Source organism: Photobacterium alginatilyticum (genome assembly GCF_009910675.1).
GTDB lineage: Bacteria > Pseudomonadota > Gammaproteobacteria > Enterobacterales > Vibrionaceae > Photobacterium > Photobacterium alginatilyticum.
This window is the reverse complement of sequence record NZ_RSEJ01000011.1, coordinates 115,344-173,014: the sequence shown is the minus strand read 5'-3', so window position 1 is coordinate 173,014 and position 57,671 is coordinate 115,344. Positions and strand designations below refer to the sequence as shown.

General features: G+C 49.7%; 45 protein-coding genes (2 of these 45 cut by a window edge). 18 read left to right on the top strand and 27 right to left on the bottom strand.

The window, feature by feature from the left end; translation table 11 throughout:
* The 10 genes from EIZ48_RS12420 to EIZ48_RS12375 all read right to left on the bottom strand — a co-directional run.
* On the bottom strand, window positions 1–1,625 hold the 5' portion of the coding sequence (locus tag EIZ48_RS12420) for a (Fe-S)-binding protein (protein ID WP_160651713.1). 307 nt of this gene lie to the left of the window's left edge; the window shows 1,625 of its 1,932 coding nt (coding positions 1–1,625); the start codon lies at window positions 1,623–1,625; its stop codon lies beyond the left edge, outside the window.
* Between the two features lie 104 nt (window positions 1,626–1,729).
* The gene (locus EIZ48_RS12415; RefSeq protein WP_160651710.1) at window positions 1,730–3,799 is read right to left on the bottom strand and encodes an NADH:flavin oxidoreductase; all 2,070 of its coding nucleotides are present in this window, start codon (window positions 3,797–3,799) and stop codon (window positions 1,730–1,732) included.
* Between the two features lie 12 nt (window positions 3,800–3,811).
* Window positions 3,812–4,366 (bottom strand): 4-vinyl reductase, encoded by a 555-nt coding sequence (locus tag EIZ48_RS12410; RefSeq protein ID WP_240152952.1) that lies wholly within the window; start codon window positions 4,364–4,366, stop codon window positions 3,812–3,814.
* Entirely contained in the window at window positions 4,367–5,347 is a 981-nt protein-coding gene (locus EIZ48_RS12405; protein WP_160651708.1) for a dipeptidase, read from the bottom strand. It lies immediately after the preceding gene.
* Window positions 5,348–5,450: 103 nt separating this feature from the next.
* Window positions 5,451–7,217 carry a formate--tetrahydrofolate ligase gene (locus tag EIZ48_RS12400; RefSeq protein WP_160651705.1) on the bottom strand — a complete coding sequence of 589 codons (1,767 nt, stop codon included), beginning with the start codon at window positions 7,215–7,217 and terminating at the stop codon, window positions 5,451–5,453.
* A complete protein-coding gene (locus EIZ48_RS12395; RefSeq protein ID WP_205298591.1) occupies window positions 7,207–8,118 on the bottom strand; it encodes a methylenetetrahydrofolate reductase in 912 nt (303 codons plus the stop codon). Before EIZ48_RS12395 ends, EIZ48_RS12400 begins: the two co-directional genes overlap by 11 nt.
* Before the next feature lie 24 nt (window positions 8,119–8,142).
* Complete coding sequence (locus EIZ48_RS12390) at window positions 8,143–9,480, bottom strand: glycine cleavage T C-terminal barrel domain-containing protein (RefSeq protein ID WP_160651702.1); 1,338 nt, start codon at window positions 9,478–9,480, stop codon at window positions 8,143–8,145.
* Between the two features lie 122 nt (window positions 9,481–9,602).
* The gene (locus EIZ48_RS12385) at window positions 9,603–13,301 is read right to left on the bottom strand and encodes a sarcosine oxidase subunit alpha family protein (protein WP_160651699.1); all 3,699 of its coding nucleotides are present in this window, start codon (window positions 13,299–13,301) and stop codon (window positions 9,603–9,605) included.
* Window positions 13,298–13,594, bottom strand: a complete 297-nt coding sequence (locus tag EIZ48_RS12380; RefSeq protein ID WP_160651696.1) for a sarcosine oxidase subunit delta — start codon at window positions 13,592–13,594, stop codon at window positions 13,298–13,300. The genes EIZ48_RS12385 and EIZ48_RS12380 overlap by 4 nt, the downstream gene beginning before the upstream one ends.
* A gap of 42 nt (window positions 13,595–13,636) precedes the next feature.
* Window positions 13,637–14,899: a sarcosine oxidase subunit beta family protein gene (locus EIZ48_RS12375; protein ID WP_160651693.1), complete on the bottom strand. Its 1,263-nt coding sequence runs from the start codon at window positions 14,897–14,899 to the stop codon at window positions 13,637–13,639.
* A 463-nt stretch (window positions 14,900–15,362) separates the two neighbouring features.
* On the opposite strand from EIZ48_RS12375, the gene EIZ48_RS12370 reads away from it, so the two are divergent.
* A complete protein-coding gene (locus EIZ48_RS12370) occupies window positions 15,363–15,956 on the top strand; it encodes a helix-turn-helix domain-containing protein (protein WP_160651690.1) in 594 nt (197 codons plus the stop codon).
* Window positions 15,957–16,019: 63 nt separating this feature from the next.
* On the opposite strand, the gene EIZ48_RS12365 is transcribed toward EIZ48_RS12370, so the two are convergent.
* On the bottom strand, window positions 16,020–16,616 hold the full coding sequence (locus tag EIZ48_RS12365) for an acyl-homoserine-lactone synthase (protein WP_160651687.1): 597 nt from the start codon (window positions 16,614–16,616) through the stop codon (window positions 16,020–16,022).
* A 1,531-nt stretch (window positions 16,617–18,147) separates the two neighbouring features.
* Here EIZ48_RS12365 and EIZ48_RS12360 point away from each other — a divergent pair.
* The gene (locus tag EIZ48_RS12360) at window positions 18,148–19,863 is read left to right on the top strand and encodes an ATP-binding response regulator (RefSeq protein ID WP_160651684.1); all 1,716 of its coding nucleotides are present in this window, start codon (window positions 18,148–18,150) and stop codon (window positions 19,861–19,863) included.
* 116 nt (window positions 19,864–19,979) lie between these two features.
* Window positions 19,980–21,242, top strand: coding sequence for a DEAD/DEAH box helicase (locus EIZ48_RS12355; protein ID WP_160651681.1), 1,263 nt, complete (start codon window positions 19,980–19,982; stop codon window positions 21,240–21,242).
* A 97-nt stretch (window positions 21,243–21,339) separates the two neighbouring features.
* On the opposite strand, the gene EIZ48_RS12350 is transcribed toward EIZ48_RS12355, so the two are convergent.
* From EIZ48_RS12350 to EIZ48_RS12325, 6 genes are all read right to left on the bottom strand, one after another.
* Window positions 21,340–22,533 (bottom strand): NupC/NupG family nucleoside CNT transporter, encoded by a 1,194-nt coding sequence (locus EIZ48_RS12350; RefSeq protein WP_160651678.1) that lies wholly within the window; start codon window positions 22,531–22,533, stop codon window positions 21,340–21,342.
* Window positions 22,534–22,889: 356 nt separating this feature from the next.
* Window positions 22,890–23,570, bottom strand: a complete 681-nt coding sequence (locus tag EIZ48_RS12345; protein ID WP_160651675.1) for a Crp/Fnr family transcriptional regulator — start codon at window positions 23,568–23,570, stop codon at window positions 22,890–22,892.
* 141 nt (window positions 23,571–23,711) lie between these two features.
* Window positions 23,712–24,443 carry a nucleoside phosphorylase gene (locus EIZ48_RS12340; RefSeq protein WP_160651672.1) on the bottom strand — a complete coding sequence of 244 codons (732 nt, stop codon included), beginning with the start codon at window positions 24,441–24,443 and terminating at the stop codon, window positions 23,712–23,714.
* Window positions 24,440–25,183: a nicotinamide riboside transporter PnuC gene (pnuC, locus tag EIZ48_RS12335; RefSeq protein WP_160651669.1), complete on the bottom strand. Its 744-nt coding sequence runs from the start codon at window positions 25,181–25,183 to the stop codon at window positions 24,440–24,442. The genes EIZ48_RS12340 and pnuC overlap by 4 nt, the downstream gene beginning before the upstream one ends.
* 162 nt (window positions 25,184–25,345) lie before the next feature.
* On the bottom strand, window positions 25,346–25,906 hold the full coding sequence (locus EIZ48_RS12330; RefSeq protein WP_160651666.1) for a NapC/NirT family cytochrome c: 561 nt from the start codon (window positions 25,904–25,906) through the stop codon (window positions 25,346–25,348).
* A 48-nt stretch (window positions 25,907–25,954) separates the two neighbouring features.
* Window positions 25,955–27,427 carry a multiheme c-type cytochrome gene (locus EIZ48_RS12325; protein WP_240152951.1) on the bottom strand — a complete coding sequence of 491 codons (1,473 nt, stop codon included), beginning with the start codon at window positions 27,425–27,427 and terminating at the stop codon, window positions 25,955–25,957.
* 456 nt (window positions 27,428–27,883) lie between these two features.
* Between EIZ48_RS12325 and EIZ48_RS12320 the strand changes: the two genes are divergently transcribed.
* The 3 genes from EIZ48_RS12320 (at window position 27,884) to EIZ48_RS12310 (ending at window position 32,635) form a co-directional block, all read left to right on the top strand.
* Window positions 27,884–30,853 (top strand): TIM-barrel domain-containing protein, encoded by a 2,970-nt coding sequence (locus EIZ48_RS12320; RefSeq protein ID WP_160651663.1) that lies wholly within the window; start codon window positions 27,884–27,886, stop codon window positions 30,851–30,853.
* Between the two features lie 268 nt (window positions 30,854–31,121).
* Window positions 31,122–31,487, top strand: coding sequence for a DUF3316 domain-containing protein (locus EIZ48_RS12315; protein WP_160651660.1), 366 nt, complete (start codon window positions 31,122–31,124; stop codon window positions 31,485–31,487).
* A gap of 206 nt (window positions 31,488–31,693) precedes the next feature.
* Window positions 31,694–32,635 (top strand): universal stress protein, encoded by a 942-nt coding sequence (locus EIZ48_RS12310; protein ID WP_160651657.1) that lies wholly within the window; start codon window positions 31,694–31,696, stop codon window positions 32,633–32,635.
* Window positions 32,636–32,744: 109 nt separating this feature from the next.
* Here the strand turns inward: EIZ48_RS12310 and EIZ48_RS12305 are convergent, their stop codons facing one another.
* Complete coding sequence (locus EIZ48_RS12305; protein WP_160651655.1) at window positions 32,745–33,653, bottom strand: aldo/keto reductase; 909 nt, start codon at window positions 33,651–33,653, stop codon at window positions 32,745–32,747.
* A 113-nt stretch (window positions 33,654–33,766) separates the two neighbouring features.
* On the opposite strand from EIZ48_RS12305, the gene EIZ48_RS12300 reads away from it, so the two are divergent.
* On the top strand, window positions 33,767–34,174 hold the full coding sequence (locus EIZ48_RS12300) for a helix-turn-helix domain-containing protein (RefSeq protein ID WP_160651652.1): 408 nt from the start codon (window positions 33,767–33,769) through the stop codon (window positions 34,172–34,174).
* Between the two features lie 77 nt (window positions 34,175–34,251).
* Here EIZ48_RS12300 and EIZ48_RS12295 read toward each other — a convergent pair whose 3' ends face one another.
* Window positions 34,252–35,688 carry a sucrose-specific PTS transporter subunit IIBC gene (locus EIZ48_RS12295; RefSeq protein ID WP_075766947.1) on the bottom strand — a complete coding sequence of 479 codons (1,437 nt, stop codon included), beginning with the start codon at window positions 35,686–35,688 and terminating at the stop codon, window positions 34,252–34,254.
* Between the two features lie 342 nt (window positions 35,689–36,030).
* Here EIZ48_RS12295 and EIZ48_RS12290 point away from each other — a divergent pair, with 342 nt between their 5' ends.
* From EIZ48_RS12290 to ptsG, 3 genes are all read left to right on the top strand, one after another.
* Complete coding sequence (locus EIZ48_RS12290; RefSeq protein ID WP_160651649.1) at window positions 36,031–37,020, top strand: LacI family DNA-binding transcriptional regulator; 990 nt, start codon at window positions 36,031–36,033, stop codon at window positions 37,018–37,020.
* Between the two features lie 206 nt (window positions 37,021–37,226).
* Window positions 37,227–38,876 carry a glycoside hydrolase family 32 protein gene (locus EIZ48_RS12285; protein ID WP_160651646.1) on the top strand — a complete coding sequence of 550 codons (1,650 nt, stop codon included), beginning with the start codon at window positions 37,227–37,229 and terminating at the stop codon, window positions 38,874–38,876.
* A gap of 875 nt (window positions 38,877–39,751) precedes the next feature.
* Window positions 39,752–41,140 carry a PTS glucose transporter subunit IIBC gene (gene ptsG, locus EIZ48_RS12280; RefSeq protein ID WP_160651643.1) on the top strand — a complete coding sequence of 463 codons (1,389 nt, stop codon included), beginning with the start codon at window positions 39,752–39,754 and terminating at the stop codon, window positions 41,138–41,140.
* 132 nt (window positions 41,141–41,272) lie between these two features.
* On the opposite strand, the gene cscK is transcribed toward ptsG, so the two are convergent.
* Complete coding sequence (gene cscK / locus EIZ48_RS12275) at window positions 41,273–42,199, bottom strand: fructokinase (RefSeq protein ID WP_160651640.1); 927 nt, start codon at window positions 42,197–42,199, stop codon at window positions 41,273–41,275.
* A gap of 220 nt (window positions 42,200–42,419) precedes the next feature.
* Here cscK and EIZ48_RS12270 point away from each other — a divergent pair, with 220 nt between their 5' ends.
* Window positions 42,420–45,467 (top strand): EAL domain-containing protein, encoded by a 3,048-nt coding sequence (locus EIZ48_RS12270; RefSeq protein ID WP_160651637.1) that lies wholly within the window; start codon window positions 42,420–42,422, stop codon window positions 45,465–45,467.
* 42 nt (window positions 45,468–45,509) lie between these two features.
* Here EIZ48_RS12270 and EIZ48_RS12265 read toward each other — a convergent pair whose 3' ends face one another.
* The 5 genes from EIZ48_RS12265 to EIZ48_RS12245 all read right to left on the bottom strand — a co-directional run bounded on the left by EIZ48_RS12265 (window position 45,510) and on the right by EIZ48_RS12245 (window position 49,963).
* Entirely contained in the window at window positions 45,510–46,214 is a 705-nt protein-coding gene (locus tag EIZ48_RS12265) for a DUF4336 domain-containing protein (protein ID WP_160651633.1), read from the bottom strand.
* A 152-nt stretch (window positions 46,215–46,366) separates the two neighbouring features.
* Window positions 46,367–46,705, bottom strand: coding sequence for a GNAT family N-acetyltransferase (locus EIZ48_RS12260; RefSeq protein ID WP_439126578.1), 339 nt, complete (start codon window positions 46,703–46,705; stop codon window positions 46,367–46,369).
* Window positions 46,706–46,752: 47 nt separating this feature from the next.
* Window positions 46,753–47,340, bottom strand: a complete 588-nt coding sequence (locus EIZ48_RS12255; protein ID WP_160651630.1) for a hypothetical protein — start codon at window positions 47,338–47,340, stop codon at window positions 46,753–46,755.
* Window positions 47,341–47,408: 68 nt separating this feature from the next.
* On the bottom strand, window positions 47,409–48,326 hold the full coding sequence (locus tag EIZ48_RS12250; protein WP_160651628.1) for a DUF808 family protein: 918 nt from the start codon (window positions 48,324–48,326) through the stop codon (window positions 47,409–47,411).
* Window positions 48,327–48,475: 149 nt separating this feature from the next.
* The gene (locus tag EIZ48_RS12245) at window positions 48,476–49,963 is read right to left on the bottom strand and encodes a serine hydrolase domain-containing protein (protein ID WP_160651624.1); all 1,488 of its coding nucleotides are present in this window, start codon (window positions 49,961–49,963) and stop codon (window positions 48,476–48,478) included.
* Between the two features lie 543 nt (window positions 49,964–50,506).
* Between EIZ48_RS12245 and EIZ48_RS12240 the strand changes: the two genes are divergently transcribed.
* The 5 genes from EIZ48_RS12240 to EIZ48_RS12220 are packed head-to-tail and all read left to right on the top strand — an operon-like array spanning window position 50,507 to window position 55,141.
* On the top strand, window positions 50,507–51,622 hold the full coding sequence (locus EIZ48_RS12240; RefSeq protein WP_160651620.1) for a cytochrome c oxidase subunit II: 1,116 nt from the start codon (window positions 50,507–50,509) through the stop codon (window positions 51,620–51,622).
* Between the two features lie 31 nt (window positions 51,623–51,653).
* Window positions 51,654–53,456, top strand: coding sequence for a cytochrome c oxidase subunit I (gene ctaD / locus EIZ48_RS12235; RefSeq protein ID WP_160651617.1), 1,803 nt, complete (start codon window positions 51,654–51,656; stop codon window positions 53,454–53,456).
* Window positions 53,446–54,108, top strand: a complete 663-nt coding sequence (locus tag EIZ48_RS12230; protein ID WP_160651615.1) for a cytochrome c oxidase subunit 3 — start codon at window positions 53,446–53,448, stop codon at window positions 54,106–54,108. The genes ctaD and EIZ48_RS12230 overlap by 11 nt, the downstream gene beginning before the upstream one ends.
* Before the next feature lie 13 nt (window positions 54,109–54,121).
* Window positions 54,122–54,793 (top strand): heme-copper oxidase subunit III family protein, encoded by a 672-nt coding sequence (locus tag EIZ48_RS12225; protein ID WP_160651612.1) that lies wholly within the window; start codon window positions 54,122–54,124, stop codon window positions 54,791–54,793.
* Between the two features lie 12 nt (window positions 54,794–54,805).
* Window positions 54,806–55,141 (top strand): cytochrome C oxidase subunit IV family protein, encoded by a 336-nt coding sequence (locus EIZ48_RS12220; protein ID WP_160651609.1) that lies wholly within the window; start codon window positions 54,806–54,808, stop codon window positions 55,139–55,141.
* A gap of 80 nt (window positions 55,142–55,221) precedes the next feature.
* Here EIZ48_RS12220 and EIZ48_RS12215 read toward each other — a convergent pair whose 3' ends face one another.
* Window positions 55,222–55,779: an NAD/FAD-utilizing enzyme gene (locus tag EIZ48_RS12215; RefSeq protein ID WP_160651606.1), complete on the bottom strand. Its 558-nt coding sequence runs from the start codon at window positions 55,777–55,779 to the stop codon at window positions 55,222–55,224.
* A gap of 223 nt (window positions 55,780–56,002) precedes the next feature.
* Between EIZ48_RS12215 and EIZ48_RS12210 the strand changes: the two genes are divergently transcribed.
* Window positions 56,003–56,191, top strand: a complete 189-nt coding sequence (locus EIZ48_RS12210; protein WP_160651604.1) for a hypothetical protein — start codon at window positions 56,003–56,005, stop codon at window positions 56,189–56,191.
* A gap of 16 nt (window positions 56,192–56,207) precedes the next feature.
* Here the strand turns inward: EIZ48_RS12210 and EIZ48_RS12205 are convergent, their stop codons facing one another.
* The gene (locus EIZ48_RS12205) at window positions 56,208–57,512 is read right to left on the bottom strand and encodes a D-amino acid dehydrogenase (protein ID WP_338046916.1); all 1,305 of its coding nucleotides are present in this window, start codon (window positions 57,510–57,512) and stop codon (window positions 56,208–56,210) included.
* Between the two features lie 74 nt (window positions 57,513–57,586).
* On the opposite strand from EIZ48_RS12205, the gene EIZ48_RS12200 reads away from it, so the two are divergent.
* Window positions 57,587–57,671, top strand: the beginning of a protein-coding gene (locus EIZ48_RS12200; RefSeq protein ID WP_160651598.1) for a LysR substrate-binding domain-containing protein. The gene runs 830 nt beyond the window's last position; the window shows 85 of its 915 coding nt (coding positions 1–85); the start codon lies at window positions 57,587–57,589; its stop codon lies off the right edge, out of view.

The following is a 57,671-nucleotide window of genomic DNA, read 5'->3' as shown; positions in this document are numbered from 1 at the left end:
AGAGACCGAGGTGCTTCATAACCGCCGTTATAGCGCCCCAGATAACAAGGGTCATGATAAGTCACCGACAGTTCCTGAACAGGCTCCAACTTCAAACCTCCCTGAGCGACCAGCTCTGCCAGCAACTGGGTATGGTGGCAAACATCATAGTGACCGCCAAAGTCAGGATACTCGTTCTTCAGGAGCTGAAACGCATGCGGATCTGCTGTCACAATCCGCTTGAACCTGTATTGGCTCAATGTGTGTATATTGGCTCTGGCAAGGCGCTGGAAGGTTGCCTCATCACCAAGGCGGCGGGCCAGATCACCGCAATCAAGTTCTTCATTGCCCAGCACAGCAAAATCAACCTTCGCCCGCTGCAGCAAGGTAACCAGGGCCCGAAGCGTGCGCTGGTTGCGCATGTCAAACGCCCCGTCACCGGCCCAGAGCAGCACATCAGCCTGCTTTACTTCGGCCATCAGCGGAATGTGCAGATCGACAGACCAATTATTGCGTTGCTGTGGAGGGTGACCGTTGGGGTTATCAGTCGCGATCAGGTTTTCGAGAATATCCGGCCCTTTGCCCGGTGTTGCTCCCAGCTCCAGGGTCAGATAACGGCGTAGATCCACGATCGCATCTACATGCTCGATCATCATCGGGCATTCCTCGACGCAGGCCCGGCAAGTGGTGCATGACCAGACGGTATCCGGATCCAGCAAGCCCTCGAATAAAGAGTGCTCAGGCCCACCACAAATGGCTTTCTCTCCAAGGTGCAGTTCATGACCCGGATGGGCGCTGCCATGATAACTCGCTGTCGAACCGCCAGTCATACCGACCACCATATCCTGGATCAGCTTCTTCGGATTCAACGGCTGACCGGCAACAAAGGCCGGGCACGCCTTCTCACAGCGACCACATTGCACGCAGGCATCAAAGCCCAGCAACTGGTTCCAGTAAAAATCAGTTGGTTTATCTACCCCCAAATGCGGCTCGGTCAAGTCAAGCGGCCTGAGTCCCGTTGACTGACCACCGCCAAAGCGCTCAGCGCGAGGATGGAAAGCCAGGTGCAATGCGCCAGCAAAAGCATGTTTCATCGGGCCACCCCAGGTCAGTCCGAGCAGCATCTCGCCCATGCCCGCTATCATTGCAACTCCCAGTAAAACAAGCAGTATTGACGGCAAGTTATCTATCCCAAACAGGCCAAAAATACTGACAAGCAAAAATGTTCCTGCAAATACTTTGAGGCTTTTCAACAGCCTCATCCAGGGGCCGGTAGATAAATGCGCTGGCACTGAACGACGTCGTCCTGCCACCAGCTGCGCCCCCAGCAACATCACCGTACAGGCAATAAGCGCCAGCAAATGCATTGCTCCGCTATCAATGCCAAGAAGGTAAATAATGCTCAGCATCACCAGCGCGGCAACAAAGCCCCCCGCGGTTGCCACATGCATATGAGCTGTTGCTTTGTCGCGAGCGACAACATTATGGAGATCAACCAGGTACCGTCTTGGGATACTCGATAGCCCGGCCCAGATATTAACCGCAACAGGTTTGCCCCGATGCCATAGCTTCACTCTACGAACGGCACCGAACAACGTGATTAGCAATCCCAGCAATAATAGTACGGAAACTAAAGGTGTCAGCATCGTTATCCCCTTTCTGCGCGAGTTGTGAGGCGATAAGTGTTACGTCAAAAAGCTATTCATCACAGAGCTATCATTAAAAAAAACAAGTCATTACAAAACAACGGTCAAAAGTCTTTGCAAAGACGCAAGGCATCATAGATTGCAGCATGAATATTTCGCTGTGAAGCACAGTCACCGATCCGGTACAACAGATAGCCCTGACCATTGCCCACCAGATGACCCAGTTCCGGCTGAGGCTTAGCCGCGTATAGTGATGCCAGATCAACCTGGCCTTTATTGATCGAGTCCGGTTTCAATTGGTAATACAGGACTTCACAAGGCCGGATGCCATTTTCTATGACGACCTGATCCACCACCCGCTCTTCCCGCTGCTGGGTATACTCGTTCTCCAGCACGGCGATGACTTTTCCGCCTTCCCGATATACCTGCTCCAAACGAAAGTCCGGCGTCATGATCACCTCACGCTGGTAGAGGCTGCGATAATAGGTCGGGAAGGTGGTACCACCGACAGCCACTCCGGGTTTCAAGTCATCAGTCACCAATTCAACCAGTGCACCTTTCGCCGCCAGATAATCGGCAACCGACATCCCCGAAAACTCACAGATAGTGTCGTAGACCAGCACATTACTGCCCGGCTCTACCCTGCCACTCAAAATATCCCAGCTACTGACAACCAAACCGTCCTGCGCTCCCCAGCCAGGAAACTGCTCGATGAACGGCTGGCCACCGACCGCCAGAATCACCACATCAGGGGCCAACGCCATCACACGCTCGGCGTCCGCTTCGGTATCCATCTCCAGAGTGACACCCAGTCGCGCCAGCTCCAGCTCAAACCAACGGGTGATCCCTGCGATTTGCTCTCGCTGCGGGGCTTTGGCTGCCAGCGTGATCTGTCCGCCAAGCCGGGAGGATTTCTCAATCAAAGTGACATCATGGCCACGTTCGGCACAAACCCGTGCCGCCTCCATACCGGCGGGGCCCCCACCAACCACCACTACTTTGCGAACCGGGCCGTCAGTTTTCGTGATGATATGGGGCATTGTCTCTTCACGCGAAGTCGCCGCATTTTGCAAACAAAGTACGTCCAGCCCCTGGTATTGACGATCGATGCAATAATTGGCACCGACGCACTGGCGGATCTGATCAACCTGACCCAACCGGATCTTGGCAATCAGATGCGGATCGGCAATATGGGCCCGGGTCATCCCGACAAAATCGACATAGCCGCCTTCCAGCACACGTTCGGCCTGAGTGGGATCCTTAATATTCTGAGCATGAATCACCGGCACACTAACCACCTGCTTGATTCCAGCTGCCAGATGCAAAAACGGTTCGGGCGGATAGCTCATGTTGGGGATCACATTGGCAAGGGTATTGTGGGTATCACAGCCAGAGCCGACGACGCCGAAATAATCCACCAGGCCAGTCGCATCGTAATACGCCGCAATCTGCTTCATGTCGTCATGGGTCAAACCATCAGGATGAAACTCGTCACCACAAATGCGCATACCAACGGCAAAATCGGGACCGACTTCGCGGCGAACCGCTTCCAGCACCTTAAGGCCAAAACGCATCCTGTTTTCGAAGCTGCCTCCCCATTCATCTTTCCGCTTGTTGACTCTCGGGCTCCAAAACTGATCAATCAGATGCTGGTGAACCGCCGACAGCTCAACACCGTCCAGTCCTCCCGCCTTTACCCGCTGAGCAGCGGCAGCATAATCATCAATGATCCGCTCAATCTCTTCCGGCTCGATAATTTTGCAGGTTGCCCGGTGAACCGGTTCACGAATACCACTTGGGCTGAGAAGGTGCGGCCAGTCCCCACCGTCCCAGCGCGATCGGCGTCCCATATGGGTGATCTGAATCATGATATGCGCACCGTGCTGGTGAACCGCCTCAGCCAATTGCTGCAGGTGAGGAATAACGTCATCGGTACAGAGGTTCACCGACTTCCACCACCCTTGCGGACTGTCTATCGAGACCGGACTCGACCCGCCGCAAATACACAACCCGATCCCGCCTTTGGCTTTTTCCTCGTAATAACGAATATAGCGCTCGGTCGGCATCCCATTTAAGGTGGCGTAGACTTCGGCATGGGCGGTACTGACTATCCGGTTACGGATCATCAGCTGATTAATCGCCAGCGGCTGGAAAATAGCATCAAACTGCGACATCCCCACTCCTTATCAATTGTCCCTGGGCATCACTTCAAACAGGCCGTAATCACAACCTGTCTGCGCCTCGCTCTGTTGCTGGACGGCAACCGTCTCTATCGGCTGGCCTATCCCCCGGGTGATCTGATCCATCGCACCGGCAAACCAGCCCGTGAACATGTAATCCACTTTGCGATCAACCTTGCCGTAGTGATAAACGAAAGCCGAATGGTGTAACCGCACTTTGGCCCGTCCCTTAGAGATATCCAGGCTCTCAATGACAAACTGGCCCCAGCCCCGTTGCGACAGGCGCTTCATATAGTGCTCAAACACCTCTGCGCCCTCTAGGCCGTGGGTTTCCGATTCTTTTTCACACCAGTAATAAGCCGATTGGTAACCGGCGGCATAGAGGATCTCGGCATACTTCTCGGACCCGAGAGCCTCTTCCACTGCGGTGTGGTTATTGATAAAAAAGTGCCTAGGAACATACAGCATCGGGAGCCCGTTGGTACTCCAGACGCCGGTCTCACTGTCCACCTCGATAGGCACTTCCGGGGCATGTGTTGTCAAGTAGGGTAATGTTGGCATCTATTCGTCCCACACTGCTTTGAGAGTCCTAACCCAGTTCTCTCCCATGACTTTCTTCACTCTGCTCTCCGGCCAGCCGTGATCCAGCAGGGCCTGGGTCAGATTAGGAAACTCGCCGACGGTACGGATCCCCTTAGGGTTGATGATTTCACCAAACCGGGTCAACCGTCGGGCATAACCCTTGTCATGGGTCAGCCACTCGAAGAAAGCCTGATCATGCCCCTGGGTGAAATCGGTACCGATCCCTACACAATCTTCGCCGACGATATTGACGATATAGTCAATGGCTTCGACATAATCTTCTATGGTGGAATTGATACCGTTTTTCAGGAAAGGCGCGAACATGGTGACCCCGATAAAGCCGCCATGATCGGCGATGAATCTCAGCTCATCGTCTGATTTATTGCGAGGGTGATCCTTGAGCCCCAACGGAAGACAGTGGGAGTAACAGACTGGTTTTTTCGATGCCAGGATCACTTCCTGAGAGGTTGTTGCCCCGACATGGGAAAGATCGCACATCATGCCGACCCGGTTCATCTCGGCAACCACCTCATGGCCAAAACCGGATAACCCGCCGTCGCGCTCATAACACCCTGTGCCGACCAGGTTCTGGGTGTTATAGGCCATCTGCGCTATTCCAACCCCGAGTTTTTTGAAGATCTCGACATAGCCAATCTGATCTTCGAACGCATGTACATTTTGAAAGCCGAGTATGATCCCGGTTTTGCCTTCCTCTTTGGCAAGATAAATATCTTCAGTGCAACGTACGGGGCAGATCAGATCATGGTGATCGCGAAAGAACCCATTGAACTCGACAATATTATCCATGGTTGCCTGAAAGCCCTCCCACACCGATACCGTGCAGTTGGCGGTCGTCAGTCCCCCTTTTGCCATATCCTCGAACAAGGCGCGATCCCATCTGGCAATGATCAGGCCATCAATAATGATTGACTCTTGGTGCAGTTGTGCGGCATCCGACATACATTCCCCTCCGGCATGCTGCTATCGTCAAATCTCTTAATTAACGATATGTCATTGCCACCTGACGGACTGTGTAATAGCGACATCCGATGAAGTATTTCCGTCAAAACAACCCGGTAATTTCTCCGTGCTCATCCAGCCTGATATCCAGCGCCGCCGGATGACGCGGCAGGCCGGGCATAGTCATGATGTCGCCGCATATCACAACGACAAATCCCGCTCCGGCCATCAAGCGAACTTCTCTGACAGGCAAAGCGTGATTAATCGGCGCACCCAAAACTCCGGGCTCCGATGAAAAGCTGTAAGGTGTTTTGGCAATACAGACAGGCAAATGACCAAAGCCAAGCTGGTGAATATCATCAAGCTGAGACAAGGCCTTGGTCGAAAAATGGACTTCGCCGGCACCATAGATCCGCGTTGCCACCGCCGTAATTTTCTCGTCCAGCGGCATATCATCAGCGTACAGCGGTATGACATTAGGCGGTGGTTGCTGGAGCAGATCGAGGACCGCTGTCGCCATATCCTTAGCCCCTTCACTGCCACGGGCCCAATGATCGGCAGACACGACCCGGGCTCCCGATGCCAGACAACACTGCTGGATCACGGCTAGCTCTTCATCGCTATCGCTTGGAAAACGGTTAATAGCCACCAGCGGTATCAGACCGAACTGCTGGATGTTCTGGATATGTCGCAGCAAATTAGCTGAACCCGCTTCGACTGCGGTCACATTCGGCTGCTCCAGAGCCAGCCTTTCAATTCCGCCCTGCATTTTCAATGCCCTTACGGTGCAGACGAGCACCACTGCATCCGGAGACAAACCTGCCAGACGGCACTTAATATTGATAAACTTCTCGGCCCCCAAATCTGCACCAAAACCCGCTTCTGTCACCACAACATCACTAAGGGCCAATGCCGCTCGCGTCGCCATCAGGGAGCTACAGCCATGGGCAATATTGGCAAAGGGGCCGCCATGGACCAGTACAGGGTTATGCTCAAGGCTCTGAATAAGATTAGGCATCATGGCTTCTTTGAGCAGCACCGTCATCGCGCCGTCGGCACCTAAATCGCGTACTGTCACGACGCTGCCATCACGGCGCCGCCCGATGATCATCTCACCAAGGCGGTTCTGGAGATCTTTCGGTCCTTCGGCCAGACACAGCACCGCCATGATCTCCGAGGCAACAGTGATATCAAATCCCGACTCACGCGGGACACCATGAGCCGTCCCACCGAGCCCGCAGACAATATTGCGCAGAGCCCGCTCATTGAGATCCATTACCCGCCGCCAGCAGATCCGACGGGGATCCAAGCCCAGTTCATTTCCCCAATGGATATGGTTATCAATCAGGGAAACAAGCAAGTTATGGGCAACCGTGATCGCATGAAAATCCCCGTTAAAGTGCAGGTTGAGATCTTCCATGGGAATCGCCTGCGATCTTCCTCCCCCCGCTGCTCCGCCCTTCATACCAAAGCACGGCCCCAGCGATGGTTCACGCAGGCAGACAGTACTATTTACCCCGAGGGCGTTAAGTCCGTCTGACAGGCCAATACTGGTGGTGGTTTTACCTTCCCCGGCCGTTGTCGGCGTCATTGCCGTTACCAGCACCAGCTGGCCGCGTTGATGACTGACATCCAGCTGCGCCATGTCGATTTTGGCCTTGTAGTGGCCATAGGGGATCAGGGCATGAGGAAGCAAGCCCAGCCGCTCAGCAGCAACGTCAATCACCGGCCTCGGCGCCACTGCGCGGGCTATATCAATATCAGGGGCCCCCGGAGGCGGCAAGCTATCCGGTGGAACGATCTCCGGCGAAACTATCTCTGGAGAAGCTATCTCCGTTGAAACCAAGGCAACATTGAGTTCATTTTTCATCGTCAGTGAGCCCCCTCAACCATCTGGCGGACTGTTTCAAGCCGCCAAACGGATACAAATGGATGCCCTGGAAAGGCGTATCAGGGTTGATACTCTGGTAACGAGCCATTTCCTGTACCAGCAAATCCGGTGTCCAGGGTTTTAGCAGCTGGGTAGCTTTCAGGTTACGTCTTAACGCCGCAACCGACTCCACCACACCGCATTGCGCGGCATAGAAAAGTAAGTTCTTAAGCTGAGTGGGGCCAGGCATACCAAGGTATACCGGCAAATTGCCAAGCATCTCCTGATAGCACTGCAGCCACTGGATAAAAATATCGGCATCAAACGAGAACTGGGTCACCACCCACATATTGAGTTGATTGGCTTCGGCATATTCTCGCTTAAAGGCGAGCGCATTGGTGAGTTCAAGGCTTGTTGCATGCGGGTGTCCCTCAGGGTGACCCGCAACCCCGATGCCGCGCAATGGATGCTTTGCCAGCGCCCCTGATGCCAGCAGTGCAAGCGTATTGGAAAAAGGTCCCGCCGGTGGGTTTTTCTCTCCAGCTATCAGCAGAATATTGTAGACACCGATATGCGTCAGGGATGAAAGCCATCGGTGCAAACAAGCTTCGCTCGGCACAGCGCGAGCCGGTATATGGGGTATTGGCACCATCCCCCATAACAGCAAGCGCTCACACGCCTCAAATGTCTCCTCAAATCGGCCTTTCGGCAAAAAAGGCACATATACCCAGGTTCCCGCCGACAGCCAGTCAGGAACAGTATGAAGCTTCAATACCTGCTTGGGCGTCGCTTCCAGCGAGGCTTCCGCCAGCAATTGAAACAAACGGGGTTCAATATCGGACTCCATATCAGGTTCGCGGAACCCTTCCCCTCCTAGGCTCTTGTAGGCATCACACTTCATACCGTGCCCCTATATTATCGGTCGTTAGTCGACGAAATCACTACCACGCGATTTGGCGACTTCGCGCGAGTTAGGGTTGACCGACGGCCGGAACGGCACTTCTACCACCTCGGCATCAACCACATTGCCGCCATATTCGGACGGAAGCGAGACACTCAGCCTGGTACCGATATCCCGCTGTGCCCAGGGAACATGAGCCAGGGCAATATTGGTCTGCAGCTCTGGCGAATACCAAGGAGAAGAAACATACCCGATAGCATCGCCACCATCCGGCCCGTGAACCAGCCAGAAGTCATTGGCATAGTCCGTAATCGGCTCCCCACCCAGAACGATACCGACCATCACAAGGTCAAAAGGCGGGTTCCCGGCTTCGATTTGCTCCCGGGCCTTTTCCAGAGCCGCTTTACCGACATAGTCAGCCTCTTTGTTTCGCGGCACCTGATAAGCCAGATTGCACTGGAACGGTAGGGTTTCCTGATCTATATCCTGCCCCCAAGAGAGGATCCCGGCAGCAATCCGGCGGTGGTGAGCAGGCGCGATGACTCGAAGTTTATGGGCTTTCCCTGCATCCAACACGGCATACCACAGCTTCTCGGCGTCTTCGGTTACATTGCGACAGTAAATTTCGTATCCCCTCTCGCCGGTAAAGCCGGTTTGCGAAATGACCACATCGCACCCCGCAATTTCAGCTTCCATCAGGCCGTAGTAAGGAATACTTTTGATGTCCTCACCAAACAAATCCACCATCAGCGCTTCTGACTTCGGTCCCTGGATCTGAACCGGCGCCACGTCGATTTCGGCAATGGAGACATCGTATTGCTTGGCGATATTGATCCCCCGCAGCCACATTTCGAGATCGCTATCCGAGATGGAGAACCAGAACTCGTCCTCGGCAAGACGGAGCAAGACAGGATCATTGAGAATACCGCCTTCGTCATTGCATAGGATCACATACTTGCCATGCATCGGTTTGATCTTGGAGGCATCACGGGTGATCACATAGTTAACAAAGGCTTCGGCATCCGGACCCTTCACCTGGATCTGGCGCTCTACGGCGACATTCCACATCGTGACATCGTTGACCAGTGAGTCGTATTCCACCATCGCGCCGCCGTCTTCCGGCCGTACATAACCACGAGGATGATAAATACGGTTATACACCGTTGCCCGCCAGCATCCTGCTTCTACCGAAAGATGCCAGTACGGTGATTTCCTTACCCGGGTCGATATCAGCATTTCTACGGGTGTGGGACCCGACTGGCGCAGATTGATCGGCACGCGACGATGTGACTGTTCAACGCTGGTGTCATGGCGCGCCACTCCGGCGCGAGCTTGCAGTAATCGATTATCATACTTGGTCATGGCTTTGCCCTCGTCCCCTTAGCGGTGGTATACCCCTTAAATGTGACTGTTATTGAAAATTTGAATTTCCAATCTACGACATGGATGAAACCAAAAACGTCGCGGGCTATTCGAGAATCAGGCTACTCGATAGTCAGGTCATACTCTTCACTCGCATCCTGCAACCACAGCCAGAGGTAATCGGCAAAGCTGCGCCGGACAATAACGTCAAATTCATTGTCACCACAACGCCTTAGCACCACCTGCGCTTTTGCAAGCAAGGTACCGACACATTTACCAACGGGCAGTGAACGAGCATCGACATCATAAGAAGTGGATTTTCTCAGTACTGCTTGTGCCTGCAGCCCTGACACTTCAATGACACACTGCCCGCCACTGACATCGACAACGGAGAAATGTCCCGACAACTGATGGCGTAACCTCGCTTCCACCGAGAAGTCTTCGGATGACAAAATCAGCCACTCATTAGGCGATAACCACCAGATCTGCATCTTTTCACCGACAATCGATGAGCAGGGTTGTCGTGGCAGAGGCAACCCGAGAACGGTTTCAGCGTCGTCATAGAACGCCTCATTCTCTTCTTCGGATGGGCTAGCTCCCCCACGCAATATATGCTGCGCCAAACCTTTTCGTTCATGCAGCACTACGTTTGGTTTCGAAGCTGTTTCTCTGTTCTCCCTTTGTGCATGGCCCCTTTCTGCATAGTACCTTTCGGCATGATAAAGCGCAGACTCGTAACGGGTATTTTCGGGCGGATGATATGGCTGTGTTGCGGGTGCCGAGATCACCGACTGACGCTTACCGTCAGGGTCGTAAAACACCCCACCGGTAATTTCGGCTTGCAATACCCGGCCGTCTGCCAGAGGGAAGAATACCGATTCGCCTACTCGGCTCAATCCGCCCTTGATCAGGCCCAGTGCAATTGAGTGCCCCAGCACCGCGCTGTAATAGCTTGAGCTAACATGACCAACCATAGTCATCGGCACAGGCTCATCGGGATCATTCACAGCCTGGGCACCTTCGGGGATCACCACATCAGGCTCCGTGCATTGAAGGCCGACCAGCTGCTTGCGATCAGAGCGGCGGGTATCTTTACGCTGCCATGAGCGGCGGCCAATAAAACTGAACGTTTTTTTCTTGCCGCAGATCCACGCCATGTTCATATCCTGCGGCGTGACCGAACCATCGGTATCCTGACCGGCGATAATGAAGCCCTTTTCAGCACGAAGAATATGCATGGTTTCCGTGCCATAGGGGGTGATATTAAACTCTTCCCCCGCCGCTATGATCTGTTCCCATAGATACAGGCCAAAGTTAGCATTTACATTGACTTCAAACGACAGCTCACCGGTAAAACTGATCCGGAAAATACGCGCATCGACACCCACAATACAGTGCGACTGCCAAGTCATATAAGGGAAAGCGGCGTCCGAGAGATCGGCTTCGGGCATCAGTTTCTGCAACACAGAGCGACTGTTCGGCCCACCAATCGTCATGGTGGCCCAGTGATCCGTCACGCCGGTCATATACAGGTCCAGCTCCGGCCATTCAGTCTGGTGCCAGAGTTCCAGCCAGCGCAATACACCTGCAGCCCCGCCTGTCGTGGTGGTCATCAGAAAATGGTTATCATCGATACAAGACGTCACACCATCATCAAAAATCATCCCGTCTTCTTTGCACATCACCCCATAGCGGCAGCAACCCGGTGCCAGCTGATTCCAGCCATTGGTATAGATTCGATTGAGAAATTCGCGAGCATCCGGCCCCTGAATATCAATTTTGCCCAACGTCGACGCATCGAGGATCCCGACACTGTTACGGGTTGCCAGACACTCCCTGTTCAGCGCCTCCAGCTGCGTCTCGTTGCCCCGGCGGTAGAACCAAGGGCGTTTCCACTGCCCGACATTCTCAAACTCGGCACCATGTTCCAGGTGCCAGCGATGCATAGCAGTAAAACGCGCCGGATCGAACAAGTGCCCGGCATCCCGTCCGGCCAGCGTCGCGAAGGTTACCGGCGTATACATAGGGCGAAATATCGTCGTGCCAGTTTCAGGTATCGACTGGCCCAAAGCCCTGGCGGCAATTGCCATTCCGTTGATATTCCCGGTTTTACCCTGATCGGTACCAAAACCCAGCGCGGTATAGCGTTTTACATGCTCGATCGATTCGAAACCTTCCCGAACCGCCAGCTCGATACCGGCGGCAGTGACATCATTTTGAAAATCGACGAACTGCTTGGGAGCCCGACTTGTCGGGAAGTGATGAGGGATATGGTAAATCGCCATAGGCGCGGCTTCGTCGGGGTCTGTAACTTCCGGCAACTCTGGCGGCTCTGGGTGGTCTAAAAATGGCGTCGACATGAGCGAAACCTGTAGACGGTCGGCGACGGCCTGCGCGGCTTTGCAGCCATCGTCGAGCACTTCCGATAACTGATAACGTCCCTGGATCCCGCCTGCATAGAGCAAATCGGGATTGCCCGGAACAAAACCGGCAATGTCACCTCGCCACACCGGACGGCTGCCAGTATGACAAGACAGGTGCAGACTCGGGCTCCATCCGCCCGAACTGGCTACCGTATCACAACTCAGCAGGCAGGTATCAATTCGACTAACCTGGCTGAGATTGTGTTTAAGCTTCGCAATTTCAACCGCACTTACCCGCTTATGACCACGCACATTGATAACGGCATGGCCGTGGAATATCTCTATCCCGGCGGCTTTAGCCCGTTCAGGGTATTTCCCTGAGCTATTTGAGCGCGTATCAACAATCGCAACCACCTCACGACCGGCAGCATGCCAGTCCAGCGCAGCCTGATAGCCTGAGTCATTGGCTGTCATCACAACCAATTTTTGCCCCGGGATCACGCCATAACGATTGATATAAGTTGATATCGCAGAGGCAAGCATACAGCCAGGTACATCGTTATTGCCAAACACCAGCGGGCGTTCAATCGCCCCTGTCGCCAACAGCACTTCACGTGCCCGCACCCGGTGCAATCGCTGGCGGGCACCCGATTGATACTCGCCTAGATGATCGGTTCGACGCTCAACAATGCCAAGAAAGTTCTGATCGTAGTAGCCAAATACCGTGCTGCGCGGCAACAAAGTAATATCCGGATCGTTATCTAGCAAACCCAGAGTTTCCGCCAGCCAGCCTTCGGCAGGTTTCCCGTCGATGCCCTGTTTGTTGCCAAGCAGACATCCTCCCATTTCCTGCTGTTCATCGGCGAGCAGCACCCTGAGCCCACTACCAACCAATTTTCTTGCCGCCATCAGGCCTGCAGGACCACCACCGACGATCATGACATCACAATGGTGGTGCATTTTGTCATAGCGATCCGGATCCCGTGCCTGCGGAATCTTGCCCAGTCCGGCAGCCTTACGGATATATTTCTCATACGTCATCCACATCGACTCGGGATACATAAAGGTTTTGTAATAGAAGCCAACCGGCATCAACCCGCCACCGACTTTGCCCAGGGCCGATTTCATATCCCGCTCGATATCCGGCCAGCCACTGACACTGGTGGCAACCAGTCCGTCATATAACTCAACTTGTGTCGCACGCAAATTAGGGATCGTCGTGGCAGGCGAGCTGCCGATCTGGAGGATAGCATTGGGCTCTTCGGCTCCCGAACCGAGAATGCCGCGCGGACGACTGTATTTATAGCTTCGCCCTATTACATCAATGCCGTTGGCTATCAGCGCTGAGGCCAGGGTATCTCCCTGATAACCTGAGTAGGTTTTACCATTAAACGAGAACGTCAATGATTTACGACGATCAATCCGTCCTCCTGCAGACAAGCGATTAGGCTGGGTCATTTGTGCTTGTCCTCCCTGATATCGGGTGGCGTATCTGTCAGTTTATATACCTGCTCAATGTCATAGCTCACCGTGTTGCGGATCACGTTGAAAAAGAGCCGACAGCCAGTGGCATGAAACCACATTTCCCGGTGATTGCCCTTGATGTTGTTGCGATGGAACAGATATCGCCCCCACTCTTCGTCACTCACGCAGTCCGGGTCCGGCGGGCGCACAATATGCGCTTCTCCGGCATAGGTAAACTCTTCTTCCTCACGGTATTCTTCGCAGTAAGGACAGTAGATATTCAACATAGGGCTCTCCTCAGCCAGGCGACTTCAAGGTAAGTAAATACCTTAATGCGCTACACCGGCTGCGCCGTGTTCATCGATCAGATGGCCGCTAACAAAACGGTCGAGACTAAAAGGTTGTGCCAACGGATGCGGCCGGTCATTGGCGATGGTGTCGGCAAAGACATGGCCGGAGCCCGGGGTTGCCTTAAAGCCCCCCGTTCCCCACCCGCAGTTAAAATACAGCCCATCAATGGCTGCCGGGCTGATGATAGGACAGGCATCCGGACAAATGTCGACAATACCGCCCCAGTGACGATTGAGCCGAATCCGGCTGAGGAAGGGGAACATTTCGATAATGGCGGCAATGGTGTGCTCGATAACCGGAAAGGACCCTCGTTGGCCGTAGCCCAGATAGCTGTCGATACCGGCTCCAATCACCATGTCGCCTTTGTCCGACTGGCTGATATAACCGTGGACATGATTAGACATTACCACCGTATCCAAACAAGGTTTGAGCGGCTCAGATACCATGGCCTGCAACGGGTGTGACTCGATAGGCAAAGTCATGCTGACCATTTTGGCGATCTCGCCGGAATTCCCCGCGGCTACGCACCCCACCTTGGCTGCGCCGATAAAACCGTTCTTGGTCTCGACTCCCTGTACTCGGCCATTACTCACCCGGATCCCTGTTACTTCACTTTGCTGAATCAAATCCACGCCCAACTTGTCAGCCGCGCGGGCAAAACCCCATGCGACAGCATCATGCCGTGCCGTACCTGCCCGAGGCTGCCAACTCGCGCCCAGCACCGGATAACGGGCATTGGGAGAGCAATCCAGCAACGGCACCAAGGACTGAACCGCGGCGGTATCGAGCACTTCTCCATCGATACCATTAAGCCGGTTGGCATTAACCCGACGTTCGATATCCCGCATATCCTGCAAGGTATGACCAAGATTCAACACACCTCGCTGGCTAAACATCAAATTGTAATTGAGATCCTGTGACAGTCCCTCCCATAGCTTTAGCGAATGTTCGTACAGATGGGCCGCTTCATCCCAGAGATAGTTTGACCGGACAATTGTGGTATTGCGGGCCGTATTCCCTCCGCCCAGGTACCCCTTTTCCACAACCGCCACATTAGTAATGCCGTGCACTATGGCCAGGTAATACGCCGTGGCCAGTCCATGCCCGCCACCACCGATAATCACGACATCATAAAACGGTTTAGGCTGAGGATTGCGCCATACCCGCTGCCAGTGCTCATGAAAACTCAATGCATGCTTGAACAGACCAAAGCCCGAATAATGATTCTTCTTCTCACTCATTGATTGTGCCTTCCCAGACAAACACATAAGGATGCCAGAGCGCAGACTCGCTCTCTTTTGATGAAGCCTAATGCTCAATACAAGAAAAGAATGTCCGGTAACGGCGGACAGTAGCTGATTTGCGACAGCCTCGAGTAAAGATGCAAATGATGAGCAAAAAATAAGGAATAAATGTGCGGAAAAATCTCACTGATAACCCTATCACCCTTATCGCGTTACAGGTTTATAAATACATCTCATAGAAATATTATCCATACAAAAGAATAGCAACCAGTTGAGTATGATGAGTTAATCATTTGCGCCTAAGGCGCGTTGTAAGAGGAATTATTATGTATGACATTTCAAATTTAAGAAGCTGTATCCATACAGCAAAATCTGATGCAGACTTGACCGCAACACTTAGCGAGATTACAGGCTTAATTGGTTTTGACTATTTTTTTTTACCTGTTCGAACCCGATATCGATGACCAAGATAGAAGAGATAAAATTGACCAATTTCTGTGAAGAGAACAAAAAGAAAATTAGAGACAATGCTATTCACAAGCTGATCATCAATTACTGTCAATCAAATCGTATTCCAGCATTATGGGGAAATGTTCATAACCCAAGGAAAAACCACTATTACTTCAATTATATTTCAGATAGAAAACTAAGAACAATGCCCCCCAGCTTCACCATTCCTATTCACAGTTCTATAGGAAAAACAGGGACAATAAGCTTCTCTTTAAATGAAACAAACGATACTAATCAAAATCTATTTTTTTATGCTGCCAGCCTAGTTCAAACTGTTATCCCCTACCTACATGATAAGATCGATGATGCAACTGTTACTAAAAAAACTGATACTTGCAATTTAACTAAAAGAGAAACCGAAACATTGACATGGGCTACCGAAGGGAAAAGCGTCTGGGAAATATCTAAAATATTAAGTTGTTCGGAGAGAACAGTTACTTTTCATTTACAGAATGCCTGTAACAAACTTGGCGCTTCAAACAAGTATCAAGCGATATCAAAAGGGATATTATCAGGGACGATATTTCCCAATACCCCTTACTAATACAGTTTGAGTTTTAATATTATTTATTTCGGTTTAATTATTAATAAATTGAACCGATTCATTCTAATGATAATCGTAATCTTTCATAACTGCTTGTCTAAGCTCATCATTTATTTTAATCGACAAGGTGACAGATTTTGTATCACCAAGCCGATGAACTTTCTGATCACCTGCTCGCTGAAAGGGGATACCTGTTCTTTTTAGCATACGTTCAATCGGTAATGTCGAAACTGTCAGGTACTCAGATATATCATTCTCTACAGCATGGAGATATAACGCCTTGAACAGAAACTGCGTCGAGTAACTCAGTGTACAGTTACTTTGTGATGTATTCTTATTAATACAAAATCGGCTTAATTCATATACATGGCTCGATTCTACTGCCATCTGGTTACCAAGCAGTTCTGGAAATATTTCCTTAAGCATATAGCTTTTCGTTGTTGGTATTAGCCTGCCACACCCTAGTATATTTCCCAGATCATCTTCGATATAAACATAAGAAGCATCCGGTGTGTCATATTGGTCTGATTCTAAATTTCCTTCCGTAGGTAAATCCCATTTTAGCCTCTTTCTAAATACATCATATCTTAACTCTAGAAGCCTCATATAATCCGGCTTTGGTATTGACTCAAAAGACTGTTGCTTGAATATTAGGTTCATTTCTTGTCCTCCAATAATACCAATAAGATATCAATGGATTACTCAATAGAAACCTGTCACATATTACAGGTTGACAGCAGAAAGATAATCATATATGGAGAGCAAAAATACATGATCACACAAAATATCGAGAGTGACGAGAAACAGTACCAACAGTAGAGAAATGTGAGCCCACCTACATAACGGGCAGGATTTATCACCTAAGTGCATCTTGGTGACTATCATCATTGCGAAAAAAATCAATAAGATATAAAATTATATTCATATAGCAAAAAGCAATATTGACATGGATTTCATTGGCTGCTAGTAAGATGGTAATGTAATAATGACTTATGAACTTATTAAACTCACTTTAGCCTCTTTCTCCAGACTGCAATTTTCCATTTTAATTATTTCAACAATACTAATTTCAATATGGCTTTCTTACTATTTGCTCTTCTTATCTAAGAATGAAATAAAAGTAAAAAAATCAATTTTCCACACCTACTCCTTGTATCTACTTTTCATCAATATCTGGGTTATTTCTAACGCTTTTTTCCAGTCGGAATTTTTATCTTATTTTGATTCGGTAATCGCCAAAGAAGTGGGTTTGATAGCAAACATTTCTTCACTTTTATCAGCAAACTTTACTTTCTTATTTTCATGTCTACTAGTAAGAGCTAATAAACCATTAAAAAGACATCAGTCATATACATTTACATTTGGCATTATTGTTTCGTTGATAATGTTCTTATACCCAGAGTTAACAATTGTCGATGTAGTTATTGCGTCCACCGGACATTTTACAATAACACTTGGCAAGGCATCTAATGAACTTTTTATTTTTGGTTTTATCCTTCTTATTCTAACTTTCAGGAATTTTTACCTATATAGAAAAAGCCAGATAAAAATAAATAAAACAAAAAGCAACTATATGATGTTTGGTATGTCTATCTTTATGGTGTCCACACTGATATGCCATATTATAATACCAAGTATCTCAAACGACTATTCAGCGACCTGGATACCACCTGCTCTTTCAATTTTCGAACAAGTTCTTGTCGGCTATGCCATATTTAATGATAGATTTTATAGCCTCAGATATATTACTCACTTAAGTATTAGCTACTTGCTCAATATTTTGCTATACCTCTCACCAATAGTGATGCTAACACACACGGATCCTAGTGAGTATCATTTTATCCTGATTGGATGCTGGATAATTATCAGTGGTATTTCTTGGAAAAACAGTTTGGCTGCTTTTCAGCGGTATATAAACCGTTTCATATATGGTTCACCAAGCAATACTGTCAACGATATTCATAGCCTGGTAAATGACTTTAAACAGTCAAGTGATATAGCGCTAAATAAAGTCAAGGACATTCTCAACTCGAATACGGGCCAAATAATTAAGGTTGGTATTAACTCATCACAATCTGAACTGGCTAACTATCTTGAATCTCATAATGAAGCCATACTAAAAGATGAGCTTGACTATTTCATTGAATATCACTCGTCAGACATAGAAAAACTAACCAAGATAAGAAATAGCATGGCTGAGAATGACTCAGCTCTCGTACTGCCTATTTTTAACGATGATGTCATTACTCACTTATTCATGGTTTCGAAAAAGAATGAGGGTGGCATTTTCAGTCAGGAAGAAATTAGTGCCCTTCAGCTTGTGCTCGAGCAATCAAACAAGTTTATTTATGCCGAGGATGAAATACGCAAATCCCAGTTACTCGCTGGCTCTATTGCTCATGAAATGAAGAACCCATTATCAAAAATTCAATACCATTTTGAACGAATTGATGCCGACCTGTTTGACCTCGACACCTCATCCCTAGTCCCCTATGCGTCATCGGAGATGAAGACCCTCTACCAAAATATCTGTGAGGTAAAAAGTGCCGTTCAGCTTGGTTCTAAGTTTATTGAAGTCATACTGAACGAACTTCAGGGCGGCAGGATCAGCCCAGATTCGTTCCGACTCTTTTCTGCCCGTGAGCTAATAAGGCAATCCCTCAATGACTACAATTTTGAGCATGCCAGCTCAAAGCATCTTATCTCACTGGATCCGCACACTGACTTCATTTTCAAAGGCGATGATACCCTTTATAGCTTCATTATTTTTAACCTACTTAACAATAGCTTACATTACATATCCGAATTCCCTGAAATGAAGATAAGCATCAGGCTAAGTACGGGGGAGCGTCATAATAAAGTCATCTTTACCGATACTGGCCCCGGAATAAATGCGTCCCGACTTCCCTATATTTTCGATGAAATGTACACCTCAGGTAAGAACAATGGCAATGGTCTGGGTCTGGCATACTGCCAACGTGTAATGACAGCGTTTGGCGGCAATATCTCATGCCGCTCCGAGGCTGGGAAATTTACCGAGTTTACCCTTAGTTTTCCGATCATAAACTCGACCTACGATAGAGAGACCGTTCAACGCTTCAAACGGGCACTAAAGGGGAAATATTGCTTATTGGTCGGTGAGTTTTCATCAAGCCTGAAACTAACGGTATTGCTGTACGAGCTGAATATCAAGATCACCAAAGTCGAATCGATAAAAGAAATGATGCACATACTGTCATTTCGGCATTTTGATTTTGTCTTTATTGATGAAGATATTACTCGGCAGTCAGCCAATGCGATCAAATCTATTCGCTGCGGAGAACTCGGCTCCATCGCCCAAATTACTCCCATTATCAGCTGTACTAATAATGGTTCGACAGCCCAGTCTTACGAAGGGGCAGATAACCTTATTCAAGGCGTCATCGACAGTCGGGAAGAGGAACTGCTGATCAGCCTTCAGCATATTATCGAAAATGGTCAGCTTAAACCCTTGGGTAACCTGATTGGAAAAAAAGTGCTGGTTGTTGACGACATGCTGGTAAATCGTTTGCTGATCAAAGGCTACCTCGAAAATGAAGGCATCATTTGCTTCCAGGCTGAAAACGGCAAAAAAGCTGTCGAGACAGTCATGGCAGAACAGATTGACTTCATCCTGATGGATATTCGGATGCCGGTTATGGACGGGTTCGAAGCCACAAAAGAAATCCGCAAGATTTCCCCCTCCACCCCTATCGTCGCGCTGACCGGCGAATACGGGGAAGATGTGGCAACAACCATTACGCTTACGATGGAAGATCACCTGACCAAACCGATCACCAAAAAGCGCCTGTTGCAAAAAATCAACAAGCACCTCAAAGATACCCCGCTCTCGTTACGTAATACACGCCTCTATTATTCAGCCATGTAACGACTGTAAATGCGGCTACAGGTCAACCGTTACAAATGTTAGAATGCGCACGTTTATCCCTCTGTTATCGCCTCCCGCAATAACAGCGTTTATTAATCATCTACCTGAGATTCAACATGCCATTCTCCAAGCTTGGATTAAGCGATCCGATTGTAAAAGCTGTAACCGAACTCGGCTACAAGACACCTACGCCTATTCAAGAGAAAGCAATTCCTGTCATCATGACGGGCAAGGACCTTCTGGCAGCGGCCCAGACGGGTACAGGCAAAACCGCTAGTTTTGTACTGCCGATCATCCAAATGCTGAGTGAAGAGCAGCGCCAGGTTCGTCGCAAGCGTATTCGCGCATTGATCCTTGTGCCCACCCGAGAACTGGCAGTGCAGGTTGAGGAAAATATTGCCCAGTACAGTAAACACCTTTCGCTCTCTTCGCTGGCTATGTACGGTGGCGTAGATTCAAAGCAGCAGAAACAACAGCTGATAGAAGGTGTCGATATCCTGGTTGCAACGCCGGGCAGGCTACTGGATATGTACAGCCAGCGTGCGGTGCACTTTGACGAACTTGATGTGCTGGTGCTGGATGAAGCCGATCGTATGCTCGACATGGGCTTTATCGACGATATCAACAAGATTGTTGAGCGCTTGCCGCTTGAGCGTCAAAACTTGTTGTTCTCTGCCACGCTATCCAAACAGGTTCGTATCCTGGCCAAAACGGCCATCAATAACCCGCTCGAGATTTCGGTAACGCCAGATAGCTCGGCCAAGCCAAAAATCGACCAGTGGCTGGTCACGGTCGACAAAGACAAAAAATCAGCCTTGCTGAGCCATCTGATCAAAGAGAACCAGTGGGAGCAGGCGCTTATCTTTATCGAGACCAAGCATGGTGCCGCAAAGCTGGTCAGCCAGCTCGAAAAGCGCGGTATCAAAGCCGAGTCGTTCCACAGCGGCCGGAGCCAGGAAGTGCGTACAAAACTTCTGGCTGATTTTAAATCGGGTAAGCTTAACTTACTCGTGGCAACAGGTGTGGCCGCTCGCGGTATTGATATCGATAATCTACAGCGCGTTATTAACTATGACTTGCCATATCCTGCGGATGACTACGTCCATCGTATTGGCCGTACCGGCCGAGCCGGAGCGTCTGGTGAGGCAATCTCGCTTGTTTCGAAAGATGACTTTAAAAACCTTTGCATGATCGAAAGTCGCCTCGGACATCTGATCACCCGAAAAGAAATTGAGGGGTTTGTACCAAGAAAAGAAGTCCCTGTATCGATTTTGAATTACGTGCCCAAAAGCAAGCAGAACAAAGGGCGTCATAGCTCCAACAGCAAGCCAGCCAACGATCAGGCCAAACACAAAAGTCATCAGGAAAGAAAAAACTAGTTGCCTAGAATCTGGTGAGGGTTGGCAGAGCTGCCAACCCTGAGTCCTACGCTCGCATCATCTTGAGCGAGCGTAGGATCATTAACTAGCAAAGCGTTTAGCTGATCATCACATTGGCAATCATTGCTGACAATACACTGACCAACGTTGAACCATATAGCAGACGCAGGCCAAAGCGTGCCACCATGTTACCCTTCTCTTCGTTTACCCCTTTAACCGCACCGGCAATGATGCCGATAGAGCTGAAGTTGGCAAAAGAAACCAGGAAAATAGACAAGGTGCCCACGGTTTGAGCCGACAGACCCGCCATCTTGTCCTGCAGTGCCATCATTGCAACGAACTCGTTAGAAACCAGCTTGGTTGCCATAATGCTGCCAGCTTGCAATGCTTCATCAGCAGGGATGCCCATCAGCCATGCGACCGGATAGAACAGGTAGCCAATCGTATCCTGAAAACTGATTCCAAATGCCCAGGTGAAGGCTTGGTTCACCATGGCAATCAGGGAAATAAAGCCAATCAGCATCGCTGCGACGATCACGGCCACCTTAAAACCGGTCAGGATATATTCACCCAGCATTTCGAAGAACGTCAGTTTCTCTTCGCCGCCGCTTTTAACCAATTCATCAAAGTCCATTTCTGCATGATGATCATAAGGGTTAATCATCGACAGAATAATAAAGGTGCTAAACATATTAAGGATCAGAGCCGCAACCACGTATTTTGGCTCAATCAACTGCATGTAAGAGCCAACAATTGACATCGACACCGTAGACATTGCCGTTGCCGCCAATGTGTACATACGACGCTCTGACATCTTGCTCAGAATATCTTTGTAGGTAATAAAGTTTTCCGACTGGCCAACCATCAAGGCACTAATGGCGTTGAAAGATTCCAGCTTGCCCATACCATTTACTTTAGAAAGCACCAAACCAATAAACTGAATCACAACCGGCAGCACCTTAATATGCTGAAGAATACCGATCAGTGCCGAAATAAATACGATCGGCATAAGCACATGCATGAAGAAGTCAAACTGGCCGACATTCACTAGCCCGCTAAAGACAAAGTTAGTGCCTTCCGCGGCAAAAGCCATCAGGCTTTTAAAGCCATCTGAAAATTTCGTGACAATACCAGTACCGGCGGTTGAACCAAGAAGGAAATATGCAAGCCCCAGCTCAATGACAAGCAACTGAATGATATAACGAACCTTGATGCTCTTTCTGTCTTTGCTGACAACCAATGCTAATACGGCCACAACAGCGAGGCCCAAAATAAAATGCAAGTAAGACATGAAACGTACTCTTTGGTGATGTATTTCAAATAATGCGTGAATGCTCCACTATTTGTTGCACCAATAAAGTGACCAATATCTCACTTTGTATTCCTGTCTATTTATTCATCTATATGAATAGAAAGCGAAAGAATATCCAAACAGCCCACAAGGAATAAAAACAACGGAAATACGGGCTTCGGAGGGATATTTGAGCCGTTTTGGAGAAAGCAATTATCAATATTGAAATCTGAACACCATAAAATGCGTTGTACAAAATACAGCCAGATATTCATGAATTTTACTTAAAAAAGAAAAAGGCGCTGCTCATGAGCAACGCCTGTTAATAAAGTCGTTAAGGCTGAGCCGGAGATGAGCTACTCAAATTGATCGATAAAGACTTTCAATGCATCCAAATCCACAACCTGAATTTCAGCACCGTCTTTAACCACCAGCCCCTTGTCAATCAGCTCCTTCACGGCACGTCGGTAAACCCGGCTCGAGGTCCCGAACCGCTCGGCTTCCTGGCCTGCCTTGTCAAAGGCTCCCAACATCACGCTTTCCTGATGCCTATGCCACAGATCATAAGCAATATTATAGGTAATCGGGTGTAACAGGCGGTAGGTGTAGATATCCAGTGAGTCCTGGTAATCATTGGCCAGCGCGCTGGCAAAGAACAAGGTAAACTCAGGACGAGCAAGCAACAGGTCAGCCACCGACTTCAGGCAGATCACATCAACTTCAAGCTGTTCCTCGGCAACGACATTCCACTGGCATGAAGTATCGGTAAACAGCTCCATTTCACCAAAGACATGATAATCACAATCAACCTCGCCAAGCTGAAAACGACGGCCATTTACAGCGGAGATATTCATCGAGACCCGACCGACCGAAGCCAGGTATAAATGATCGACGACCTGTCCCTGACGCAAAATCTCCTCACCAGCCTGATAATACCTGCTGTGGAGCTGACACTGGTAAAAGGCCTGACGGAACTCTTGATACAAGGTATTCAGGTGTTGGGTAAATCGGCCTGTTTGGTAAGGTTTTAGTTGCATAAGACAAAAGCAGCAGCCTGAAAGTCATCAAATCCTAGCGAAAGCTTGCATGTAGCACAAGAATCTCATAACAACGCAGATCACATAAAGCCCAGCATCAGCCGGGCTTCGTTTCATTACATTCCAATAGCTAGTTTATCACTAGGGCCGGATTGTGAGCGCGTAGAGAGCCGCTTTGGCCGCCATGTTTTCGCCAGCCATCATAATGTCATCGGCACTGACATACTGATTAACACCATCCTGAACATCCTGCTGATACAAAACAACATTATTCAGAATCGATGCGACCTGAAGCCCGCGCAGTCGCCCTACGGTAAACAGTGCCGAAGTTTCCATATCGGCTCCCAACACCCCGTGCTTGTTCCAGTACTGGCACAGCTCCTCTTCACCATCGGTATAGAAACTGTCGTGTGATCTGACGACACCGGCATGGGAAGGGTATCGCTGTTGTTTAAGATAAGCATCCATTCCAGATACCAGCTGGTGACTGGCAACCGCCGGAAACTCGCTGGCCACATAAGCCTTAGAGCCCCCTTCGTCTCGAACCGCCGCTTCTGCGACTATCAACTCACCAAGACCAATATTAGCCTGCAGAGCACCGGCCGAGCCAACCCGAACCATATACCTGGCTCCGCACTGGGCCAGCTCTTCAAGGGCAATAATGGCTGACGGCGCGCCAATACCGGTACTGCACACAGTGATCCTCTGGCCCTGGTAGAGCCCGCTCATCACCCGGTACTCACGGTTATCAGCCAGCAACTCGGCTTTTTCAAGCAAGGCCGCGATACGATTCACCCGATCCGGCTCGCCACATACGATGACTTTTTCAGACACCTGCTCGGCACTGACTGCGATATGAGGCTGTTTACTCATGCTACTGCCTCTTTCTCGGTGATAAGCTGCTTGGCCTGATTTTGCTTGGCCGTTTTCATCCACGCACGAGTACCGTTAGCTGCAATAAATAGCAGGATTGCGTACTCAATCGACAGTGCATATACACCCTGCGCGGCATAGATACCGACACTGATCACGTTGATCACGACCCAAAGCATCCAGTTTTCCACATACTTGCGGGTCATCAGGATTTGCGCCACTACAGACAGTACTGTCATCGTCGCATCCCAGAACGGGAATGCGTCCGGCTCAAGTGTCGGACGTGCCAAATCGGCACCAAACAGGTTCAGACCATCAACGGTAATGTTGGCCAGGGCAAAGAAGAACGGATCGATATAGATTGTCATCAAACCAATCGCCACCACGCTGATTGCAGCGGTTACTGCCAGCTTTTGCTTGCTCAGCCAACGCACTTCCAGCATATCGCCAGAGTCCGACGTCGGCCTTGTCCAGGCGTACCAGCCGTACAGGTTGGCGCAGAAGAAGAAAAACTGAAGAAGCAGGATCCCGTACAGCTGGATCTGATAGAAAATAATCGCAAACAAGGTAACGTTGATCAGACCAAATACATAGTTGATCGTTTTTTCCTGGCTTGCATACCAAATACACAGCAAACCAAATACCGTACCCACCGCTTCAATCCACGACATCGCGTAACCACCGCCGATGGGTATATTCACTAAGGTATTATTAATATCGAACCAAGCTACAAAGTCCATCCTGTTATCCTTCTAAAGTATTTTTGCTTGGCGATATTGTAAGAAAACCCTCCCCAGTGCAACGAGGACATTTGTCCCTTCGAGTTTGGCGAGGGTCATAATTTGGCACAAATAACTCAAACTACCTCAAATAAAAAGGCTGCGCACATGGCGCAGCCTTCGTTACTCGATAGCTATCCGTTTATGGGCAATCCCGGTATGGCAATTAATACAGGTTTCCCCCCGGCTCTCCATTAACTCATGATTGAGCCTGGCTCGCTGAGGTTGCTTGCTCAAATCGAAGTTGTCACCTACATGACAATGTCGGCAAGCCTCGGAGTCATTGGCCACCATGTCGTCCCAAACCATTTTGGCCAGCCTGGGCCTGTGTTCTTCAAAATTCTCCTTGGTTATGGTGCCCTTTATCATGTGATAAATATCAGCCGTGGCAGCAATTTTGACTTTCATCTTGTCGATAAAACCATGAGGAACATGGCAATCGGCACATGTCGCCAAGACTTCATCATCACTGACATAATGGGGCGAGGCCTTATATTCCTGGACAATCGTATCCATACTGAGGTGGCAGCTAAAACAGAATGCATTCTGATTGGACGCAACCATCACACCCTGAAATGCACCTATGGCCAATACAACCAGGAAAATACCAATCGGTATTCCCCATAACAGCGGTTTTTTCAGCCATCGCCACAAGCGTTGCGTCCGAGATAGTTCTTCTCCCATCGTTCCTCACTTAGGAGTCAGGCCGGATAAACCGGCCTCCCCGGATGATTATTCCTTGCTTTCGCTCAGATAACGGGCCTTAAACTCAGCCTGTGCTTTCTTACGGGCTTCTTTCACAGAATCCGGCTCTTTACCGCTAAACCAGGCATGCTCTGGCCTGTCCAGAATTTCCTGCAGTACGGCACGGGCGCGCTCTGCCCCCTCTTTGTTGCCGCCATGTTCGGCCTCTTCCACAATTTCAAGATATTGCGGAACCATTTCGATATAGAAACGCTCTGCCACTTCGTACATACCATGCCACTGAACATAGTCAGGCGCCTGCATCGCTGCACCATGGCGGGCACGTCGACCTTCGTGGTGCCACAGATAGAACCAGGTCCACTCAATTTCTTCATCAAAACCGATATCGGTTATCATCCCTTCCTTGCTCAACGTCGTCATCAGCGCCTTACCCGGACGGGCAAACTTGTCATTGTAGAGCTCAACCAGTGAATCGAACTGGATGTAGAAATTGTCGATCATCGACTTGGTGTGACAGGCCTGGCAGACGTTTTGCATATCTGCCCGACGTGCTTGCCAGCTCTTGGTTTCTTTACCCAACGCGATATCTTTGGCATCAATTTTCTCTGAAATAGCCGGGCGGAGGGTCCAGGAAATACGATCACCGACATCATGCGTCACCGGTAGCTCCCGGGTGGCAGACATATGGCAGGTCGCACAGGTAGGGGCAGCATCATAATCCTCACCGACAATCCACTTCGCAGAATCGAGATTCATCCGATCGACATGGGCGTAGAAGTTAATCCCGTGCTTCGATTCGTCATAGACTTCTTTTTGTGGATGATCGGGGCCAAGGTGACACTTACCACATGCCTCGGGACGGCGGGCCTGAACCATATCGAACTCATGTCGCTGGTGACAGGCTGTACAGGCACCAATTGAACCATCGGGATTAATCCGGCCAATCCCGGTATTCGGCCAGGTTGTCGGATCCAAATCGCCATTTTCCAACACTTTAACTTCTGAACCATGGCACTGCCAACAACCGTTAACAGCGGCCGGAGACTGACCGTTCAGGGTCAGTGCGCCTTCGACCACTTCTGCCAGGAAGTTATCGAGCGAACCGATAATCTGGCCTGCTTTGGCATGGTGACTTTTCGAGAACTGATCCACTTCCTGGTTATGGCACTGGCCACAGTCTTTTGGCGAAACGATAACGGCAATATTATAACCTTCATGTTTAATCGCATCTTTATCGGAAGGATCTGCCTGGTGACACTCGTAGCAACCTACATTGGCACCATAGTGTTTTGAACGGCCCCATTGGGCGTAAATAGACGGGTTTTTATCTTTATGACAGGCTGCACACTCCTTGCTTTGTTCGCTTAGCTGAGCAAAAGGCTTCATTATCAACGCCTTGGGTTCAGCATTTGCTGTCATCGACAATGACAGTAACACCACAATAGTCATCGTCGAAAAGAACCAGCACAAGTATCGTACAGCCAACTTTTCATTGTCCATAGCCAACCTCATTTGCTTACACTGCTCTCGTTGTGTTGCATAGTGTCTCGGTCATGCAACTGAGTATTTTCATCTCAAAGCTTAGATGAAAGCTCAATTTCCACATTTAATTTGTGGGGTTGAGTGCAAAATAATTGAGCATTCTCTCATTATCCTATCGGGTGCACTTGATTGCATTTTTATCCATCCACACTGCCTATTCCCCATTCTGGTCAACCATGTTTAGCACCCGATATGGACGAAAGCCGACTACATAACTTCAAATTTTCATGCCTTATTAGAAGGTTATTCGTACAAACCGCCGACATACAGAGCAAAAAGACACCTACAGAATGCCTCACAGCTCAAAGTTATAGCAATTAGTTGCAGGGGGCTGAGTACCAAGGAGGAGGAGTATTAGCTCTAATGCATAGAGAATACGTATGAATCTCAGTTAACTATATGGATTATTTTTATATGAATAAAAAACTCCTGGCGATATCTTGCCTGCTGGCACCCGGGGTCAGCCTCGCAGCCGTCCCCGAAGCCTATGTGCTCAACTACGGTTCAGCCAGTACGGTCATCAATGTATTAGATGATGATTTGCTGCATATCTCCTTCCGCCACCACAGCAACACCAATGGCCCGACGACAATCCGCAATACTGCTATGGTCTTCAAACAGGACTATACCGGGCCACAGGTGTATTCCCCCAGCTCAAACGGTTTTAGCACCAAAGAGCTGAGTGTCAGTGTTAACAGTGACAACGGCTGTATCAGCATTGTTGAGCTGCACCAAAGCAACAAGCAAAGTGCGACTGTCTGTCCGGCAATCTACGACGCGACATGGAAAGGCGCCTCGGTGCAAAACCGTGGCATGCACTCGGTGTACGGCCTGGGCCAGACCTTTGCCCCTATCGATCCGAACAATGGCGGCCAGATCAACGGCGAATGGCTGCAGACCGGCGGTTTTGGTACGCCGGACGACAGAGGCAACACCTTCAGTAGCGTAACCTATACTGACGGCGCGTATGCCGGTGCGACAACGCCCCGTCTGCAATTCCCTGTACTTTATGCGGTCGGTAACGACATTAACTACGCCCTGTTTCTTGATTCAAAACTCAAAAACAGCTTCAACCTGTCACGTGAATGGTGGGAAATTCGCAACAAGGATGCTGCCGAAACCAACCTCTATTATCTGAGCGGAGCTGATCTGCCCGACCTGCGCAGCGACTTCATGGAGCTGGTAGGCCGACCTCCTGTTCCGCCGAAAAAAGCCCTGGGTATGTGGGTATCCGAGTTCTCCTACGACAACTGGGCCGAACTGGACGACACTATCAACACCTTGCGTCAAAACAATTTCCCTGTCGACGGTGCACTACTGGATGTAGCCTGGTTTGGTTTCAAGCACGCCTGGCAGAACAACAGCCCGGCCAACCCGATGGGTGATCTGCGCTTTGACGAGCAGGCCTTCCCTAACCCTGCAGGCAAGGTCGCCAGCTTGAAAAATGACGGTATCGGTCTTATCACCATCGAAGAGTCCTACGTCTCCAAGCAGGGTAACTACGGCGGTACCAACTACAACGGCATGGCGGCACAGGGCGGTTTTGCCAAAAACTGCGGTACCGACGATATCACCGAGTTCAATAACTGGTTTGGTGTCAGTGGCATGATCGACTGGTCGAACACCAAAGCAGCGGCCTGGTGGCATGACAATGTGCGTAAGCCAAACATTACCGATCTGGGTATTCTCGGCCACTGGACCGACTTGGGTGAACCGGAAGATTACCGCTCCTACGCTTGCTATAGCATCGGTAATCACGCCAACTACAACAACGTTCACAACCTGTTGTGGAGCAAGTCTATCTATGACGGTTACGTCCGTAACCACAGCCAGAACCCGCAGCGTCCCTATTCCATCGCACGTGCCGGTACCGTGGGCTCACAACGCTTCGGGGCAGGACTATGGTCTGGGGATATCGGCGGTCGTCTCGATCACATGAACATGCACTATAACGCGGCAATGCAGATGTCTTTTGCCGGTATCGACTACTACAGTTCGGATATTGGCGGCTTCTGGCGCAAGTCCGATGACAAGGGTAAACGAGACACAGCTATTGCACCGGGCACCGGCTACAACGAAGATGAGATGTACAGCCTATGGTTTGCCAACGCGGCCTGGCTGGATATCCCGCTCCGACCTCATGGCAATAACTGCGGTATGCCGGGTGCAACAGGCAGCGACTGCATCATCACCGAAACCTCTCCGGCGATGATCGGTAATACGGCTGGCAACCTGAGCAACCTGCGCCAGCGTTACGAGTTGATCCCGTACTATTATTCACTGGCTCATCGCGCCTATCAGTACGGCGAACCTGTTATTGCACCAATGCCTTTCTACTACCAGAACGATACCAAACTCATCGGTCTGGCTGATCAGAAAATGATCGGTAAAGACATTCTGGTCGCCAACCTGACGACCCAGTTTGCACAGACTCGTGACGTCTACCTGCCGGCCGGTACCTGGTATAACTACCACACGTTCGAGAAGTACGAGAGTGCCGACGGACTTACCCTGTCAAACGTGAACCAGTGGATTGCATCAGAAAACCGTAACCGTGTGCCTGCCTACGCCCGTGCCGGTGCCATTATTCCTATGATGTATGTCGATGAGCAGACGAAGGATGTGTTCGGCCACCGCAAAGACGGATCTGCCCATAACGAACTGATTGCCAAAATCTTCCCGTCCAGCGAAGCCAGCAGCTTCACTCTCTACGAGGATGACGGCAGCACTGTCGCCTACTATGACGATGGTAGCGTACCGCACTACCAGGTACGTGAAACGCTGATCAGCCAGACACCAGTCAGCAACGGGGTTCAAATCACCATAGGTGCAGCAAGTGGCAACTTCAGCGGCGCATCAAGCAGCCGCAATAACGAAGTTCGTTACCTGATCAATGCAACGGACAAGGCAACCGTTACCCTAAACGGTACGCCACTGCCACAATTGGCTAACCGCGCCGCATTGTTGAAAGACGGTGCAAAAGGCTGGTTCAAGGAAGGTAGCGTGATTTCAGTACGCACCGGCATCGAATCCGTACTAACCAACAAGACGGTGGTCATCACCGCGGAAAACTGTCAGAACGACTGCGGCTTTGCTTCGAACCAGCCTAGCTTTGCTGTCCGGGGCACCAACAATGGCTGGACAAGCACTGAGATGACATTGATTGCAGACAATACCTGGCAGGCAGATGTCACGTTTGGCAGCAGCAACGATGAGCGCTTCAAGTTCGATGTATTTGGTGACTGGAGCCGGAATTTCGGTGACAACGGTGCCGACGGCAGCCTTGAGCAAGGTGGTGCCGATATTACGGTTCGCCAGGGAGAAGGTCGCTACCGTATTACCTTATTCGATAACAGCAGCACCTACTCGGTAACCAAAATCTAATCTTATCTAACCACGATAAAAGGCGGCACCTAGCCGTCTTTTCTTCGCACGTCATCAAATCAAACACATAAGAGAAAACAAAGCCTAAGCGATTGATTTGAGATATATAGATGCCCCCCTAGCGTTTGCAACAACCTACCTTCAAGCTTAAAATTATCAATATACAGTCATTCCTAACCAAACGCTTTATCACCCTACCGATACGCTTTCGCTACCGTTTGATTTAAATCTTATTGTGTCCAAACACTTAGCGTAGAGGAGCAATGTAATGAAGAAACTACTAGCCACCTCCTTCCTGCTCTTATTTAGCTCCCTGTCCGTTGCTGATCACTTTGTCACACTGGGAAATTATCAATTCAGAACAGGTACCTCTACTTTTAGAACTGAGTATGTCGATCAAAAAAGCAATGCCTACCAGGAAGGCCATCGCATAATGACCGATGTGACTGAGCAGAGATCGTTTGACCTGAGCCGAACCTTGCGGGTGCCGCCATCACGACTTGATGTCAGATCGATCAAAATTGACAGCAGTTATGTCATGGTGCGAGAGCTGTCCCGAGTTCCTGACCAAATCGAATATCAGGGCCTGGTTGTAGTGAACTACCATTACCGGGTACGAGTATCCCGCGATTAAATCTTACACGTTCATTCTGACTCATTGGCCGCTGACGCGGCTTTTTTATTCGCTTTTCTTCTCTTGTCTCGTCAACGAGAAACGCCCCCACACCAACTTACTGCTGCTACATTTAAGAAAAAGATACAATTTTCAGTGGTGAGCCCGCCATATTCAGCAAAACTTAATAATGCCAAGCTACTTATCATCCACTTATGGAGGCCGTTATGACATACCGACGTCTACTCATTCCGCTCGCACCCAAACAGCCTCTCGGCTCAGGATTCCATCAGGCGCTTCATTTTGCCAACCAGAAGAAAGCCCGTGTTACCCTTTTTGCCGTGATCGAAAAGCTGGCAGAGATGCAAGATCTCAGTCGCTACTCGGTATCAACATTGAACCTGCTCGATAATGCCACTAACCAGTGCGAGCGAGAACTTAAAGAGCACATCGAGACATTAAGCCCCCAATATCCGGATATTGAGTTTGATGCCGTCGTTACAACCGGTATTCCCTACATTGAAATAATTAAAGGAGCTGAGAAGACCGGCAGCGACTTAATTGTTATCGATGCCCACCGCGACCACAAAGAAACGGCATGTCAATGGGGTACCTCAACCCGCCATTTAATGCGTGAATCAAATATTCCGCTCTGGACCATCCACCCTTTGCGCGAATCCCGGCAGATCAAAAAAGTGGTCGCGGCGATTGATGTCACGGGCACCGATTTGACTGAGCTTAATGAGCAAATTCTCCAGCACGCTTTCGAGTTTGCCAGCATGAACCAGGCCACTCTCTATCTGTGTCATGCCTGGCGACTGGAAAGTGAGGGATATTTACGGGAATGGAACCGTTGTGATGATTTGGAAATCGCCGTGATCGCAAAAAAATTACGCGAAGACAGGGCATCACGTCTCGAAGCCTTGATGGAACCCTATGCCGATAGCAAGACATCGGTTGAAATTACCATGCTTGAAGGGGATGCGAAGAAAATTTTACCGGATTATATCAACAGCCATGATATTGATTTGGTGATCATGGGAACGGTGTGCAGAACCGGAATTGCCGGCTTCGTCATGGGAAACACCGCCGAATATATGCTGGATAAAATCCAATGCTCGGTGATCACGCTCAAACCTGAAGGGTTTAAATCACCAGTGCTGGAATAAGCTGGATAAAAACAAGGCCTCATTAGCCTTCGTTTTCGCTTGGCAAGCTTAACTGCCTTTCAGGCAGTTAAGCTTCCTCTCCATTCACTATGCCATAGCAATAAGCGGCTTATGGCACCCCATGACCTTTCGATGCCGCCCAGACACGGAACCACTGCTCACGACTTAGCTCAATATCCAGCGCATCGATAGCGGCCTGAACACGCTCGATTTTCCCCGATCCAATAATCGGTAATGGCTTTGACGGCAAACGACGCACCCAGGCATAAACAACCTGATCAATACTGGCTGCCCCAACCTCGTCACAGATTAATTCGAGCTCATTGCGTACCCGCACCTGCTGCTCTGACTGGCCAGAAAAGATATCGCCACCAGCCAGGCATGACCACGCCATCGGCTTGGTTCGCTTCATCTGCAGTTGATCCAGCGTGCCGTCGTGGGCCACTTCAAAATTCAGCGGGTTGATCTCGACCTGATTGGTTACCAGCGGAGCATCCAGCCGAGACTGCAGCAAATCAAATTGCGCCGGAGAGAAATTCGAAACGCCAAAATGAATCACCTTTCCCTGCTGTTTAAGCTCGGCAAAGGCTTCGGCCACCTCGTCGGCATCCATCAGAACATCAGGGCGATGGATCAGCAACACATCGATATTCTCGACCTGTAGCCGTGACAAAGAGTTATTTACCGACTCAACAATGTGTGCCTTGCTAGTATCGTAATGGTTAATTTTTCGGCCAGGAAACTGTTCGGAACACAACTTGATATCACACTTGGTGACGATCTCTATCTGGTCACGAATGCTCGGATCCAGTGCCAGCGCCTCGCCAAACAACGTCTCGCAGCTGTAATTGCCATAAATATCAGCGTGATCGACCGTCGTGATCCCCAGCTCGACATGCTGCTTAAGAAAGTCAAGTCGCTGTGCCGGGTTCATCTGCCAGTCTGCCAAACGCCAATAGCCTTGTACTAACTCGGAAAATTGCGGACCTTGCGGGCTTAATTCAACTTTTGCCACCATACGGGTCAAACTCCATCTAATACTTATTTCATTTTGGACTGCCAATCATCCTAGGCTTGTTTCAGGGGTATCGCAATGCTATAACCTTCGGGCCTCGAACTGGAGTACGAACTATGTCTTTTGCGCAGCGCCTGAAATCATTAATCGGTGAAGAGAGTGTCAGCGGCTTTGCCCGCCGGGTCGACATCAGCGAAGCGCTGCTGCGAAAATACCTCAAGGGCAGCGAACCAAGTCTTGCCAAAGCCAATCAGATAGCCATGAAGGCCAACTGTTCGCTGGAATGGCTTGCGACAGGCTGTGGCTATTTATACCGTCAGGCCGAAGTGGTCGACAAACCAGCCCTCTATGCGGCCTACGAGCACATCAACAACAAGAAAATTAGCCCTGACGAGGCCGAGAACTTGTTAAAAACCGTATCAGGTTATCAGTTTCTCAGAACCCATAAAAAAGCCGACGGTTACCTTGATATCAGTGGGATGGCCGCCTTTCTGGCTCTGGCAAAACAAGACGAACCGGATTAATGTTGCCAACGAGATAAAGATGAAAAAGCCGACAAACTGCCGGCTCTTTACGTCTATATCATCAATGTTTCTGGCTTTTATGCCGCAGCTGCCGCTGCTTTAAACTTTGCCCGCGTACCCAATACCAGCGTCAGGCTAAAGGCGATGGCAAACGAAATAGCCATACCGACAACATAGAACCATACACTATCCGGACTGATAGAGATGATCCCCGGCAGACCAGCCGCACCCAGTGCTGTCGCCTTCACCTTAAACAGGGTAATGAACGCACTTGCCGATGCCGCACCGATAACGGCAGCAATGAACGGATAACGATACTTCAGGTTTACACCAAACATTGCCGGCTCGGTAATACCCAGCAGCGCCGTTACACCGGACGGCATTGCAATCCCCTTCGCTTTAATATCCTTGGTCGTAAATCCGAAAGCCAGACATGCCGCGCCCTGTGCAACGTTAGACATTGCAGCAATCGGGAAGATAAAGGTACCGCCAGTTACTGCAATATCTGCCAGCAGCTGGGTTTCAAATGCGATGAAGCTGTGGTGCATGCCTGTGATAACAAACGGTGCGTAGACAAGGCCAAACAGTGCCCCGCCGATAAAACCAGCCGATTCGTACAACCAGTTCAGGCCGTCACCTAACAAGAAACCGGCATCACGGGTAATAGGACCAACCAGAGTGAAGGTCAGGAAACCAGTAATGAAAATTGCCAGCATCGGCGTCAACAGGTTATCCAATACGGACGGAACCACCTTACGCAGACCATTTTCTACTTTTGCCAAAATGAAGGCAGAAACCAGTACCGGCAGTACTGAACCCTGGTAGCCAACTTTCTGGATTTCAAAACCGAAGATGTTCCAGACCGGGATATCGCCGCTGACGCTGGCACCACCAAAGCCCCAGCCATTGAGTAGATCCGGGTGTACCATCAACATACCCAGTGCGGCGCCGAGGAACGGGTTGCCACCAAATTTCTTACTTGCCGAGAACGCTAACAGAACAGGGAGATAAACAAATGGCGCGTTGGCAAAGGTATTGATCATCGAGGCCAGATCGGCCATGCCCGGGTAGGCATCAATCAAGGACTTGCCGTCGATAAACAAGCCAGTCGCGGTCAGAACGTTGAACAAACCCATCAACAGGCCACCGGCAACGATTGCCGGAATGATCGGTACGAAAATATCAGACAACCCTTTCACGGCACGCTGCACGACATTCTGTTTTTCGGCCCCTGCAGACGCGACGTCCTTGGTCGACATTTCTGTCTGGCCGGTCTGCTCTGTCATTGCTGCATAGACCTGGTTGACGATACCGGACCCAAAAATGATCTGGATTTGACCCGCCACCTTGAACTGTCCCTTCACTCCATCGATATCATCGATGGCCTTGAGATCGGCTTTGTTTTCATCATGTAGCGCTAAACGCAGACGCGTTGCGCAGTGTGCAGCAGCAGCAATATTCTCTTTTCCGCCCAGTTTTTCGATTAATTGTCGGGCAATGACAGGAAAGTCCATCTCTATACCTCCGCGAACAGGATTCACGCTCAGAACGTTTTAATTCATCTTAACCCTAATCTTAGGTCAAGCACTCATGTGGTTTGCATCAGCAACATTCCCATCCCGATACTGCTTGGGTGGTGCAGTATTTTTGATTTTCGGGAACGTTACCGAAATCAAGTTTTATTGATGTCTCAAATATCGTCAAGGCCCTAATTTTCTTGTGTGAGCATGATCGGCTAAAAGGGCGAACATGGACAATATATTGTGATCACAGTCACTCAATTCGGGGTAAAAACCGGATCCTATTTGCAAACTATCCCGAACCTGGATGATCATGGCCGAAACAAAGGAGTATCTATGGCGAGCCTACACGATGTCGCACGTCTTGCCGGGGTGTCTAAGTCCACGGTTTCACGAGTCATCAATGACGAATATGGCGTAAAAGAAGCGACCAAAATCAAAGTGCGCCGCGCGATCGAAGAATGCGGCTACGTCGTCAACCAAGTGGCGAAAGATTTAAAATCCAATAAAACCAATCTGATAGGTATTATCGTTCCCCGTGTTGCCTCCAATGCCGTCTCGCAGGGTGTTGATGGCCTGAGCAAGGCATTCGAGCTGGCAGGCAAGCACGTACTGCTGGCGAACAGTGCCCTGGAGGCTGGCAAAGAAATTCAGTACATCGAACTCTTCAATCAAAAACGGGTTGAAGGAATAGTGATGTTCGCCACCCATATCGACGATGCGCTGATCACCGCGATCAAGCGCTCGAAGGCCCCAGTGGTACTGATCGGCCAGGACGGCTCTGGCTTCAATATCCCGAGCGTGATCCACGACGATTACCGGGTTGGCTATTGTGCTGCCGAACAACTTCATCAAGCAGGTTGCCGTTCAGTTGGCTTTCTCGGGGTCAAAGGCGATGATATCGCTGTTGATCGCCAGCGCTATGATGGATTTTCTAATGCATTGAATTATTTAGGTTTAACGCCACCTCAGTTTCATACTCAAGGGCAATTTTCGATTGATTCCGGTCGTGAAGAGATGGCCCGGTTACTGGCAGAAAACCAGCGACCAGATGGTGTTTTCTGCGCCACGGACCGAATTGCCATCGGTGCGATCCAGGCCATTGCCGCGGCAGGCCTCAAGCCGGGCAAGGACATCAAGGTTGTCGGTGTCGGTAATGACGAAATGGCTTCAGTGGTGACGCCGGGCCTGTCGACATTCGCCTATGCCTTTGAGCCCGCAGGCAATAATGCCGCCAAAATGCTACTGGAAATCATCGAACAAGGCCGAAGCCAGGTCGCCAAGCTGGTGCTTGGCTTTGACTGGATACCGCGTCAGAGCTGCTAAGCAGCTCTGTTTCCCCTGCCTGCACAGCTCCGCTTCTCGCTAACATTAACTCGATCCTCCGCACACTTTTTCGTTGAGTCTTACAATTCCTGCGGCCACGACTTGCCTCAACGTTGATTCTGGTCTATTTTTGGAACGTTCCCGAAAATTTAAAAATCTGTATATTGTTGGTGCGGCCTCGTGCTAACAATTTAAGGCTATCATCCATGACACTGACTGAACTGATCACCGCTTGCGGTGGTAACGAAAATTTACTTCGAGCCCTTCGTGTCGAAGAGCAGGTAATCCTTGAGCTTGCTAATCCAGCGCTACGCTCTTCGGCTGCCGCCAAACTGCCGTTTAATACCCAGCTATCTCAACTCTCCTGGCAACCAGAGCATCCTCTCGATACGCATGAATGGCAGCAGCTCGGTCAATGGATAGAAGCCAACCAACGCAAGCAGCTACTTGGCGTTCAGGAGCTAACTACATCCATCCACCGCCCTAGCTGGCATATTGCGCCACCTCAGGGACTGCTCAACGATCCTAACGGCTTTATCTATCATCAAGGCGAGTATCACCTTTTCTATCAGTTATACCCGTTTGCCTGCGACCATAAAGATAAATACTGGGCTCACGTTACCAGCACCGATCTGATTAACTGGACAACCCAGCGCGTTGCCCTGTGTCCGTCAGATTGGTTTGATAGCCATGGTGTATTTTCCGGCCATGCTGTCAGCAACGGCGACGAGCTGATGTTGTTCTATACCGGTAATGTCCGTATCGGCGAGCAGCGCGATAGGATCACCACCCAATGTCTGGCGACATCACACGACGGGCTGCGTTTCACCAAGCACGGGCCGGTTATCGATACCCTGCCGCCCTCTGTGACTCCCCACTGCCGCGATCCCAAAATCGTCCGGCACAATGACCATTGGCTGATGTTGCTCGGTGCTCAGCATCAGACAGCTGATCATCAACTGCAGGGCCGTCTTGCCATCTATCGTTCCGATGATCTTTATCACTGGTCATATCAAGGCCTGTATGGCGATGAGCTAGGACAGTTCGGCTACATGTGGGAATGCCCGGATTTGTTTGAACTTAATGGCCAGCTTGCTGGGATTATCTGCCCTCAGGGAATCAAGTCCTCCAGCGAGCACTTCAAGGTTCCGCACCATAACGGCTATATCAAAGCGTCTTTGGATCAGGACGGCCACCTCACCCTTGGTGATTTCACCACCCTGGATTATGGTTTTGACTTCTATGCCCCTCAAACAGCCGAAACACCAGACGGGCGCCGTTTGCTTATCGGCTGGATGGGATTACCCGATGAAACCGATCAGCCAAGCAACCAAGATGGCTGGCTGCACCAGCTAACCTGCCTGCGGGAATTGAGCTGGGAAGGCGGAAAAATGTTCCAGCGTCCGGCGCGTGAACTACAGGCTCTACGTGGGGAAAAGCAGCAATACAGCTTTACCGAAGCATCGGTTTACCAAATCATCCACCTAGACACCAAGAGCTATGAACTATCAACTACAATAGCTTGGCCAGAAACCGGACAGAACACATTACGCCTGATGGATAATGGCGAACAATACTGCGATATCATCCTGGACTCGGATACTCAACGTATCCTGCTTGATCGCACCCATACTCTTTCTACTGATGGCGAACAGGTCCGTGAGATTATCTGGCACACAGGTGAGGATGTTGAACTTCAGGTATTGGCTGATCACTCTTCATTAGAGATATTCATTAATAATGGAGAATACGCAATGTCGGCCCGAGTATTCACGCCAGAGGATGCAACTCGTCTTCAGTTAATTTCCGACAGACCGCAGTTATGGCAAGACGTGACATTCTGGCCACTTGGTTAAGCATAATAGACCGCTTTAAATAAAAGCCGCAACCCTCGTCAAAGCGTGCTGGAAATCGTCGAAACGAAAGTTTCCAGCACTTAACTCTATATAAATACCGGTGCCTAACAGGTTATTAATAATCTAACGCGATTATCGAGACTATTATATTTTAAAGCACGGCATAAAGGTGTATATTTACTAAGTGCGTTACTTACTGCCCGGCTTTGTATTTAATAAAGTATGTGACTCACTATAAACCACTCTCCGAGAATGGAAAAAGCAGTTATATAAAGATGTAGCAAAATCTATATGCCCAATGTTTCATTGGTATCCTGTTATAAAACTCACAATTTGAATAATGTTTCGCCTACCTCTTCGGCCCAACACCAATGTAACAGGCTAAAAGCACTCTCCATGCACAAAATATCCTTTAATTATCAACAATTTAAATCAAAAACTCTCGTGATTCAGCGTCAATTTTATAGCGTCCAACTTAATCAAAGTAACGTTAAACTTACATAAGTCGCTTTTTTCGTTACCTAAAGAAACTATAAATTACACTATGTTACACCCAGTGTGACGCACGACTCGTAATTATTTTAAAACCTGTCTTATGATTAGCTACATCAATTGGAACGGTTAAACAAAAAGATTCCGATTAAAAGAAATTAACTCAACGTAGGATTAAGAAGATTAGTCTGACTATTCATACGACGTGTTATTGAATAAAGAAACCAACTTATCTTATTAATAGTATAGATGGCTGGTATCTTAAAGTTACACCGCTTTAGTATTTATCTAGCTCACTCACTAGATAGTTTAACTCAGCGTATTAAGCATTTTTATTAATCTAAAAATATTGTTTTAAAAGTTCATAATGAATGGGGGTTCAAATGAACGTTTTTAGTACTATGCAAAAAATGGGGCGTAGCCTCATGCTGCCGGTGGCATGTATGCCAGCAGCAGGTATCCTTCTAGGTATCGGTGGTAACTCAGAAGTTGCTAAATTCCTACCTGATATCGTAGCACAGGTAATGACCGAGGCCGGTCTGGGTGTGTTCGCCAACATGGCATTGCTATTTGCCATCGGTGTTGCACTGGGCTTTACAAAGAACGACGGTGTAGCTGCTCTTGCTGCAGGTCTTGGTTACCTAACAATGACTCGCGTTCTGGGTGTTGTTGCTGAAGGCACAGATACCGGTGTATTCGGTGGTGTCATCATGGGCTTGGTAGCCGCACAACTTTTCAACAAATATCATGATATCAAGCTACCAACTTACCTTGGCTTCTTCGGCGGTAAACGCTTCGTTCCAATCGTAACCTCTCTGGCAGCGTGTGTGGTAGCGGCTATCCTTGCTATCGTTTGGCAGCCAATCGGTGCCGGTATCGCAGCATTCTCTGAGTGGGCTGCTTACCAGTCTCCAGAAGTTGCGTTCGGTATCTACGGTATCGTTGAGCGTTCTCTAATTCCATTCGGTCTGCACCACATCTGGAACGCACCTTTCTTCTACGAAGTTGGTGAGTTCACAACGGCTGCTGGTGAAGTTGTTCGCGGTGAAATCCCTCGCTACCTAGCAGGTGATGCAACAGCGGGTAACCTGGCTGGTGGTTACATGTTCAAGATGTTCGGTCTACCTGCAGCATGTCTTGCAATGTACGTAACAGCTAAGCCTGAGAACAAACTAAAAGTTGCTTCTATCCTAGGTTCTGCTGCACTGACTTCGTTCCTAACAGGTATTACTGAACCAATCGAGTTTGCATTCCTGTTCGTAGCTCCAATCCTGTACGTTGCTCACGCACTACTAGCTGGTTCTGCTTTCGTAGTAATGATTCTACTAGGCATCAAGCACGGTACTACTTTCAGCCACGGCCTGTTCGACTTTACCCTACTGTTCGGTCAGTCAACTAACGGTTGGTTGCTACCAGTAATCGGTCTTGTCTACGCAGTTATCTACTTCCTAGTATTCGTTACGCTAATCAAAGCGCTTGACCTGAAAACTGTAGGTCGTGAAGACGAAGAAGAGTCTAAGACTGAAGTCAACACAGCTTCTGACGGCCTTGCTAAAGAAATCACTGAAGCATTCGGCGGCAAAGCTAACATCAAAGACCTTGAAGCTTGTATCACACGTCTACGTGTAACAGTAATCGATGGCTCTAAAGTTGACACAGCACGTCTGAAAGCACTGGGTGCAGCAGGTGTGTTCGAGAAGGGTGACAACTTCCAGGCAGTATTCGGTACTCACTCTGAAATCATCAAAGGTCAGATGGAAGCACTAGCTTAATCCTGAACACTTTGAATGAAACATCAAACCGGGCTTAGGCCCGGTTTTTTTATCCCTGCGTATCGGGATAACACTGAAAAAATAAGGGCAGCCACAAGGCTGCCTTTTGATTACTCAATATCGGCCAGCATTCTAGCCAGCAAGATATGCCGCCAATTGTTCGGCCGTCGGCAAGGCTGTCATCGCACCTTTCGCCGTTGTGGCAAGCGCACCGCAAGCATTCGCCTGCCTGATAATATCAAGCAGCTTATCTGCCTGCTGCCAGTCATCACTCGCCGCCAAACCTGCCAACAAGCCGCCAACAAAAGCATCCCCGGCCCCGGTGGTATCAACCGGACTAACAGGCCGTCCTGCCACCCGTTGCTGACACTCCGCCTGCACCACCAACGCCCCCTTCTTGCCCTGGGTGATAATTACCAGCGGCAGATTAAAGTTAGCGTTCAACCAAGCCAACGCCGACTGCAAATCGTCTTTGTCAGTAATGAATAACAGCTCATCATCAGAAAACTTCACCACATCAGCCAGTGCAACAGCCTCAAGAACCACAGATTTCAGCTCTTGTGGATTTGCCCATACCTCTTCGCGTAGATTAGGATCAAACGACACAAAACCGCCCGCGGCACGTATCGCAGTCATTGCCCCGAGGGTGGTCGAGCGCGAAGGCTCGTTTGCCAGTGCGATTGAGCAGACGTGCAACCATTCGCCTTGCTGAAAAGCAGGTACATCTTCCGGCACCGTAAACTGATCGGCACTGGGTTTCACCATGAAAGTAAAGCTACGTTCGCCATCGTCATCCAGATCGACAACCACTGTTGAGGTACGCTGATTGGCATCCAGATGCATCTGCTCGGTACCGACGCCTTCGTCGCTGAGTACCTGTTTCATAAAACGTCCTAACGGATCAAGGCCGACCCGGCCAAAAAAAGCACTGTCACCACCGAGGCGGGCGACACCCACCGCAACGTTTGCCGGAGCTCCGCCCGGGCACTTCAGGTACGTCCCTTCTCCCTCAGGGATCAAATCGACCACTGCATCCCCTGTTACCCATACTTTAGCCATGTTTCTACTCCGATATGTAAATTGTACATATTATTGCTAAATCGATTTAGCTGAACAACTGATACGATACCTATACCGAACAAAATGTGATCTGAACCCAAGAGAAGTCCCTACTAAAAGGAGCTATATTCAACCAATGCAAAAATGTGTTAGTATCGACACAAAAGCACAACAAACAATTCACATTCCCACATTCAATCGATAAGAGACTTACCTTGGCATGAATCACGCCAGTCTTCTCGCGCTAACCCATAATGCTGCCTTGCTATTGGCCATGATCTTTATCTACGACATGGCAACCCGCCGCAGTCATGACTCTTTTGATTTGCTTTGGAAACTCTTCATGGGTCTGGCCCTTGGGATTATCGGCACTATTATTATGTTCACCCCCTGGGAGTACGCGCCTGGGATCATTTTTGATACCCGCTCGGTACTGCTCGGGATTTCAGGGCTCTTCTTCGGGCCTATCCCCACCGTTATTGCGATGTCGATGACAGCTATCCTGCGGCTTTACCAAGGTGGCGAAGCGGCAGTAACCGGAGTAACGGTTATCATGGCTTCAGGTATCCTGGGTATCGCCTGGCACTATTACCGGCGGCGGCCATTATCAGAGCTAACCGCTCGCGAGCTCTACTTATTCGGGATCTTAGTCCATGGTGTCATGCTGGCACTGATGTTCACCTTACCCATGCCGATCGCACTTAAAGTGCTGTCTGATATTACCTTCCCGGTACTACTCATTTATCCGCTGATCACCGCAGCCATGGGGATGTTGTTTGTCCGGCGATTACAACGTGACAAAACCGCCGAGGCGCTTAGGGAAAGCGAATTCCTGTTTCGCTCCCAGTTTGATCTGGGCAACATAGGAATAGCTATTACTCACCCGAAAAAAAACTGGCTTCGTGTAAATCCCCGGCTATGCAAAATGCTCGGTTACACAGAGGAAGAACTTCTTCACCTAACCTGGGCCGACCTTAGCTATCCTGAAGACCTGCAGCTGGATCTGATCCAGTTTGATCAAATGGTGGCAGGTAAAATAGATGGTTATTCACTTGATAAGCGCTTTATCCGTAAAGATGGCGGTATCGTCTATGTTCACATGACTATTGCCTGCTATCGGGTCGAAGGAAAAGTCCAATTCGCGATTGCTGGCATGCTAGATACCTCAGAGAACAAACATGCCGAAGCCAAACTTGTTGCCCAAAAAGAGCAGCTAACCTCTGTCCTTGCCGGCAGCGAGCTCGGATTTTGGGACTGGAATATTCAAGCCAACACCGTACAACGAAATGCCCGTTGGGCTGAAATGCTAGGCTACAGCTTCGAAGAAATAAAACTGGATTCAACCCTATGGCTTAATCGCATTCATCCCGAGGACAGGCAGGCCGCCCAACAATCCTTGGATAATCACCTTGAAGGGCGTACCTCTCAGCATAAAGCTGAATACCGCATGCGCACCAAGCAGGGGGACTACAAGTGGATCCTCGACTGCGCGAAAATCGTTAATTTCGGCGCTGACAGCAAACCGCTGCGAATGTGTGGTACCCATACCGATATTACCGAGCGCAAGCTGGCAGAAGAGTCAATGCAGCTGGCATCCATGGTTTACCAAAACAGCAGTGAGGCAATGGTGGTCACCGACAGCGACGGCGAAATCATTACTACCAATCCGGCCTTTACTGAAATAACCGGCTACTCGCTCGATGACGTCAAAGGCCAGAGCCCCAAACTGCTGGTGTCGCGCAAACAAGATAGCAATGTTATCCAGAACATGCTCCACACACTGAGTATCAATGGTCACTGGCAGGGAGAAATCCAAAAGCGCCACAAAAGCGGGAAGACATATACAGCCTGGCTTACAGTGAACTCTATTACCAATGCTGACGGTACTATCCACCGGCGTGTTGCCCAGTTCTCAGACATTACCGACAAGAAAAAGTCTGACGAGATCATCTGGACCCAGGCCAATTTCGATGCCTTGACCGGCCTGCCAAACCGCCATATGTTTATTAACCAGCTTGAGCAAGAAAAGAAAAAGGCACACCGGGCTAACCGTCCTATGGCACTACTTTTTCTTGATCTCGACCACTTCAAGGAAGTCAACGATACCCTGGGCCACAACGTTGGCGATCAGCTACTGGTTGATGCCGCGCAGCGCCTGCAGAGCTGTGTCCGCGACACGGACACCGTATCGCGCCTTGGCGGTGATGAGTTTACAGTCATACTCAGCGAGCAGGACGATGCCCACGGTGCCGAGCAGGTGGCGCAAACCATTCTCAGCCAATTCTCTGTGCCGTTTTCCATCGGTGTTGAAACTATCTATATATCACCGAGTATTGGTATTACCCTCTACCCGGAAGACGGAACTGACGCCGATACCCTGCTCAAAAATGCCGATCAGGCTATGTATGCAGCCAAAGAGCAAGGACGAAACTGCTACCGCTACTTCACTTCGTCGATGCAGGAAAAGGCCCTGTACCGCCGTCAACTGGCCAATGAGTTGCGCCTTGCACTCAATAGCAGCCAATTGCAGCTGTACTACCAGCCGATTGTCGAGCTAACCACAGGTAACATGACCAAGGCCGAGGCCCTGATCCGCTGGTGCCATCCAACACTCGGCATGATCAGTCCGGCGGAATTCATTCCGGTTGCCGAAGAAACCGGGATCGTAATCGAACTTGGTGACTGGGTTTTCCACCAGGCTGCCCAACAAGCTGCCCGATGGCGAACTTTGCATGACCCAGAGTTTCAGATCAGCATCAACAAATCCCCGCTGCAGTTTCGTGACAAGGGCAATGATATTTCACGCTGGATCGATCACCTCCGCTCGCTAGGTCTGCCGGGGCAGGCAATCGCGATTGAAATTACCGAAGGACTATTGCTTGATGCCAGCAAGGCAGTAACAGACAAATTACTCGAGTTTCGTGATGCCGGTATCGAAGTATCACTCGATGACTTCGGCACCGGTTACTCATCGCTCTCCTACATCAAGAAATTCGACGTCGACAATATCAAGATCGACCAATCTTTTGTCCGTAGCCTCAAGGCTGGCTCTGAAGACCTCGCCGTTTGCGAAGCCATCATCGTGATGGCGCACAAACTCGGTTTGAAAGTGGTCGCTGAAGGGATTGAAACCAATGAACAGCGTGCCCTACTGGCTGCTGCAGGCTGTGATTATGGACAAGGAAGCCTCTTTTCCATGCCGCTACCGGAAGAGGAATTTAGCGCGCTACTGTCGTCAAAGGAAGTCGCCGAAGAAGTCGCCATATAACTCAGGCAAAAGCCCGGAACAGCTTATATTTATTAGGGTAGTTTATTCCACCCACTTGAAGGAACGCTTCAGAAACGACACAGCCTGATGCTCAACTATTTCTCCATGCGCCATGATAATTCGCTCTGGCTGCCAATTAAGAAGCAACTGAACATGCACTTTCACCACTGGCTTTTTAAAACTAAGCCGCCAGTCCAGTGGCGTTTTGCCGTTAGGTGCAATAATCCCGGCCCCTTTGGCCAATAACTTGCGCCAGCCTTTGAAATGTCCGGGAGGAAAGTTCTCTATCAAATCAGTCACGATCACAGTGTTTGTTGCACGATGGAAGAAAACGCACTCCTGCATCAGTGGTGAGCCACTCACCAACCGCTGGTCGATTTCATCTTGCCAGGGCCAGCTTTCGACAAGCTGGGGATGAAATTGCTCGGTCAGATTAAGTGATGCATCGAAATGTAGATCTTCGCGCTTGGAAATCACCTCATCAGTGCCAAAAAGCTGCGCATCAGGATAGTGCTCTAACCACTGGCCCAAATACAGATGATGCAGATGATTGGGGGCAATAAGGTATTTGACCCGCCCCAAGGCAGCCAACTGCTCGGCAAGCTCCGGAGAATAACGAACAGGACTGTGAAGCCAAAGATCACCCGTTTGCAGCCGGATCACCGTCATCCGGGTTGTAAAAGGGCAGCAATAAAAAGAGACCGTGTCTCCGTCAACAATCCATAGTTCTTTGGCCAGCTGTTTCATGGTGTTCCTTACTTAAGCCGATTCACTCAACCCATTACCGCCACCATAATAACGCGCAACTATTGTGTATTAACTCTGATATTGTGTGTAAATGAAGAATAACAGCTGTTTTGAGGTTAAGTTGACATTCTGTCTGCAAGGCGAAAATGTATTTACACTACATCTCTCGGCTTTCGCTCCATAAAAATAAACTGTGCATTTTCACTGACTTTCTTAAAGCCATAGCGTTCATACAGGCGGCCAACACGGTTACCCTGCAAATAGTCTAATCTGCAGGTTAGTTGTTGCTGGTCTGCATGTTTAGTTACGTCAGCCAGAATGGCACTGCCAATCCCCCTGCCATGGCATTCCGGAAACAAGAAGAACCGCCCAAAATACAGGTGTTCCTCGCTCTCCTTGACCAGGTACGAGCCAATTGGCTCACCATCAGACAAAATCAGAATAGGCTTGCACTCAGACCACTCTTGACGGTGCAACTTCTGTTGTTGCACCTCATCCCAGCCAAATACCGCCTTAATAGGCCCTTATTCAGCGGCTTTTATTCAACTTCCTCATACGTCTTCGCCATCTCTTCGGGAGCAATACCGTATCCGCCATCGGCTAAGTAGCCACCTTTGTATACAGTCATTCCTTTATCATTCCATTCAACCGCAATAACGGCAGTGTCCCCGTTCTCGCTACCTAGCATGGTGAGGACTTCCTCGGTAATTGGAATAGCCCTAATGGTCTTGATCCGCTTGAAGGGTTCAAACTCGGTGAACTCTGGCAGCTTGCCGTATGTCGTCTCCCATTTATCCTTAGGGACCAACCACTCATTGAACACGGCACCACTCACCGGATCAGGGTTACGGGCAATCACCACAGCATCAGACAACTCGTTCTCGGTTTCCAGTACCGGCTTTCCTGCCTCGTCGGCGACATAGGTCGGAAATGCCCGGCCAATTTCACTATGATGAGGCAGGCGGCCATAGGTCAGCGCCTTCTTGCGAAACTCTTTGGCTGAGTCAAACTCGGCCATCACTTCTGGGACGTCTTGGAAGGCAACGGGAACAGTATCGGCAGAGACGCCGAAACTCGATAGCCCCATAAAGGAGCTAACGGCTATCGCAAGTAAGGCGTTTTTCATTTTAATCTCAATCAGATCAGGCTAAACATATCTGGCCATGTTAATACCAAATTATCCAATGACCTAATTTACTCTTTCGTCATTGCCTTTACGCGGCTGAAGAAAGATATCCCGGCAAGTACGAGAGCACCTGATAGTAGTCCTATTACCGCATTAACCAGAGCCGGTAGCATGAGTGGGCCGCCGGGGATCATGTCAACCCGCTCAACAAGTAGGTGAACTAAGGCATGAGAGTTCGGGATACTGTGGACAACAATACCGCCACCGACTAAGAACATGGCTATGGTGCCGACCACGGCTAAAAACTTCATCAAATATGGCGCGGCGTTGATTAATGCATTACCAATCGCATGTTTAAAAGATGCAACATAGCTATTTTTAATCAGGTACAGCCCTAAGTCATCGAGTTTGACGATAACCGCCACTAACCCATAGACACCGATAGTCATCAATACGGCAATCAGGCTGATCACCAGTACCTGGGTAACAATAGGCACTTCCTGCACCGTACCCAGCGCAATCACAATAATCTCAGCCGACAAGACAAAGTCCGTCCTAATCGCGCCTTTAATCTTTTGCTTCTCAAACTCAACAACATCGTCGGCTTTATCCAAGCCATCTAGCAGTTCGGACTCTTTTAGCTGCGGGGAATGAAACATTTTTTCGACGACTTTTTCAAATCCTTCGTAGCAAAGAAACAGGCCACCAACAAGCAGCATTGGGGTGATCAGCCACGGGGCAAAAGCGCTGATCAGCAAAGCCGCCGGAACCAATATTAACTTGTTTCGAAGTGATCCTTTGGCTACAGCCCAGACAACCGGTATCTCCCTTTCGGCCCTCACGCCCGAAACCTGCTGGGCATTCAAAGCAAGATCATCACCTAACACGCCAGCCGTCTTTCGGGCGGCAACTTTACTCATCACCGCCACATCATCAAGCACAGTCGCGATATCGTCTAATAGGACCAATAAACTTGCTCCAGCCACATAGCACTCCTAACAGTCAGATTTTACGAGAATATTTTTTAAACATAGCGAACGTTCTCTGTTGCATCAAACTGTTCATGACAGGTTAACTGTAATTTCACTGCCGCCGTCACTTTTCGCTTTGCCAAAGCAATGGCGACTACGAGTAATTACTTCACCAGTGTCGGTAACACGTCGTCAGTCATGATCTTGTCTATTAACGATCCCGAAAAAAAGCTGTTGGCCGTTTTTACAACGACCAAATCAAGATCTTTGACAATTGCTATCTCCTGCCCGCCATAACCAACGGCCTTGATGGCCGGATATTTTTTACCTTGATGATAATAGGCCGAATTCCACCAGAAATAGCTGTATTTATTACCGTTGGCCTCGAATGACGAGGCCGGTTTCATCGACTCGTTAATCCAATCGGCATCAAATAGCTGCTTCCCGTTCCATTCGCCTTCATTAAGCACCAGTTGCCCCAGCTTCAACATATCACGAGGCCGCAATACGACACCGCCGGCCACATTGGAACGCTGATCTTTTTGCTTGACCCAGAAAGCATTCTGAAAACACAGGGCCGACAAAGGGCCTTTTCTGGCGTACTCGCTGACAGATGGCTGTTTGCTGGCAACACGGAGAATCTCCCCCATCACACTCACCATTCGTCCGCTGTAGGTAATACTGCCTTTAGTCGTACTTAGTGGCTGCGACAACACATAGGCAACTGAATCATTACCATTGAATTCGATGCCCGCAGTATTGGGCGAGCTATCTTGATGTCTCAACCAGTTGTCCCAGTACAGGCTGGGAGACATCGTCAATAGGTGCCTGAGAGTAAGCCTCTTTCTATCTCCCTGGAAATACATTTTATAGTCTGGCAAATAACTCACAGCGGGTTGGTTGATATCTTTTATAGCCCCCTGTTTAACAGCCATCCCCACCAGCAGTGATGTCAGACTTTTGCTCACTGACAACATCATATGGGGTTCACTCGCCTGCCAGCCGTTGAAGTAACGTTCGAATACCAGTTCGCCATCTTTGAGGATCAGCAAACTATTTATCATTCCGTAATCCAAACGGCCGCCTTCTATTTTGCTAACTAAAGACTGCATTTGGGGCGAGCGCTTTAACCACTTCTCTCCGGCAACTCGGGCATCTGGGTAGGGGGCAGCACACTGTTCACTCGAGGGGTGACTGAACTCACTATAGGCTTGCGAGTCACTGTACAGGGCGGAAATATATCTCTGCGGGTCTAAGACTTCTCGTCGGTAGACGTGCCGTACCCCATAGAGACTGACCGCCTTTAGTTGATATCGTCCATCTTGCTTTTTTTTGAATTGACCGTAGATGTCAATATTCGCATTCTTTGCTTTGAATTTACCGGTTTCATCAATCACCAGCTCGACCGAGCTCGGGGACACATGTGCAAAATAACGCTGCCCATGCTTTTTAATCACGGTATAGGGGATAAGGCCGATATCCGCCTTATATATCCCGACATAAGGATCAACATCACTTGCTATGGCCTTTGTCGGAAATAACAAGAAACACAGAACCCAGCAGAGAGAAGAGATAAGTTGACGAATCAAGTTCGAGCGCTGTTGAGGTGGGGAGCCAATCGTCCAGTCACAAAGCTTAATACGCAATTTCATACCTTCCTTAAGTACACATTACGCTAACAAGGCGGTAGCAGACTAGCTTGCTTACCTAATTAATCCTGCTGTACTACTTGCTAGGCAGAACCCTGCTATCCAATTGATTTAAAATAGGTAATAAACTTGACTATAACAGTCAGTCATTTGCCTCAAAGCAGACGACGATAAAAACTGTTGTCAGCTCACGAAATTGCCCCCCGCTAAAAGCAATTTATTGCCCATATCAGCACAATTTAGAAGCATAACTTCCTTTTTCGATTTAATAGAGCATGTGTTCTATTAATAGATATCCAGCAGTACTTCAATTCTTTGCTTCCACACGTATATCATTCTCAGTTTTGTAGCAGCGCAGTAGAAAAACAGTTATCAGCTCGCGGACACCACATTCCTCCACTAAGCTAATTTACTATAAAATATCCATATTCATTCAGCTCGGCAGAGCACGCTAACACCATTGATTTCGGGCGCCCTTCGCGGGAAAACATTTTGCTGCTGTATTTATCAAGGACAGGACCAGTAACGATTTAAGGTGCTTTCTGTATGGCTATTGCCATTGCCTTGATACTGATTGTCATTGCCTCCGTTGCATTCCACTACTACAGTCCGTGGTGGTTGACGCCTGCTGCATCGAACTGGGGCGAGATCGATGATGCCTTCACACTGACCATCATCATTACCGGTGCTTTTTTTATTGTTATCAACCTGCTGATTGCCTGGATAGTGATCCGTTACCGCCATAAGCCCGGGCGAAAGTCGACCTATCAACCGGAAAGCAAAAAGCTCGAGGCGTGGCTTATCGGCCTCACTACCGTCGGGATTGTTGCACTGCTGGCTCCGGGACTGGTGGTCTACGGAAAATTCGTCACTGTGCCCGAAGAAGCACAAACGTTCGAGGTGGTCGGCGAACAATGGAAGTGGAGCTTTCGTTTTCCCGGTAAAGACAATCAGCTGGGTCAGACTGGTATTCAGTTTATCTCCCCAACCAACCCTATGGGGCTCGACCCTGACGATCCGGCCTCGGCCGATGACAGAATCATCATCGGCCCCGAGCTGCATCTGCCGCTGTTCACCTCGCTCAAAGTTTTGCTCCGATCGAAAGATGTCCTGCATAACTTTAATGTCCCGCAGTTCCGCGCCAAGATGGATCTTGTACCCGGTACCGTCAGCTATTTCTGGTTTACCCCGACCCAGCGCGGCACCTTCGATATTCTTTGTGCCGAACTATGCGGAATAGGGCATTTCAATATGCGTGGTCGGGTAATTGTCGAGGATGATGCCAGTTTCGGGGTCTGGTTGGCATCCCAGCCAACCTTCGCCGACAGTCAGCAACCACAAACCACCAGCGATACCACCAATCTGGTCGAACTGGGAAAAACCTTATCTGAAGTTAACGGCTGTATCGCCTGCCACAGCCTGGACGGCAAACCCGGAGTCGGTCCCACCTGGCTCGGCCTGTATGGCAAAACCGAGTTGATGTCTGACGATGCCGAGGTGGTGGTTGACGATGCCTACCTGCGTACCGCCATCCTCAATGCCGGAGCCGAAATCGTCAAAGGCTATCCGGCCATCATGCCGGTCTATCAGTTTAACGATCAGGAAGTCGAAGCCATTATCGCCTATATCAAAGCGGTATCGGAACCATCGCCCAGCCCATAGCCAACGCTAAAAGAACAAGGGGAAAAGGACCATGTCCAATTACAACACCTCACACACCGGCGATTCGGATGACCATCCCCAGTCATTCTGGACCAAGTATGTCTGGAGCCAAGACCACAAGGTCATCGCTATCCAGTACTCGCTCACCGCGATTTTCATGGGCCTGATCGCCCTGGTCCTGTCCTGGCTGATGCGCCTTCAGCTTGGCTTTCCCGGTCAGTTTGACTTCATCGATGTAAATACTTACTACCAGTCTATGACCCTGCACGGCATGATCATGGTGGTCTACCTGCTTACTGCTCTGTTTCTTGGCGGCTTTGGCAACTACCTGATCCCGCTGATGATCGGTGCCCGTGATATGGTGTTTCCGTTTCTCAATATGCTCAGCTTCTGGTTTTATCTGTTGGCATCGCTGATCCTTATCGCCAGCTTCTTCGTTACCGGAGGACCGACAGGTGCAGGCTGGACGCTCTACCCGCCCCAGGCCATTATGCCCGGCACTCCCGGTACCGACTGGGGAATTGTGCTGATGCTGATCTCACTGGCAGTCTTTATCGTCGCGGCAACAATGGGAGGCCTGAACTATGTCACTACCGTACTGCAGGCCCGTACCGAAGGGATGACACTATTGCGGATGCCACTAACGGTTTGGGGCATTTTTACCGCTTCGATCATGGCATTGCTGGCCTTCCCTGCCCTGCTGGTCAGCGCCATTATGATGCTGTTCGATAAACTGCTCGGCTCGAGCTTCTTCATGCCCGCTATAATCTCGATGGGCCAGCAGACCGACTACGGCGGCGGCAGCCCAATCCTGTTCCAGCACCTGTTCTGGTTCTTTGGTCACCCCGAGGTCTATATTGTTGCCTTGCCGGCCTTCGGAATCGTCTCCGACTTGATCAGCATCCATGCACGCAAAAATATCTTTGGTTACAAGATGATGGTATGGGCCATACTGGGAATTGCTGCTCTGAGCTTTATTGTCTGGGCCCACCACATGTATGTCAGCGGTATGAATCCGTATTTTGGCTTCTTCTTTGCTACTACCACCCTGGTGATCGCCGTTCCAACCGCCATCAAGGTCTACAACTGGCTGTTTACTCTCTGGCGAGGTGATATCCACCTAAGCTTACCGATGCTGTTTGCCCTGGCATTTATGAGCAGCTTTATCATCGGCGGATTGACCGGTCTGTTCCTCGGCAACGTAATCGTCGACATCCCTTTATCAGATACCTACTTCGTCATTGCCCACTTTCATATGGTAATGGGTGTCTCCCCTATTCTTGTCATCTTTGGCGGGATATATCACTGGTATCCCAAGATCACCGGACGAATGCTCAATGAGCCCCTCGGCCACCTGCACTTCTGGGTAACTTTTCTCGGTACCTATGCCATCTACTTCCCGATGCACTATCTGGGGATCCTCGGTATGCCGCGACGATACTACGCCTATGATGGCTACAGCTTTATTCCGGAATCGGCGCAGAGCCTCAATGCCTTCATTACCATCGCCGCCCTGATTGTCGGCGCCGCACAGCTGATATTCATCTTCAACCTGTTCTGGAGCTACAAGAAAGGCAAGCAGACAACGGGAAACCCCTGGCAGGCTACCTCACTGGAGTGGCAAACACCCGATACGCCTCCCCGACACGGCAATTGGGGCTCATCACTCCCAGTTGTCTACCGCTGGGCCTATGACTTTAGCGTACCGGGACATGACGAGGACTATATTCCGCAGAACGCTCCGCCAGCTCAGCAACCTGGCCAACAAACCTCAGATGCCGACGAAAATCTTTCCTCGCCAAATAATCTGAAGAGGGACAGCGATGAAGCCTGAACACCATAGCCGCAAAGACGATACTCATGAACACAATAACCTTGAGCAGAATGGCCAGCCAAATCAAGCCAAGGTAACCCTCAGCCCAGACGCCGACAGAAAGTACTTTCCCCCCATGGAAAATGCTTCTGCCTCCACCGGAGTCTGGCTCCTGATAGCCGTGGTCACTATGCTGTTTTTCTTATTCTCGGTGGCCTACCGTATCCGGATGACTCTCAATGACTGGCAACCACTCGGTGAACCGTGGCAGCTCAGTATCAGCACTGCTATGCTTGTCATGAGCTGTATAGCAATGCACCTGAGTTGTCGCAAGGCAGCACTGCTGCCCTCCATCCATGCCTGCCGCGCCTTGCTGAACCTCGCGGTATTTTTTACGTTGGGCTTTGTTGGAGCTCAGCTTTGGGCATGGCAACACCTGCTTGCGTTGAATTACAGTGTCGGGGGCAACCCGGCCAACAGTTTTTTCTACCTGTTAACTGGCCTGCATGGACTGCATGTGCTGGGTGGGCTGGTAGCCCTGGCGATAGCGGTTTACCACGCTGTCCGCAGACGCAGTGACTCCCTTTATCCGTCACTGAACCTCTGCACCCGGTATTGGCATTTTTTACTCTTTGTCTGGTTGTTTTTATTGGGGCTGTTGCGATTTACATAAGAGGTAAATACGTATGGCCGATTCCCCGTCAACACAGTCCGGCCAATGGGCATCCATCGTTGCGGACTACTCTGCGGACCAAGCTGTATTTCGCATTTCATCCAACAAAGCCATGATGTGGCTGTTCCTGCTGAGCGATATCTTTGTCTTCGGCTGTTTCCTGACCGGCTATATGGCGGTCAGAATGACCACCACCACCCCATGGCCGGTTCCCAGTGAAGTCTTTGCCCTGACCATAGGCGGTCAGTCGATTCCGCTGATCCTGATTGCGATCATGACATTCATTCTGATCACCAGCAGCGGCACCATGGCGATGGCGGTCAATGCCGGGTACCAACGAAAACGCCGCCTCACGGCACTGCTGGTAGTGATCACCGCCCTGTTCGGCCTCAGCTTTGTCGGTATGCAGGCATTCGAATGGACCAAACTGATAGAGGAAGGTGTGCGCCCGTGGGGTAACGAGTCAGGGGCAGCCCAGTTCGGGGCAAGCTTTTTTATGATCACCGGTTTTCACGGCCTTCACGTTAGTATCGGCGTTCTCTATCTGCTTATTGTGGCCGCAAAGGTATGGCGGGGAAACTACGAGCGCAGCGGCAACTACGAGATCGTTGAAATTGCCGGCCTGTACTGGCATTTCGTCGATTTGGTCTGGGTTTTCATCTTCGCCTTTTTCTACTTGTGGTAGGAGGATTTGAACATGGACACTGCACACCCTGGTTCGACCGAGCATAAGCAGCAACATCCAATCAGCCTGTATCTGAAAATATGGGGGCTGTTATTTGTGCTCAGTACCCTGTCTTATCTGGTCGACTTTTACCATCTAGAGGGACTGCTACGCTGGAGCCTGATCTTGCTGTTTATGGTGCTGAAAGCCGGCCTTATCGCCAGTGTATTTATGCACATGCTATGGGAACGGCTGGCCTTGGTTTACACCATTTTCCTACCACCGCTGGTACTCTTGGTTCTCGTGATTCTGATGGCCAGCGAGGCCGACTACATATTCCAGCTACGGGAAGTCTTTTTTAACGAATAGTTGATAACTAAACAGGGAGGCTCGCAGGCCTCCCTATTTATTATGCAATCAGCGTTTAGAGCACAACATAGGACATATCACTACGGCAGCGTTCTCTTCATTTTCGCCCAGCCATTCTGGGTTGCTATCAACCAGTGCGGTGGAGCCTTGCCTATGCCGGCTGGCTTTAACTTGTCATGGGCCAGGGTCACATTGGCCAGAGTAATTTCCTGGTTCGGCTCTACATCGACCATCAGAACATGCTTGCCTGATTTCAACACCTGCTTGAAACGGCGGAACTGGTAGTGCAATTCCTGAATCCCGAACAATCCGCCTTCCCAGGTAATGAATCCGAGCATCACAATGGCCAACATAACGAACGGAACCCAACCTACCGTTTCTGTTGCACCAGACAAAAAAGCAACCAGCAATACAATAGCAGCGGCACAGACACCGACAACGGCTCCAATCTCCGTCGAGTGAATAATATCGTTACGCATAATAGACTTCACGGGGTGAAGGTGGTGATGGCTGGCAACCTCAGTATCGTTGTCGGTCAGAACATGTATTTGTGGCGGGCTGATCCCGCTCAACTCCAATTCATATTCCACCAACTCCAGATCGTCTAGGTCATCACTAATGTAAAAGACCCGCTTCATTACGGCCTCCCGGCACTGAATACCAAACTGAACCCATGTCTTATTCATTCAGAGCGATGTCAGTGATTAGCAACAATAGAAAAAACTATTCGTAGTTAAATTTTAATACACATTCAGCCTATTATTTGGGCTTGCTGACATTTCTCTGACTTTTCCCTAACAATCACTTCGGCCACACCACATATACTCGCGTGAACAATTGAACACAGACCATTCTGCAGCAATGAAAAACTACCCACTTATTAGCGTTATTCTGTTTACCCTGTTTCTTGGCGGCTGCCAGTTAACCCACGTAGAGGGCGAAGTTGACGGCGTAAACATCAGAGCAACAACTGACGAAAACAAGAGTAGCAGCAACCACGGAAATGGCAGTTTCTGCCCGCCTGGGCAGGCAAAAAAAGGCAACTGCTGATAGCTTCCCAGATTGATCAGGCGTAACGGAATACATCCAGCCCGTCTGGGTCAATATCTGGATTGCGGCCACTGACAATATCTGCCAGCATTTTTCCCGAGCCACATGCCATGGTCCACCCCAGTGTGCCGTGACCCGTATTGGTGAAAAGGTTGGCAAAAGGCGTCTTGCCAATCACAGGTGTACCGTCCGGTGTCATTGGTCGCAAACCGCTCCAGAACTCCGCCAGGCTGATATCTCCGCCTTCTGGAAACAGATCCTGGATCACCATCGCGATTGTTTCTTGACGTTTCTTGGTCAGACTAAAATCAAACCCTGCCAGCTCGGCGGTACCTGCTACCCGGATTCGATCCTCAAACCGTGTCATCGCCACCTTATAGGTTTCATCCATCACGGTAGATAGCGGTGCTGCCGTTGAATCTGTCACGGGTATGGTCAACGAGTACCCCTTCACCGGGTAAACCGGAAGCTCAATACCAAGCGACGACAATAACAACGTGGAATAGCTGCCCATTGCCACCACATAAGCATCCGCGCTGAGCTCTCCGGCACTGGTGGTGACCGAGGAGATATTGCCGTTGTTGTGGTTCAAGCGCTCCACCGACGTATCAAACATGAATTTTACCCCTGCCAGCCTGGCAAGCTCTGTCAGCTGCTGGCAGAACAGGTAACAGTCACCGGTCTCGTCATCCGGCAGGCGCAACCCGCCTACCAGCTTGTCTTTTACCTTCGCCAGTGCTGGCTCGACCGCAATGCAGCCTTCCACATTCAGCTCTTCATAGCGGGTGCCGCTATCAGCCAGTACCTGAATATCTTTGGCGACCGCTTCTATCTGGGCTTCATTGCGAAACACCTGCAATGTTCCTTGCTGTCGGCCCTCATAACTCAATTCTTCCTGCTGACGAAGTTCCAACAGGCACTCACGGCTATAGTTGGCAACCCGCAGCATCCTGGCTTTGTTGACCTGGTATTTTTTCTGGTTACAGTTAGCCAGCATTTTCGTCGCCCATAAATACAGTTCCGGCGATACCGACGGTTTGATTTTCAACGGCGCATGTTTTTGTAACAGCCACTTCATGGCTTTTACCGGGATCCCCGGTGCTGCCCACGGAGAGGAGTAGCCATAGGAAATTTGTCCGGCATTGGCAAAGCTGGTTTCTTCCGCACTCTTGGGCTGCCTTTCGACCACAGTAACATCATGACCGGCCTGAGCCAGATACCACGCCGACGTTAAACCAATAACACCACTTCCCAATACAATCACTTCCATCTCACGACTCTCTAGTTTACTGGCGACTTTATGGAACGGAGAATGCGTTATTTACATTTACATAACAATCGATAATATTTAACAGCAGTGTTTAGTTTTACTAAAAGCAGACGGAAGAGCTTTTCATGCAACCGATCAAAAGCAGTACCCTGGCCGGTCTGGCAACCTTTGATATTGCGGCCCGCTTCGGCAGCTTCACCCAGGCCGCCG

Coding starts and splice junctions, on each gene's coding strand:
- EIZ48_RS12415 (WP_160651710.1), bottom strand. CDS start 3,799: ATGTCGCAGTTTGATGCTATTTTCCAGCCGCTGGCGATTAATCAGCTG.
- EIZ48_RS12410 (WP_240152952.1), bottom strand. CDS start 4,366: ATGCCAACATTACCCTACTTGACAACACATGCCCCGGAAGTGCCTATC.
- EIZ48_RS12405 (WP_160651708.1), bottom strand. CDS start 5,347: ATGTCGGATGCCGCACAACTGCACCAAGAGTCAATCATTATTGATGGC.
- EIZ48_RS12400 (WP_160651705.1), bottom strand. CDS start 7,217: ATGAAAAATGAACTCAATGTTGCCTTGGTTTCAACGGAGATAGCTTCT.
- EIZ48_RS12395 (WP_205298591.1), bottom strand. CDS start 8,118: ATGAAGTGTGATGCCTACAAGAGCCTAGGAGGGGAAGGGTTCCGCGAA.
- EIZ48_RS12390 (WP_160651702.1), bottom strand. CDS start 9,480: ATGACCAAGTATGATAATCGATTACTGCAAGCTCGCGCCGGAGTGGCG.
- EIZ48_RS12385 (WP_160651699.1), bottom strand. CDS start 13,301: ATGACCCAGCCTAATCGCTTGTCTGCAGGAGGACGGATTGATCGTCGT.
- EIZ48_RS12380 (WP_160651696.1), bottom strand. CDS start 13,594: ATGTTGAATATCTACTGTCCTTACTGCGAAGAATACCGTGAGGAAGAA.
- EIZ48_RS12375 (WP_160651693.1), bottom strand. CDS start 14,899: ATGAGTGAGAAGAAGAATCATTATTCGGGCTTTGGTCTGTTCAAGCAT.
- EIZ48_RS12370 (WP_160651690.1), top strand. CDS start 15,363: ATGACCAAGATAGAAGAGATAAAATTGACCAATTTCTGTGAAGAGAAC.
- EIZ48_RS12365 (WP_160651687.1), bottom strand. CDS start 16,616: ATGAACCTAATATTCAAGCAACAGTCTTTTGAGTCAATACCAAAGCCG.
- EIZ48_RS12360 (WP_160651684.1), top strand. CDS start 18,148: ATGGCTGAGAATGACTCAGCTCTCGTACTGCCTATTTTTAACGATGAT.
- EIZ48_RS12355 (WP_160651681.1), top strand. CDS start 19,980: ATGCCATTCTCCAAGCTTGGATTAAGCGATCCGATTGTAAAAGCTGTA.
- EIZ48_RS12350 (WP_160651678.1), bottom strand. CDS start 22,533: ATGTCTTACTTGCATTTTATTTTGGGCCTCGCTGTTGTGGCCGTATTA.
- EIZ48_RS12345 (WP_160651675.1), bottom strand. CDS start 23,570: ATGCAACTAAAACCTTACCAAACAGGCCGATTTACCCAACACCTGAAT.
- EIZ48_RS12340 (WP_160651672.1), bottom strand. CDS start 24,443: ATGAGTAAACAGCCTCATATCGCAGTCAGTGCCGAGCAGGTGTCTGAA.
- pnuC (WP_160651669.1), bottom strand. CDS start 25,183: ATGGACTTTGTAGCTTGGTTCGATATTAATAATACCTTAGTGAATATA.
- EIZ48_RS12330 (WP_160651666.1), bottom strand. CDS start 25,906: ATGGGAGAAGAACTATCTCGGACGCAACGCTTGTGGCGATGGCTGAAA.
- EIZ48_RS12325 (WP_240152951.1), bottom strand. CDS start 27,427: ATGGACAATGAAAAGTTGGCTGTACGATACTTGTGCTGGTTCTTTTCG.
- EIZ48_RS12320 (WP_160651663.1), top strand. CDS start 27,884: ATGAATAAAAAACTCCTGGCGATATCTTGCCTGCTGGCACCCGGGGTC.
- EIZ48_RS12315 (WP_160651660.1), top strand. CDS start 31,122: ATGAAGAAACTACTAGCCACCTCCTTCCTGCTCTTATTTAGCTCCCTG.
- EIZ48_RS12310 (WP_160651657.1), top strand. CDS start 31,694: ATGACATACCGACGTCTACTCATTCCGCTCGCACCCAAACAGCCTCTC.
- EIZ48_RS12305 (WP_160651655.1), bottom strand. CDS start 33,653: ATGGTGGCAAAAGTTGAATTAAGCCCGCAAGGTCCGCAATTTTCCGAG.
- EIZ48_RS12300 (WP_160651652.1), top strand. CDS start 33,767: ATGTCTTTTGCGCAGCGCCTGAAATCATTAATCGGTGAAGAGAGTGTC.
- EIZ48_RS12295 (WP_075766947.1), bottom strand. CDS start 35,688: ATGGACTTTCCTGTCATTGCCCGACAATTAATCGAAAAACTGGGCGGA.
- EIZ48_RS12290 (WP_160651649.1), top strand. CDS start 36,031: ATGGCGAGCCTACACGATGTCGCACGTCTTGCCGGGGTGTCTAAGTCC.
- EIZ48_RS12285 (WP_160651646.1), top strand. CDS start 37,227: ATGACACTGACTGAACTGATCACCGCTTGCGGTGGTAACGAAAATTTA.
- ptsG (WP_160651643.1), top strand. CDS start 39,752: ATGAACGTTTTTAGTACTATGCAAAAAATGGGGCGTAGCCTCATGCTG.
- cscK (WP_160651640.1), bottom strand. CDS start 42,199: ATGGCTAAAGTATGGGTAACAGGGGATGCAGTGGTCGATTTGATCCCT.
- EIZ48_RS12270 (WP_160651637.1), top strand. CDS start 42,420: ATGAATCACGCCAGTCTTCTCGCGCTAACCCATAATGCTGCCTTGCTA.
- EIZ48_RS12265 (WP_160651633.1), bottom strand. CDS start 46,214: ATGAAACAGCTGGCCAAAGAACTATGGATTGTTGACGGAGACACGGTC.
- EIZ48_RS12255 (WP_160651630.1), bottom strand. CDS start 47,340: ATGAAAAACGCCTTACTTGCGATAGCCGTTAGCTCCTTTATGGGGCTA.
- EIZ48_RS12245 (WP_160651624.1), bottom strand. CDS start 49,963: ATGAAATTGCGTATTAAGCTTTGTGACTGGACGATTGGCTCCCCACCT.
- EIZ48_RS12240 (WP_160651620.1), top strand. CDS start 50,507: ATGGCTATTGCCATTGCCTTGATACTGATTGTCATTGCCTCCGTTGCA.
- ctaD (WP_160651617.1), top strand. CDS start 51,654: ATGTCCAATTACAACACCTCACACACCGGCGATTCGGATGACCATCCC.
- EIZ48_RS12230 (WP_160651615.1), top strand. CDS start 53,446: ATGAAGCCTGAACACCATAGCCGCAAAGACGATACTCATGAACACAAT.
- EIZ48_RS12225 (WP_160651612.1), top strand. CDS start 54,122: ATGGCCGATTCCCCGTCAACACAGTCCGGCCAATGGGCATCCATCGTT.
- EIZ48_RS12220 (WP_160651609.1), top strand. CDS start 54,806: ATGGACACTGCACACCCTGGTTCGACCGAGCATAAGCAGCAACATCCA.
- EIZ48_RS12215 (WP_160651606.1), bottom strand. CDS start 55,779: ATGAAGCGGGTCTTTTACATTAGTGATGACCTAGACGATCTGGAGTTG.
- EIZ48_RS12210 (WP_160651604.1), top strand. CDS start 56,003: ATGAAAAACTACCCACTTATTAGCGTTATTCTGTTTACCCTGTTTCTT.